General features: G+C 71.5%; 39 protein-coding genes (2 of these 39 only partly in view). 28 read left to right on the forward strand and 11 right to left on the reverse strand.

Annotation, left to right across the window (positions count from 1 at the left end; genetic code table 11):
• The 7 genes in view from WME82_RS11700 to WME82_RS11730 are tightly spaced (at most 36 nt apart) and all read left to right on the forward strand, a layout consistent with a single transcriptional unit that may run on beyond the window.
• Window positions 1-928: the 3' portion of a hypothetical protein gene (locus WME82_RS11700; protein ID WP_438042897.1), read on the forward strand. The gene continues 677 nt to the left of window position 1, outside the view; the window shows 928 of its 1,605 coding nt (coding positions 678-1,605); the start codon falls outside the window, past its left edge; its stop codon occupies window positions 926-928.
• Window positions 929-936: 8 nt separating this feature from the next.
• Window positions 937-1,329 carry a GPW/gp25 family protein gene (locus WME82_RS11705; protein WP_437299160.1) on the forward strand — a complete coding sequence of 131 codons (393 nt, stop codon included), beginning with the start codon at window positions 937-939 and terminating at the stop codon, window positions 1,327-1,329.
• A 13-nt stretch (window positions 1,330-1,342) separates the two neighbouring features.
• Complete coding sequence (locus WME82_RS11710) at window positions 1,343-3,637, forward strand: baseplate J/gp47 family protein (protein ID WP_438042898.1); 2,295 nt, start codon at window positions 1,343-1,345, stop codon at window positions 3,635-3,637.
• 1 nt (window position 3,638) lies between these two features.
• Window positions 3,639-6,554 (forward strand): phage tail protein, encoded by a 2,916-nt coding sequence (locus WME82_RS11715; RefSeq protein ID WP_438042899.1) that lies wholly within the window; start codon window positions 3,639-3,641, stop codon window positions 6,552-6,554.
• Entirely contained in the window at window positions 6,551-8,338 is a 1,788-nt protein-coding gene (locus WME82_RS11720) for a hypothetical protein (RefSeq protein WP_438042900.1), read from the forward strand. Before WME82_RS11715 ends, WME82_RS11720 begins: the two co-directional genes overlap by 4 nt.
• Window positions 8,339-8,356: 18 nt before the next feature.
• The gene (locus tag WME82_RS11725) at window positions 8,357-9,691 is read left to right on the forward strand and encodes a hypothetical protein (RefSeq protein WP_438042901.1); all 1,335 of its coding nucleotides are present in this window, start codon (window positions 8,357-8,359) and stop codon (window positions 9,689-9,691) included.
• A gap of 36 nt (window positions 9,692-9,727) precedes the next feature.
• Window positions 9,728-11,575: a hypothetical protein gene (locus WME82_RS11730; RefSeq protein ID WP_438042902.1), complete on the forward strand. Its 1,848-nt coding sequence runs from the start codon at window positions 9,728-9,730 to the stop codon at window positions 11,573-11,575.
• Window positions 11,576-11,578: 3 nt separating this feature from the next.
• Here WME82_RS11730 and WME82_RS11735 read toward each other — a convergent pair whose 3' ends face one another.
• Window positions 11,579-12,289 (reverse strand): hypothetical protein, encoded by a 711-nt coding sequence (locus tag WME82_RS11735; protein ID WP_438042903.1) that lies wholly within the window; start codon window positions 12,287-12,289, stop codon window positions 11,579-11,581.
• Between the two features lie 16 nt (window positions 12,290-12,305).
• A complete protein-coding gene (locus WME82_RS11740) occupies window positions 12,306-13,091 on the reverse strand; it encodes a hypothetical protein (RefSeq protein ID WP_438042904.1) in 786 nt (261 codons plus the stop codon).
• Between the two features lie 313 nt (window positions 13,092-13,404).
• Between WME82_RS11740 and WME82_RS11745 the strand changes: the two genes are divergently transcribed.
• The 6 genes from WME82_RS11745 (at window position 13,405) to WME82_RS11770 (ending at window position 26,366) form a co-directional block, all read left to right on the forward strand.
• Window positions 13,405-15,432 (forward strand): ATP-binding protein, encoded by a 2,028-nt coding sequence (locus tag WME82_RS11745; protein ID WP_438042905.1) that lies wholly within the window; start codon window positions 13,405-13,407, stop codon window positions 15,430-15,432.
• 4 nt (window positions 15,433-15,436) lie between these two features.
• Window positions 15,437-18,796, forward strand: coding sequence for a phage tail protein (locus WME82_RS11750; protein WP_438042906.1), 3,360 nt, complete (start codon window positions 15,437-15,439; stop codon window positions 18,794-18,796).
• 9 nt (window positions 18,797-18,805) lie between these two features.
• Complete coding sequence (locus WME82_RS11755; RefSeq protein ID WP_438042907.1) at window positions 18,806-19,123, forward strand: hypothetical protein; 318 nt, start codon at window positions 18,806-18,808, stop codon at window positions 19,121-19,123.
• 297 nt (window positions 19,124-19,420) lie between these two features.
• Window positions 19,421-21,439, forward strand: coding sequence for a CmcI family methyltransferase (locus tag WME82_RS11760; protein ID WP_438042908.1), 2,019 nt, complete (start codon window positions 19,421-19,423; stop codon window positions 21,437-21,439).
• A 24-nt stretch (window positions 21,440-21,463) separates the two neighbouring features.
• Window positions 21,464-23,740: a glycosyltransferase family 2 protein gene (locus WME82_RS11765; RefSeq protein ID WP_438042909.1), complete on the forward strand. Its 2,277-nt coding sequence runs from the start codon at window positions 21,464-21,466 to the stop codon at window positions 23,738-23,740.
• A 106-nt stretch (window positions 23,741-23,846) separates the two neighbouring features.
• On the forward strand, window positions 23,847-26,366 hold the full coding sequence (locus WME82_RS11770; protein ID WP_438042910.1) for a catalase: 2,520 nt from the start codon (window positions 23,847-23,849) through the stop codon (window positions 26,364-26,366).
• A 43-nt stretch (window positions 26,367-26,409) separates the two neighbouring features.
• On the opposite strand, the gene WME82_RS11775 is transcribed toward WME82_RS11770, so the two are convergent.
• The 3 genes from WME82_RS11775 to WME82_RS11785 all read right to left on the reverse strand — a co-directional run bounded on the left by WME82_RS11775 (window position 26,410) and on the right by WME82_RS11785 (window position 30,840).
• The gene (locus WME82_RS11775) at window positions 26,410-26,712 is read right to left on the reverse strand and encodes a hypothetical protein (protein ID WP_438042911.1); all 303 of its coding nucleotides are present in this window, start codon (window positions 26,710-26,712) and stop codon (window positions 26,410-26,412) included.
• Between the two features lie 170 nt (window positions 26,713-26,882).
• Window positions 26,883-28,670 (reverse strand): thiamine pyrophosphate-requiring protein, encoded by a 1,788-nt coding sequence (locus WME82_RS11780; protein WP_438042912.1) that lies wholly within the window; start codon window positions 28,668-28,670, stop codon window positions 26,883-26,885.
• A gap of 214 nt (window positions 28,671-28,884) precedes the next feature.
• Window positions 28,885-30,840 carry a multicopper oxidase family protein gene (locus WME82_RS11785; RefSeq protein WP_438042913.1) on the reverse strand — a complete coding sequence of 652 codons (1,956 nt, stop codon included), beginning with the start codon at window positions 30,838-30,840 and terminating at the stop codon, window positions 28,885-28,887.
• Between the two features lie 98 nt (window positions 30,841-30,938).
• On the opposite strand from WME82_RS11785, the gene WME82_RS11790 reads away from it, so the two are divergent.
• The 4 genes from WME82_RS11790 to WME82_RS11805 all read left to right on the forward strand — a co-directional run bounded on the left by WME82_RS11790 (window position 30,939) and on the right by WME82_RS11805 (window position 37,073).
• Window positions 30,939-31,823: a LysR family transcriptional regulator gene (locus WME82_RS11790; RefSeq protein ID WP_437745543.1), complete on the forward strand. Its 885-nt coding sequence runs from the start codon at window positions 30,939-30,941 to the stop codon at window positions 31,821-31,823.
• A 4-nt stretch (window positions 31,824-31,827) separates the two neighbouring features.
• Window positions 31,828-33,810 carry a hypothetical protein gene (locus tag WME82_RS11795; RefSeq protein ID WP_438042914.1) on the forward strand — a complete coding sequence of 661 codons (1,983 nt, stop codon included), beginning with the start codon at window positions 31,828-31,830 and terminating at the stop codon, window positions 33,808-33,810.
• 174 nt (window positions 33,811-33,984) lie between these two features.
• On the forward strand, window positions 33,985-34,449 hold the full coding sequence (locus WME82_RS11800; RefSeq protein ID WP_438044878.1) for a helix-turn-helix domain-containing protein: 465 nt from the start codon (window positions 33,985-33,987) through the stop codon (window positions 34,447-34,449).
• Window positions 34,446-37,073, forward strand: a complete 2,628-nt coding sequence (locus WME82_RS11805) for a VIT and vWA domain-containing protein (protein WP_438042915.1) — start codon at window positions 34,446-34,448, stop codon at window positions 37,071-37,073. The genes WME82_RS11800 and WME82_RS11805 overlap by 4 nt, the downstream gene beginning before the upstream one ends.
• A gap of 44 nt (window positions 37,074-37,117) precedes the next feature.
• Here WME82_RS11805 and WME82_RS11810 read toward each other — a convergent pair whose 3' ends face one another.
• Together WME82_RS11810 and WME82_RS11815 are read right to left on the reverse strand one after the other, a co-directional pair.
• Complete coding sequence (locus WME82_RS11810; protein WP_438042916.1) at window positions 37,118-38,149, reverse strand: OmpA/MotB family protein; 1,032 nt, start codon at window positions 38,147-38,149, stop codon at window positions 37,118-37,120.
• 292 nt (window positions 38,150-38,441) lie between these two features.
• Complete coding sequence (locus WME82_RS11815; protein ID WP_438042917.1) at window positions 38,442-38,939, reverse strand: hypothetical protein; 498 nt, start codon at window positions 38,937-38,939, stop codon at window positions 38,442-38,444.
• 871 nt (window positions 38,940-39,810) lie between these two features.
• Here WME82_RS11815 and WME82_RS11820 point away from each other — a divergent pair.
• From WME82_RS11820 to WME82_RS11870, 11 genes are all read left to right on the forward strand, one after another.
• Window positions 39,811-40,902: a type III polyketide synthase gene (locus WME82_RS11820; RefSeq protein WP_438042918.1), complete on the forward strand. Its 1,092-nt coding sequence runs from the start codon at window positions 39,811-39,813 to the stop codon at window positions 40,900-40,902.
• A 56-nt stretch (window positions 40,903-40,958) separates the two neighbouring features.
• A complete protein-coding gene (locus tag WME82_RS11825) occupies window positions 40,959-41,921 on the forward strand; it encodes an aldo/keto reductase (RefSeq protein WP_438042919.1) in 963 nt (320 codons plus the stop codon).
• The gene (locus tag WME82_RS11830; RefSeq protein WP_437551918.1) at window positions 41,918-42,352 is read left to right on the forward strand and encodes a nuclear transport factor 2 family protein; all 435 of its coding nucleotides are present in this window, start codon (window positions 41,918-41,920) and stop codon (window positions 42,350-42,352) included. The genes WME82_RS11825 and WME82_RS11830 overlap by 4 nt, the downstream gene beginning before the upstream one ends.
• 186 nt (window positions 42,353-42,538) lie before the next feature.
• Window positions 42,539-42,910 (forward strand): DMT family transporter, encoded by a 372-nt coding sequence (locus WME82_RS11835; protein WP_437745551.1) that lies wholly within the window; start codon window positions 42,539-42,541, stop codon window positions 42,908-42,910.
• 133 nt (window positions 42,911-43,043) lie between these two features.
• The gene (locus WME82_RS11840; RefSeq protein WP_438042920.1) at window positions 43,044-43,514 is read left to right on the forward strand and encodes a DUF3574 domain-containing protein; all 471 of its coding nucleotides are present in this window, start codon (window positions 43,044-43,046) and stop codon (window positions 43,512-43,514) included.
• Window positions 43,515-43,846: 332 nt separating this feature from the next.
• Window positions 43,847-48,562, forward strand: coding sequence for a copper oxidase (locus WME82_RS11845; protein ID WP_438042921.1), 4,716 nt, complete (start codon window positions 43,847-43,849; stop codon window positions 48,560-48,562).
• Between the two features lie 19 nt (window positions 48,563-48,581).
• Window positions 48,582-50,771, forward strand: coding sequence for a YncE family protein (locus WME82_RS11850; RefSeq protein WP_438042922.1), 2,190 nt, complete (start codon window positions 48,582-48,584; stop codon window positions 50,769-50,771).
• Complete coding sequence (locus WME82_RS11855; protein ID WP_437915740.1) at window positions 50,768-51,385, forward strand: SCO family protein; 618 nt, start codon at window positions 50,768-50,770, stop codon at window positions 51,383-51,385. The genes WME82_RS11850 and WME82_RS11855 overlap by 4 nt, the downstream gene beginning before the upstream one ends.
• 8 nt (window positions 51,386-51,393) lie before the next feature.
• Entirely contained in the window at window positions 51,394-52,116 is a 723-nt protein-coding gene (locus WME82_RS11860; protein WP_438042923.1) for an SCO family protein, read from the forward strand.
• Window positions 52,109-53,866, forward strand: coding sequence for a cytochrome c/ABC transporter substrate-binding protein (locus tag WME82_RS11865; protein ID WP_438042924.1), 1,758 nt, complete (start codon window positions 52,109-52,111; stop codon window positions 53,864-53,866). The genes WME82_RS11860 and WME82_RS11865 overlap by 8 nt, the downstream gene beginning before the upstream one ends.
• A gap of 173 nt (window positions 53,867-54,039) precedes the next feature.
• Window positions 54,040-54,618, forward strand: a complete 579-nt coding sequence (locus WME82_RS11870; RefSeq protein WP_438042925.1) for a Uma2 family endonuclease — start codon at window positions 54,040-54,042, stop codon at window positions 54,616-54,618.
• Between the two features lie 287 nt (window positions 54,619-54,905).
• On the opposite strand, the gene WME82_RS11875 is transcribed toward WME82_RS11870, so the two are convergent.
• The 4 genes from WME82_RS11875 to WME82_RS11890 all read right to left on the reverse strand — a co-directional run.
• Window positions 54,906-55,517 (reverse strand): Uma2 family endonuclease, encoded by a 612-nt coding sequence (locus tag WME82_RS11875; RefSeq protein ID WP_438042926.1) that lies wholly within the window; start codon window positions 55,515-55,517, stop codon window positions 54,906-54,908.
• Between the two features lie 124 nt (window positions 55,518-55,641).
• Window positions 55,642-56,487, reverse strand: coding sequence for an NmrA family NAD(P)-binding protein (locus tag WME82_RS11880; protein ID WP_438042927.1), 846 nt, complete (start codon window positions 56,485-56,487; stop codon window positions 55,642-55,644).
• Window positions 56,488-56,513: 26 nt separating this feature from the next.
• Window positions 56,514-57,362, reverse strand: coding sequence for an AraC family transcriptional regulator (locus WME82_RS11885; RefSeq protein ID WP_438042928.1), 849 nt, complete (start codon window positions 57,360-57,362; stop codon window positions 56,514-56,516).
• 199 nt (window positions 57,363-57,561) lie between these two features.
• A protein-coding gene (locus WME82_RS11890; protein ID WP_438042929.1) for a DUF705 domain-containing protein crosses the window boundary here: on the reverse strand, window positions 57,562-57,671 show its 3' portion. The gene runs 241 nt beyond the window's last position; only the last 110 of its 351 coding nucleotides appear in the window; its start codon lies beyond the right edge, outside the window; its stop codon occupies window positions 57,562-57,564.

Raw genomic sequence — 57,671 nt, forward strand, 5'->3', positions numbered from 1 at the left:
GGACCCCGAGCTCGTCGAGGCGCGGGCGCGCGTCATCGGCGGGCTCCAGGCGCTCGTCACCCCGCGGACGACGCTCGCGCAAACCTCCGCCGAGCGGCACGCGGAGGAGCTCATGGAGCAGGAGGTCACGCGCTTCTTCCTCCTCGACCTCGCCGACCTGCTCACGAGGTACGCGCCTTCGGTGATGGGCTCCTCACGACCGCCCTCCACGGCCCCGAAGGCTCGGGCGCTCTACGACCTGCTCCCCGCGACCGGGGTGCGCGCTCAGCTCGCGGTGGCGCTCTCGCAGTGGAAGGAGATCACCGGCGAGAGCGAGGGCACGAGCTCGATCACCGTGAACCTCCGGAACGTCGCGCTCGATGTGTATACCTTCGCGCGCGCGCTCGATGAGGCGATCAAGGAGCGCCTCGCGGCCACGCCGGCGCCGACGCCCGCTGGGGGCGATCCGGCGCGCCCCGGGGCCATGGAGCTGCCGCAGCTCGACGACAGCGAAGCGCGTTACGTCCTCCGTTGCGTGTACCGGCGGACCAGGTGCCGGCCCCCGCACCCCGACCTCGTGAGCGCGCGATCGGCGGAGTTCACCATCGCGCCCTTCTTCGATCCCGACGCGCCGGCGCGGGCCGTGCGCATCGCGCTGCCGGTCGACACGTCGCTCAAGGGGCTGCGAAAGTTCAGGAAGGGCGTGGCATTCCTCCTGTCCGATCAGCTCCGCAAGCAGATGAGCCAGGCGTCGAACATGAAGGAGCTCCTCGACGGCAAAGCGGGCTCCGAGGAGCCCTTCACGCTCGGCGAGATCTGCTCGTTCTCGATCCCGATCATCACGCTGTGCGCCTTCATCGTGCTGATGATCTTCATGATCGTCCTGAACTTCGTGTTCTGGTGGCTCCCGCTGCTGCGCTTCTGTTTCCCCATCATCAAGAGAAAGTGACGACGGTCATGGACGCAGGGAAACTCTATGGTCGTGGCATCTCGTTCCCGCCTCGCGTGGGCGAGGACGGGAGGGTCGCGTGGTCCGTGGGGGAAGAGAACATCCGCGACGCGATCCGGGTGATCCTCCTGACCGAGCCCGGTGAGAGGCTCCTGCGGCCCGACTTCGGCGCGGGCCTCAGGCGCTTCCTCTTCGAGCCGAACACCGTCACCACCCGCAGGGCCATCGAGGAGGCGATCACCGTCGCCCTCAAGGACTGGGAGGCGAGGATCGCCGTGGAGTCCGTGACCGTGGAGGAAGAGCCCGACGACCCGCGCGCGGTGCTGGCGACGGTGACTTACAGGCTCGTGGCGACCAGCGCGGTCGAGCGCGTGAGCCTCAGCGTGGGCGTGGCTGGATAAGAGGAGGCGCGCGGTGCCTGTTCGCATTCCTACGATCGATGAACGCAAGTTCCAGGACCTCGTTGACGAGGCGCTCGCGCGCGTGCCCGTCCACAACCCCGAGTGGACCAATTTCAACAAGAGCGACCCCGGCGTCACGCTCATCGAGGTCTTCGCGTTCCTCACGGAGTCGCTGCTCTATCGCGCGAACCTCATCCCCGAGCGCAATCGGCTGAAGTTCCTGTCGCTCCTCGGGGTGCCGCTCCAGCCCGCGTCGGCGGCGCAGGGCCTGGTGGCCTTCGCCAACGACAAGGGCCCCCTCGCGGTGCACACGCTCACCCGGGGCGTCGAGGTGCGCGCGGGCGCGGTGCCCTTCGTGACGGGGCGCGGCGTCGACGTGCTCCCGATCGAAGCCAAGGCATTTTACAAAGCCGACGTCACCGACCTCTCCGCCGAGGCGAAGGGGTACTACGAAGATCTCTACCGATCGGCCACGGAGGAGCGATCGGGCGCCGCGGCGCGCTTCTACCGCACGACGCCGCTGGAGAGCGCGGGGCCCTCCGGCGTCGACCTCGGGGGCACCGTGGGCCACGCGCTCTGGATCGCCCTCCTCGCGCGCCCCAAGGACGACGTCGAGCAGGCGAGAAGGCTCATCGCGGGCAAGGTGCTCACGCTGGGCTGGGTGCCTGTCGTCGACGACGCAGGGCGCGCGGTGACGCCGATGGCGGGCGCGGGCGCCGCCTCCACGGCGAGGCTCCTCTACGAGGTGCCGTGGATCGACGAGAACAACAAGGCCGTGCAGACAATCGGCGGCCTCCGCACGCCGCAGTACAGGCCGCTGACGGCGAGCCCGTCGGGCAACGTGCTGCTCGATCCCGGGGTCGTCGAGGTCATGCTCCCGCCCGAGGGCCGCTTCGGCATGTGGGACGACATCGAGCCCACGGAGGCCGGCGTCGGGGAATTTCCGCCGTCGCTCGAGGACACGACCCTCGATGAGCGGCTCATCACCTGGCTCCGCGTGCGGATGGTCGGCTCCGCGGCGGCGCGCGTGTTGTGGGCCGGGATCAACACCGTGCCCGTGGCGCAGCGCGAGCGGGTGCTCAACGAGACGCTGCCCGACGGCACGGGCGAGCCCGATCAGGCGGTGACGGTCGCGCGCAGGCCCTTTCTTCCGGGGAGCGTGCGGCTGCGCGTGCGCGCCCCGACGGCGAGCGCGTTCGAGGCGTGGGCGGCCATCGACGACCTCCTCGCGGCGGGTCCCGAGGTGCCGGCGCCCGATCCGAGGCTCCCGCCTGGGCGGCGGCAGGTCACGCCGGCGCCGTCGAAGGTCTTCGTCGAGGACGCCGAGGCGGGTGAGCTGCGCTTCGGGGACGGCCAGCGCGGCGCGAGGCCGCCGCGCGGCGCCAGGCTCGTCGTCGATTACGAGTGCTCGGTCGGCGCCGCGGGCAACGTGGGCGCCCTCGCCGTGAGCAGCGCGCCCGCGCTCCCGGCGGGGGTCACCGTCTCGAACCCCGTCGCGACCTGGGGGGGCGCCGACGCCGAGCGCGTCGACGACGGCGAGAAGCAGATCACGCGGTACCTCCAGCACCGCGACCGCCTGGTCACCGTGGCCGACTTCGAGGCGATCACGTGGCGCACCCCGGGCGTCGCGATCGGCCGCGTCGATGTGTTGCCGTCGTTCCGCCCCGTGCGCGGCGGCGAGCCGATCACCGACGCGCCCGGCGTGGTGACCGTCATGGTGGTGCCGCGCTTCGACCCGCTGCACGCCGACGCCCCGGAGGCCACGAGCGATTTCATCGACGCCGTGTGCGCGTGGCTCGACCCGCGGAGGCTCGTCACCACCGAGCTCATCTTGAGGGGCCCCGAGTACGTGGACGTGACCGTCTCGATCGGTGTCGAGGCGGTGCCCGGCGCGAGCGTTCACGATGTCGTCGAGGCAGTGCGGCTCGCCGTGAGGGATTTCCTCTCTCCGCTGCCGGCGCCCGGCGTCGAGAACATCGAGAAGGAAGTGGCGCTGCTCGCGCCCCCCGAGCCCACGTTCCTGCAGGTGCGCCGCGGCTGGCCGCTGCGGAAATCGGTGCTGGCGCTCGAGATCATGGCGGTCGCGAGCCGCGTCCCCGGCGTGCTGCTGGTCAAGCCCGTGGTGCTCGGGCGAGGCGCGGAGACGACGCCGGCGCCCTCGGTGGATCTCGTGGGGCTCCAGCTCCCGAGGCTCGCGGCGCTCTCGGTGATCGACGGCGATCCGCTGCCGCTCAGCGAGCTGCGAGGCGGGCCGACCACCAGCGGCGAGTACCTGCCTGTGCCCGTCGTGCCCGAGGTGTGCGGCTGATATGAAGGACGTCAACGGAACGAGGTACCACCTCCTGCTCGGGCAGGACGACTGGGGCGTCCCTGGCACCGAGTCGTCGCCGCTCACGAGCGATCGGGTCGTGTGGAATGGCGCGCGCAACGAGGTCTCGCTCCGGGCGAAGACATTCAGGTTTCGCACAGGCCGGAGCGACCGCATCCCGAGCGTGAGCGACCACCGCGGCGCCGCCATGGACCATTACGGCAACTGGTACTGGATCGATCCCTCCGAGCGCGCGATCGTTGTGACCTCGTCGGGAAGCCGCGAGACAGCCACGTTCTGGCCCGTACCCGCCGAGGCGCGCGCGGAGCGCGAGACCGGCGCGTTCGGACCCGCGGCTCCCGACGCGGCGCCGCCGCGCTGGAGGCTCTCGGGCCTCGCGGTGACCGACGACCATTACCTCGTTGTGGGCGCGCACGGCGACGACGGCTCCGTGCGGCTGCTCGTGTTCGACCTCTTCGGCGGCGGCGAGCCGATCCAGATGCTGTGGCCCAGCGCGCTGCCGCTCCGGATCCGGGATATGGCGCTCGCGCCCCAAGGCGGCCTGTGGATCCTCGACAGGGGTGATCCTGATCGAGGGGTTGAGGGCCGTTACTGGCGCCTCGACCGCCACCTCCGCGTCGTGCGGCGCGCCTCCTCGACGGCCTCGGCGCCGGGGGGCTTCTCGCCGTCGACGCCGGCGCCGGCGTCGAGCGAACAGAGCGTCGAGCCCGCGCGCCCGGTGGACGCGAGCGACGCGTTCGACGCGCTCTCGGGCGATCCGATCGCGATCGAGGGGCTGCCCGACGGGTCGGTGATGGTCCTCGATCATGGCGGGCCCGAGTCGCGGGTGAGGCTGATTCGCCACATGACGAGCGGGGGCGCCGTCACGAGCGCCCAGGTGGCCGAGCTCTCGATCTCGCGCTTCCAGGAGCTCCTCTGGGAGGGCACGCGCGACGAGGCGATGGGATCGCCGGGTGACGTGCCCGAGCTCACGCCGCACGCGTTCGACGTGGCGTTCGTCCCCGACGCCGGCTGCCCGTGGCCGTGGACAGGCGACGTGTTCCTCACGTCGAGCCATGGAAACCAGGCGTTTCGCGTGAGGCTCGAGGTCGACCGACCCGCGGGCGCTCTGCCCGACGCCCCGGACGCTCCGCCGCCCGTGCGGCTCGTGGCGCACACCGATTATGTGCCGATGCGCCTCCACGCGGGGCTCGGGCTCGTGACGGCCGCGGGGCGCGTGCATTACGACTCTGGCGGGCGCTGGATCCCGCTGGTGATCCAGCAGCGGCCGCGCTTCGAAGCCGAGGGCGAGATCGAGACCCGGAGCTTCGACAGCCGCGAGCCCGGGTGCGTGTGGCACAAGCTGGACCTCGACGGGGCCATTCCCGGCGGGGCCTCGGTCGAGGTGTGGAGTCGGGCGAACGACGAGCAGGACGCGCTCGCGCTCGGCGCGTGGCAGCGGGAGCCAGCGTTCACGTACAGGCGGCGCGATGGCTCGGAGCTGCCCTTCGTGCCGCAGGGCAAGCGCGAGGGCGAGGGGACATGGGAAGTGCTCCTGCAGAACGCCCGGGGGCGGTACCTCCAGCTGCGCCTGCGCCTCTCGGGCGACGGGGTGCGGTCGCCCTCGCTGCGCGCGCTGCGGGTATGGTACCCGCGGTTTTCGTACCGGGACCGATACCTCCCGGGGGTGTACCGCGATCACGACGTGAGCGGTTTTCTCGAGCGCTTCATGGCGAATTTCGAGGGCACCTTCACCGCGATCGAGGGGCGCATCGCGGCCGGGCAGATGCTCTTCGACGTGCGCTCGTGCCCGCCCGACGCGCTCGACTGGCTCGCCTCGTGGTTCGGCGTGCTGCTCGACCCGACGTGGGACGACCGGCGCCGGCGGCTCTTCATCCGCCACGCGATGCAGTTCTTCCAGATGCGGGGCACGGTGCGGGGGCTGCGCGCGGCGGTCGCGCTCGCCACGAGCGAATGCGTCGACGAGCGGCTCTTCTCGGACGAGGGGGCCGACGCGTACGGGCCCTTCGGGGTGCGGGTCGTCGAGCAGTTCAGGGCGAGGGAGTTCCCGGGGGCGCTGCTGGGCGACGCGAGCGGCCGCGACCCCGAGGAGACCCTCGTCGTCGTGGACCCGGGCGAGCCCTGGAAGCCTTCGGACGGCCTCGGGGCGCTCCTGGAGCGCTATGGGCTCTTCCTCGACCGCTGGCGCCGAGGTGAGCCGTCCGACGGCCCGCGCCGCGCTGGCGAGCCCGAGGCGCCCATCCCCGAGACCTTTCCCACGCGCGCGCGCGATGGCGACGCCGACGCCGACGCGTGGCGGGCCTTCGTGCGCGGTGTCCTGGCGCTGCCCGACCTGCCCGATGGGGTCGATGAGCCTGGCTGGCGCGGTTACCTCGAGAGCCGGTACCGGAGCATCGATGCGCTCCGCGCCGCGCACGGCACGGGCGTCGCGGGCTTCGGCGCGGTGATGTACCCGGACCCTCTGGCAGGCAACGCGCGGCTGCTCGACGACTGGTATCGCTACGAGTCCGCGGTGCGCCCCACGCGGAGGACGGCCCATCGCTTCACGGTGCTCGTCCCGGTGCCGCCGGGCGGGGCCGCGGACGAGGCCGCGCTCCGGGAGCGGCTCAGGGTCGCGGAGCGCGTCGTGGCGCTCGAGAAGCCCGCCCACACGACCTTCAACGTGATGTTCTACTGGGCGATGTTCCGCGTGGGGCGCGCGCGGCTCGGGCACGACACCCTCGTCGATCTCGGCGGGCGCGCGCCCGACCTCCTGCCCCCCGCGGTGGCTGGCAGGAGCTACCTGGCGCAGGCGTACGTCGCCACCGCGCTGCCCGACGGCGCCGTCGACCGGAGGCGCATCTCGGAGAGCACGCTTCAGAAGGTTCAAGGGGTTTCACAGGAGACGAGCGCATGAGTGTGTTCGAACCGTCGTCAAGGCTCAGGCCCATCGTGATCGATCCCCACAAACGCGTGAACTACACGCTGGGAATGGTGCTCGGCGTCGACGACTTCGTGCAGGAGCAGACCTGGCACGCCGAGTCGCTCCGCCACGTGGTGCGCGACCTCGTGGGCTACGGGACCGTGCGCGGGCTCAAGGTGACGACCCGGGGCGCCGCGAGCGCGCTCGAGGTGATCGTGCGCCCGGGGGTCGCGGCCACGCCCCGGGGCGAGATCGTGCGCGTGGCCGCGGAGCAGTGCGCGCAGCTCGACACCTGGCTCGGGTCAGGGGGGTATGCGTCGGAGCGAGAGCGGAGCGCGCACCGCAATGCCGTGGCGGAGGCGGTTGTGGCGGGCTCTCCCGCCGACACCGGCGCACTCACCATTTACGTGGTGCTCGACTACGCCGAGTGCACGACCGACAAGCGACCCATCCCGGGCGAGCCGTGCCGCAGCGAGGACGACGTGCTCGTCGACTCGCGCATCAAGGACGCCTTCTCGCTCACGCTCTCGCTCCGCCCACCGCAGCAGATCGAGCTTCAGGGGGCGCACGGCTTCGCGTGCTGGCTCGCGAGGGTCCCCATCGTCGACACGTCGCCCGTCGACGGGCAGCTCGAGGACTTCCTCGACGCGATCCGCGCGGCCGCGGCCGCGAGCTCGCCTCCGGGACCGCCGTTCATGCAAACGCCGCCGCCCGCCGGCCTCACCATCCCGCGGAGCGAGGCCGAGCGCTGGCTGCGGGCCGCGCTGAGGCTGTACGTGACCGAGCTGCGGTCGAACGCCGATTGGCTCGCGCTGGGGCAGGACGCGACCGGGGAGCCCCCTTCGCGGGAGCGCAACGTGCCCTCGGGGATCCTGCTCGCGACGCTGCACGTGCAGGTGGTGCGCAACATGCTGGACGCCGCGGCGCGCTGGGAGCTGTCGGCAGACCCGCTCTCGGTGACGATCGACGAGAGCGAGCGGCCGTTCCTCCTGCACTCGGATTTCTACAAGGAGTACCTGCTGTGCACGGCCGACGTGATGCGCGAGGGCAGCGCGGGGCCGGGCGTGCCGGGGCCTGCCGGGCCCCCTGGGCCCACGGGGCCTGCCGGAGCCGACGGCGCGCCAGGGGGGGGCGCTGGAGCGACTGGGCCTACGGGGCCCACTGGGCCTACGGGGCCTGCCGGAGCCGACGGCGCGCCAGGGGCCGCTGGAGCGACTGGGCCTACGGGGCCCACCGGGCCTACGGGGCCTGCCGGGGCCACTGGACCTGCGGGGCCTGCCGGAGCCAACGGCGCGACGGGGCCTGCCGGGCCCACTGGGCCTGCCGGAGCCAACGGCGCGCCAGGGGCCGCTGGCGCGACTGGACCTACGGGGCCCACGGGACCTGTGGGGCCCACCGGAGCCACGGGCGATACCGGTCCAGCTGGGGATTCGCGCACGGTGACGATCACGGCTGGCAACGTCATCGTGGATGGACCGGCCGTGAATGGAATGCGGGCCACGTCCGTCGGGAGCGGGCCACAGGGGCCGTTCGTGTTGATCGAGTTCGAATTCAACCCGGCGGCGACCGACCCAGCGCGGTTCTTTTTCGCGCTGCATGCGATTCCGGTGATCGACATCAGGGAAGAAAGAAGCGCCAACGTCACGGTAAACATCGTCCAGCCGTTCGAACACAAAGAGAAGACCGGGACGTTCCAGCTGCGGTGCCAGCGCGACGGCGAGAACGTCACCAAGCTCGTCTTACAAGTCGACATCGTGGCGTGGAGGATCGCGCCTTAGCGGGAGGCAACCAGCGTCATGAACACCGCGCAACTGCTGCAACCGCTGCTCGATGGCGGGATCCAGTCCATCAAGTTCTTCAATGGGCGTCTGCTCTCCGCCGAGGACCTGCAGCAGGAGCAGCAGGCGCAGCGGGAGGCGCGGGCGCTGCTCGGCGTGGCCCTGGGCGACGGCGTCGTGCACGGCCTCGAGGTCTCGCGCGCGGGCGCCGCGACCGAGCCCGTGCTGCGCGTCGAGGCCGGCCTGGCCGTGAACCGCGAGGGGGTGCCGCTGCACGTCCCCGAGGGCCTGGAGATCTCGCTCTCCCCCACGTCCCAGTCCTCGGTGAGCCCCGTGTCCGGCGACGGCGGCGCGGGGCTGTTCCACGTGTGCGACGAGCCCGCGCGCGGCGACTACCTCAGCGGCCGCGACCTCTGGATCGTCACGATCGGGCCTGCGCAAGGGACACGCGGCCGGGCGCCGGTCACGGGCCTCGGGAGCAGCGCTGGCGCGTGCAACGCGAAGTATCTCATCGACGGCGTGACCTTCCGGACGCGCTGCATCACGAGGCGCCTTTCGGCCAGCGCCTTCGGCGCCGACGAGGAAGAGCGATTGCGGAGCCGCCTGGCGTCGCGGTGCTTCGATCACGAGCACGCGCTCGACATGGCCCGCGATCCCTTCGGCACGCCGACGAGACAGCGGCTGGTCGACGATCTCCGCGCGGAAAACGTGATCCCCGACGCCGAGGTGCCGCTCGCGGTCTTCTACTGGAAGGCGGGGGTAGGGTTCGTCTTCGTCGACCGATGGTCGGTGCGCAGGCGGATCGCGCTCCGCGACCGCGGCGACCGCTGGAGCCCGCTGCTCTCCGACGCGTCGAGGGCGGAGTCCGAGGCGCTGCTCGTGCAGTTTCAGGAGCAGATCGACGATCTACTGCACATGAGCCTCGCGGAGCGCAAGGTGAGGGCCGAGGAGCTCAGGGCGTCGCGGTTCTTCACGCACCTCCCGCCTGTGGGCGTGCTGCCTGTCGTCGGCAATCCCTCCCGGGGAGGGTTCTCCGTCGCGGAGTTCTTCCACGGCCTCACGCTCCGACCGACGGGCGGCGCGATCCCCGAGGGGCCGCCGGCGTTCGAGGCGCACACGGTGATCGAGGGCTCGCGGGTCCGCGGGCTCCTCGAAGAGGCGCTGCGCCACGCGGCCGTGTCGACAGCCACCGACGAGATGTTCTGGATCTACCAGGTGCGCGAGAACATCCAGGCGGTGCGCGCGCCCGGGAGCGCGGTGCAGCCCTACGTGATCTTCGCGCGCGGGGCCGTCCCCTACCATGGCGGCGCGCCATTCAATGTGGCTCACTGGGGCTACGCCACGTACTCATAACCTCGGGGGGATATGGCCCTGTTGCGCGGAGATGCGATGACGGTCGAGCGGATGCGGGTGCGCGGCGCCCGCGATCCGCTCGCCGTGCGCCTTCGCGCAGAGTCCCTGCTCGGGGCCGTGGATCTGCGCCCTTCGTGGCTGCCCCCGGCGGCGGTGCTGATCGTGCGTTCGCTGCGCGTGCGCTCGTCGGCCGTCTTCGACCGCGGCGTCGACGCGTCTGTGCTGCGCGCCTGGGAGCGGGCGCTCCAGGCCGAGGTCGATCGCGTGGCGCGCGGCGCGGCGCGGCCCGCGCGCGAGGCCGTGCCTGCGGGGGCCGAGGCCGTGCTCTTCAACGACCACGCGGAGATGCTCGCGTGCCTCGCGCGCGACGCGTGTGACGGGGTGATCGCGGAGCGCTGGTGGTGGGCTGGGCGGCTCCACGCCGGCGGCGCCGAGCGGCTCGTGGCGGGGGCCTTTCGCGAGGCGCCGGAGCACGTCCCGGGAGCGCTGTCGGTGCTCGCGCGCAGCGGCGACGCGGTGCGCTTCGTCGAGGCGCTGACGGTCGAAGAGCGACGCGCGGTGCTGCTCCCGATGCTCGAGGTGCACGGGCTTCCGGCGCTGCGCGCCGTGTTCGAAGCGGCGCCAGAGGGCGCCACGAGCGAGCGCGCGCCCGGAGAGGACCGAGGCGAGCTCGCGTGGCGCGCCGTGGTGCCGGAGCGGATGACCGGGGAGACGTACGCGGACGCGCTGGTGCTGGTGGGGTTGATGCTGGTGCGCGCGCCGTCGCGGGTGCGCAGCGGCGCCTTTGCAGAGGCCGCGCGGCGGTGGGTGCACGGCGCGCGGCCGGAGCGCGGCGCGGGCGCCGCCGCGCGCGCCCTTTCCCCCGCGGGCGAGTCGGGCGCGGAGGCGCGCGAGCCCGGCGATACGAGCCAGGGCGCGGGGTCCACGGCGACGGACGGGCGGACGGCAGCGAGCGGCCCCGAGGATGCGCCGGGCGCCGCCGCGCCGATGCAGGTCGACCGGGCGCGCGAGGTCGCGCCGCGCGGCGATCGCTCGGAGCAGGCGGCCGCGGCGCCGCCGCCGACGGCGGCAGGCGCGCGAGAGACCAGCGAAGCGCACAGCGTCCGGGGGGCGCCCAGGAGCGATGCTGTCGAGGCCGCCGCGGGCGTCTCGCGGTCTCGCGAGAGGGCGCGAGACGACGTTGCAGCAGGGAGGGGCGCGGAGCCCGCGGTGGGACCGGGCCCCAGGCCAGCGCGCGCGCAGGAGCGCCCCGAGCACGCCGGGCCCGGCGACGAGGAGCCGAGTTACGAGGCCATCGATGCATGGGAGATCGAGACGGCGCTCGGGGGCGTGTTCTTCCTTGTCTACGTGGGTATCAGGCTGGGCCTTTATGGCGACTGCTTCACGCCGCGAGAGCCGGGTATCTCGCTCCCTCTGTGGGACTGGCTCGCGCTGGCCGGCCGCGCGCTGCTCGGGGAGGGGCACGAGGATGACCCCGTGTGGGGTCTGCTCGCGGCGCTCGCGGGGCGCGCAGGCTTCGAGGCGCCCGGGGAGGGCTTCGAGGCGCCCGAGGGGTGGACGCTCCCCGACGAGTGGCTCGTGGACGACGGCGTGGCGCCGGCGGAGAGCTCGAGCGCGGCGGGAGGGCGCGCGATCGACCGCTGGATCGCGGGCCTGATCCCGCACGTGCGCGCGAGGCTCGCCGAGGCGCTGGGCGTGTCGCGGGGCGAGGTCGCCGAGGTGATGCTCCTGCGGAGGGCTCGCGTGCGCGCGACGGCGAGCCGAGTGGATGTGACGATGTCGCTCGCCGACCTGCCGATCGAGGTCAGGCGCGCGGGGATCGACCGCGACGTGGGCTGGGTGCCCGCGGCGGGGAGGTACGTGGCGTTCTGGTTCGAGGCGTGAGCGTCAGCGGGGCAGCGGATTGTCGGCGAGGACGTCCGAGCAATTGTTTACGCCCTGGATCGTAGGCATGGGGCCGCTGCTGTTCTCGAGCTGCATCACCTGGAGCCCGGCGAGGCTCCCGCTGTCGAGCACCACAGGCTCACCAGCGCAGGGCGGTCCGGCGGGCGCCATGCTGACGACGCAGAACCGACTCGGGACGGTGCTCTTCAGGACGATCTCCCAGTTCTGAGGGGGCGCTGGGTTGGTGATCTCGCACGTCCCATCGTTGCGCGTGGTGTGAGCCAGGGTGAGCCTGAGGCGGTAGCGGTTGCGGCGGGTGTTGTTGGTCGGGCTATCCGCGGGAATGTTCGCGGGAGGGATCAACACCGCGCTCGCGCCGCTCGCGAAGAGCGCCGTGACCGTCGAGGCGCCATAGTTCACGGCGAAGTCGGAGCCCCCAGGAAGGAATTGCGTGGGTCCGCTCCCCGTATGGTCCTTGATCTCCATGCTGAGCGGGCCCTCGAACGGCGTGCCGTCGTCGCCCGTGCTCAAGGGCCCACCATCTTCCAATCGGAGGGGCGTCTGGTCGATCCAGATGTCGACCGCGTGAATCGACGCGCTGTTCGCCGCGCGCGCGGGGATGGTGACCCTGAGGAGGTTCTTGGCGCACGCAGCCCCCGAGGCTGCCGCGAGGAACGAGAGCGTGAGAACGAGGAACTTTTTGAGCGACCGCATGGGACCTCGTGGACTCCTAGCCTGAAGGGAAGACTCGTGCGTCTGCCTGGGCGGATTGCGGTGCACCCGTGACCGATACCCGCACGGACACATCGCGGCCGGTCAGGTTGACGTTAATCCGTGGCCTTGTGTCGGGAAAATTGAAGCTGATCTCGGTACTGCTGACGGTGACCGCAATGGGCTGCTCGCTTGCGGCGGGGTAGACGACCTCGGTGGTGCCCTCCACGAAGAGCAGATCGACCCGCGTCTGGTTGCCGGCGAAGTTCGTCCCACGCACCGTCACCGGTTGGCCGATGATCAGGTTGGTGCCCGAGCCGGGGCCCCTCACCTCGCTGATTGTCGGCGAGGGCTGCGTCGCGGTCGATCGGACGAAGGCGTAGTTGCGTGAGGCGCGTCCGTTCTCGTTCTCGACCGAAACGGCGAATGAAGCGCCCGACGCGCCGACCCCTGACAGCACCGTATCCGGCACGCGGAAGGTGAGGCTCGACGCGCTGGTTCCCGTGGAGGTGAACACATAGCTCTCCACGGGAATCGGGACCTCGTTGATGCGGATGATATTGCGCAGCGTGCCCAGGACCGGATCGTACATGGGCACCACGAAATTGGCGCCGCGGATCGTCACGTTGCGCCCGACCTCCTGCTGCCCGGGGGGCTCGAACGCGTCGATGCGCACGGCCGTCGGTTCCTCCCCTTCGATCTTTTCAACGCGTGAGGCCAGGGCTTCCAGCGCATCGAGGAGGAGGTTAAACTGCTGGGCGGTGATGAGATCGCCCGGCCGAACGCGCGGGAACACCGTGGCCATTCGCTCGTCTCCTTCGCAAGAGCTGAAACCCTGCACCCCGTGAGGAGGCTCCGGCGGTCCCGATCGATCGACACCTCGTCGCCTGCGCTTCGTTGCAGGTGCAGCACCCGGCGATGGTCGTGAAGCCCCAGAACCCTCTTCACCTACTGAATGTCGGCGGTCACCGTGCCACATTCGATTGCGCCCGGTCAATCGGTTTCATGACCCGCGGCGATGAACCTGATGGCCCTGGGAGCTCGTGCGGCCGTAGAATGACGGGGCATAACGATGGCGTTTCAAGCGCCCGGTGCGGATGGGAGGGGTAGCGGAATCGATGTTGAGCGAGGGAGCCGCAGAGCACTTTCGGCTGCACCTCTTCGCGGCCGTCGCGCGGGTGATCGGCGAGGCCGCCCGCGGCTTCGAGAGCGTCGACGCGCTCCTCGAGCAGCTCCCCTTTCTCGCGGGGTACCGCGACGAGCTCCCCGAGGGCTCGATCGAGGATCCCGCGTGGTGGCCCGCGGCCATCGCCGATTTCGAGCGCGGTACGGGCGAGCACCTGCCGCTGCGCGCGCTGCGGGAGGCCGCGGGGCTCGACCATGACGCCCTGACGCTGCTCCTTTTGCTGGGCCTTCAGGAAGAAGACCCGCGCTTCGGTCTGCTCTTCGACGCCGCGCAGGGCACCTCCGGGCAGCAGCGCCCCACGCTCGGGCTCGTCAATGCGTGGTGGCGTGGCGAGGTCGATCGCGGAGAGGTGCGCGCCCGCCTCCGGCGCCTGCGCGAGCTCGGGCTCGTCGGCGTGCTCAACCCCGACGCGCCGCGCACGCAATGGCAGCTCCATGTGCATGCTCCCGTGTGGGACGCGCTCCGCGGCGAGGCGAGCGACGGCGCCGCGGCGTGGCTCACGCATCGCCCTCGCGAGGCGCTCGTGCCGCTCGGAGGGCTCATCGCGCCCGAGGCGCTGCGCCGCGAGCTCGCGCGCCTGCCCGAGCTGCTCGCCTCGGGGGAGGTGAGGGCGCTGCTCGTCCGCGGCCCTCGCCATTGCGGCCGCCGGACGCTCCTCGGCGCGGTCGCGCACGCCGTCGGGCGTGGCGTGCTCGAGGCGCGCGGCCTCGCGCGTGACGACGACCGCTGGCGAACGCTCGGGTCCCTGGCGACGCTCCTGAACGCCGTCCCTGTGGCGGTCTTCGACGCGGGTCCCGGCGAGACCATCGATGTCCCGTCGCTCGCGGAGCGAGGCGAGCTGCTCGGTGTCGTCATGGGGCGGCAGGGGGGCGCGCGGGGCCCCGGCGTCGAGGGCGCGCTCACGCTCACGCTGGCGATGCCTGCGGCCGGCGAGCGACGTGCCCACTGGCGCGCCGCGCTCGGCGACGCGCCCTGCCCCGCCCTCGACGACCTCGCGTCGCGCTTCCGCATGACGAGCGGGCACATCCGCCGCGCCGCGCCGGTGGCGCGCTCGCTCGCCCGGCTCGACGGCCGCCGCGAGGTCGCCCTCGATGACGTGCGCCGCGCCGCGCAGACGCTGCACCGCCAGGCGCTCGACACGCTGGCCGCCAGGGTGACGTGCGAGGGCGCGTGGACGTCCCTCGCGCTGCCTCCCGAGACGCTGCGCGACCTGCGCGATCTCGAGGCGCGCTGCCGCCAGCGGGAGACGATCCGCGAGCGCGTGGGGCCGGTGCTGCGCAGCGGGCTCAACCCGGGCGTTCGCGCGATGTTCCAGGGGCCGAGCGGCACGGGCAAGACCTTCGCGGCGCGCGTCCTCGCGGCGGAGCTCGGCATGGAGCTCTACCGCGTCGACCTGGCCTCGGTGGTGAACAAGTACATCGGCGAGACGGAGAAGAGCCTGCACCAGGTGTTCACCCTCGCCGAGGAGCTCGACGTGATCCTCCTGCTCGACGAGGGCGACGCCCTGCTCGCGCAGCGCACGGGGGTGCAGAGCTCCAACGACCGTTACGCCAACCTCGAGACCAACTTCCTGCTGCAACGGCTGGAGGCGTACGAGGGCATCGTGGTGGTGACCACCAACGCAGGCTCGCACATCGACACGGCCTTTCAGCGCCGCATGGATGTCGTTGTGGACTTTCGCGCGCCCGACGCCTCCGAGCGTCACGCGCTCTGGCAGCTTCACCTGCCGCCCGAGCACGCGGTCGACGGGGCGCTCCTCGCCGAGGTGGCCTCTCGGTGCCAGATCACGGGGGGACAGATCCGGAACGCGGTGCTCCACGCCGCGCTGCTCGCGGCGGAGGTCAACGCGCTCGTGAGCAACCCACATATCGAGGCCGCGGTGGTGCGCGAATACCGCAAGTCGGGCGGGCAGTGCCCGCTGCGGCACCTCTCGGACTTCGCAAGGCAAGGGGGTCGCTGAGCCCATGGCCGGCGCCGCGCGGCTGTTCCCTCCGTCGCCGAAGCCCGCGGGAGGCATCGTCACGCCTGCGGTGCGCTCGCCTCGCGTCCGGGTCGTGAAGGCCGCGAAGGACCCGCGCTTCCTGAAGGTGATGGCGCAGCTGCAGGCGAGCGCCAAGAAGGTCGGTCAGCGCCCGCCGGCCGCGAGAAAGGCGGCCGAGGCGCAGGCCGCGGCGAAGGCGCCCGCGAACGAGAAGGTGGCAGGGGCGCGCGCCAACCAGGTCGACGAGATCAAGGACGCGAAGGCGGAGAAGCCCACGACGGGCGGCTTCCTCGCCGTGCTGCGCGCCGAGATCGACAAGGTGATGCCCAAGAACCTCGACGACGCCGACAAGTTCATGAAGGGCGGCGAGAGCGGGCAGATCAAGGGCTCGGTCGCGAGCAACGTCAAGCAGCAGAAGGAGGGCGCCTCCGGCCCCACGGAGCAGGCAACGAAGGCGCCGCCCGACACGGGCAAGGTCGAGGGCAAGGAGGTGACGCCGCTCCCGTCGGAGCCCGCGACCGTCGCGCCGCCGGTGGCGGGCGCCGAGGCGATGCCCGCGCCCAAGCCGCAGGCCCAGGTCGACAAGACCGCCAAGGACGCGTCGGCCTCGGCCGACCAGAAGATGAAGGACGCGGAGCTCACCTCCGCGCAGATGACCAAGGCCAACGATCCTCGCTTCAGCGCGGTGCTGACGGTCCGGGACAAGGCCAAGGAGACGGCCGCAGCGGGGCCCGCGAAGTACCGCGCGAGCGAGCAGAAGGCCCTGGTGCAGGCGAAGGCGGGCGCCACGGGCGACTCGGGCAAGGGGCTCGCGGCCCTGACGGCGACGAAGGCGTCGACGGGCAACAAGGCCAAGTCGAGGCAGCAGCTCGCCAAGGAGAAGGACGAGGCCGAGCGCAAGAAGGTCACCGACACGATCGCCGCGATCTTCGACAGGACCAAGGTTAAGGTCGAGGCGAAGCTCAGCACGCTCGAGACCGACGTGATGGCCGTGTTCGACGCGGGCGCCGACGCGGCGCTCGCGGCGATGAAGAGCAGCGCCAACGCGGAGATCGACCGCTTCAAGTCCGACCGCTACAGCGGGATCACGGGCGGGGCGCGCTGGATCGCCGACCTGTTCCGCGACACGCCGCCCGAGATCAAGGCGATCATCGCGCGGGCGCGCCAGCGCTTCACGACGCAGATGGACGCGCTCGCGGTGCGGGTGGCCGGCATGGTCGACCAGCGGCTCGCCGAGGCGAAGGCCATCGTGGCCACGGGTCAGGCCGAGGTGAAGACCTACGTCGCGGGCCTGTCGCCGAGCCTCAGGGCCGTGGGGCTGCAGGCCCAGGCGGATGTGCAGTCGAGGTTCGACGAGCTGAAGCAGTCGATCGACGACAAGGCGCAGGATCTCGCCGAGAAGCTCGCGCAGAAATACAAGGACGCCTCGGAGAAGGCCGACGCCGCGGCCAAGGAGATGGAGGAGGCCAACAAGGGCGCGCTGAAGGGCCTGGCCGACAAGATCGGCGAGATCGTCAAGATCCTGGCGGAGTTCGCCGACCGCGTGGTGTCGCTGTTCAAGAAGGCGGCCGGCGTCGTCAAGAAGATCGTCGCCGACCCCATCGGGTTCCTCGGCAACCTGCTCTCGGCGATCAAACAGGGCATCTCGCGCTTCGTCGGCAACATCTGGACGCACATCAAGAAGGGCTTCATGACATGGCTCTTCGGCGAGCTGACGAAGGCCGGCGTCGAGATCCCGTCGGACCTGACGCTCCCGTCGATCCTGAAGCTCGTGCTGGGGGTGCTCGGCCTGACGTGGGCGAACATCCGGCCGAAGATCGTCAAGAAGATCGGCGAGCGCGCCGTCTCGGTGCTCGAGAAGGTCGTCGAGATCTTGATGAAGCTCTTCACCTCCGGGCCGGCCGCGCTCTGGGCGGAGATGGAGGCGTTCGTCGGCAACCTGAAGGGGATGGTGATCGACGCCATCCTCGACTGGGTCATCACCAAGGTGATCACGTCGGCGATCACCAAGATCGCGTCGATGTTCAACCCCGCGGGCGCGATCATTCAGGCCATCATCATGGTCTACAACGTCGGGGCGTGGCTGGCGGCGAACCTCAGCCGCATCCTCGACTTCATCGAGTCGGTGGTGAACTCGGTCGACCGCATCGCCAACGGCGACGTGGGCGGCGCCGCGGCGTGGATCGAGCAGGCGCTCTCAAGGATGATCCCGATCCTCATCGGGTTCCTCGCGAGCCTGCTCGGCCTCGGGGGGCTTGCGGCGAAGGTGAAGAGCTTTATCACGAAGGTGCAGGCCAAGGTCAGCAAGGCCGTGGATTTCGTGATCGATAAGGTCTTCAACTTCGCTAAGAAGATCATCGGGAAGCTCAAGGGGCAGAAGGAGGACAAGCGCACCGAGGCGGAGCAGAAGCGCGATCTCGATCGGGCATTGGCGGAAGCGAGCGCGCTGCTCCGGAGCAAGGAGCCCCAGCCCAAGATCAGAGCCGGGCTCGCCGCGATCAAGAAGAAATACCAGATGACGGCCCTGGACATCGTGGTCGACAGCCGTGGACCCAAGCACGACGTGGTGCACGTGCATGGCGCGATAAACCCGGAGGGTGACACCGTGCCAGCGCCCCTGGTGGGTCCCGGTGGATGGCAGCTCGCGCCGGGTGGCATCAAGGCACATGAGAACGCGGTCCTCGTCAACAATAAGCAAGTGCATCTGATAGCCAGGCACGGCCAGCACATGGCCGATGCCGACATGCAGGCGGATTTGGTCAAGCGGCGGCAGGACTTTGCGGCCGGCCGAGCAGCACTGGAGAACTACTACGGTGCGCAGAAGAAATTCGTCGCCGAAGCGCTCGTGGAGAACCGAAAGAACTGGCCCGCCGACCCTGAGAAGCAGCAGGCACGCCTGGACAAGGAGGTGAGGCTTAATCAGCTGAGTGCGGATTACACCCCCAAATATGCCTATTGGGCAGCGGTCAATCCGAACGATCGAGCAGCCGTTGCGGCCGCCAGCATGACCAAGGAGTGGCGCGGCAAGGTGGCTGGCGGGCCGCGCAACATATTCGATCCGTCCAAGACACGCTTCAACGACAATCACGAGATGGAAGTGGCGGTCGTCAATACCGTCAACAAGAACATCACGGAGATCGACGCGGCGCTGACGGCGAATTCGAATAAGGAAATAAAGGTCACGCACGCGTTCCCGAACAACCTGGGCATTGGATACGAGCTCGACTCGACGATGCAGGTGGTGAAGCTGGGCGTCCCGCTGACCAAGGTGTCGGCGATCATCCGCGCCTCGGACGCCCCAAACAAGCTGTTCATGGTGGAGACGGCGTGGCCGCACGCCTGAGGTGGTAAGGTGACGGACGCTCAGAGAGAAGCATTGGAGCTGCTCGAGATATTCCTCCGCGCGCACTATCACGAGTACGAGCTCGACATCCTGGGCACGACGCGGGTGCTAGAGCTCTTTCCGCCAAACCACCCCTACCGCGTCGACCTGTCACGTGCGTTCCGAGAGGTGCTGTCGACGACCCTGCCCTCCGGCACGCTCACCAAGCTGGTGCAGGACGAGGCCAACCGTTTCGTCGTGAACGACGCGGAGGCGCGTTCGTATTTGAAGGATCTGTACGACGACCTCCACCTCGATTTCGAGGAGCCGTCGGATGGCGACGGGTGAGGGCAGAGCAGCTGTCATCCATGATGACCCCCGCTCCTTCATCGATGGGGACTACGAGGGGGCGTCCCGGTCCGCGTTCAACACGGTCTTCCTCGAAGATCGCGCCACTCGCTTCGACATGAGCGCGCGGCACCCCGCGCTGGCGCACGACCCGGCGCCGCGCGGCTGTTCCCTCCGTCGCCGAAGCCCGCGGGAAGCATCGTCACGCCCGCGGTCAAGCTCGGGCCGAGAGCACCTTGTGGCTTGAACGCGAGGTGCATTTCAACGACCATCGGCGTCAAGAGACGCCCCGCGGCGATGGAGCCCCTTCCCGTGTATCTCACCGACCTCACGCCCACCCAGGTTCGTGTCGGCTATGGCCAGCTCGGTCTTCACGGCAGCCTCGGCTACGAGAACAAGCCCGTGCGCGTCGCCGACCGCTCGTATTCGCACGCCCTGAGCGCGCACCCGCCCTCGCGCGTGCGCTTCCCGCTCGGCGGGCGCTACGGCGCTCTCCGCTGCCACGTGGCGCTCAACGACGACGTGCCGCCAGGCCGCTCTTCCGCGGATTTTTCGGTATTCGCCGATGGCCGCCTCGTCGCTGTCGTGCCTCACGTGCTCGCGGGAGCGCCGCCGCGGGAGCTCGTCGCCGACCTGCGCGGCGCGAACACCCTGGAGCTCGAGATCCGCACGAGCCGCTGGGAGTTTTGCCACGCGGTCTGGCTCGACCCGGTGCTCGACGAGGCGCCGCCGGCGCGCGCCGCGGAGCACCTCCTCGATTGCCTGGGACGCGCCGAGATCACCCTGCCTCGCGTGGTGCCGTCCGCGCGGCGCTGCATCGCGACGGTGGTGTCTCCGGGGTACACCGAGCTGCTCGACGACATGCTCGGGTCGCTGTACGCCCACGGCGGCTGCCAGGACGCGCTGCTCGTCGTGTTCGCGCTCGACGCCGACGCGGAGTGCGTGAGGGTGGCGGGTAAGTACGGCGCGACGCTCATCCCCTGCCGGTCGCACGCGCGCATCAACGCGACGAGCAAGGCGCTGCTCTACACGGTCGCACGCGTGGTCGACGCGGAGCGGTACCTCTGCCTGGACGCCGATATGCTGGTGCTGGGCGACCTGCGCCCGATCTTCGCCGCGCTCGAGGCGGCGCCCTGCGGGAGCATCCTGGTGTGCCGCGAGGGCAACAGCCGGGGGCTCGCGAACCTCGGCCAGGCGTTCCGCGACGCGTACTGGGGCAACGCGAACGACCTCAAGGCGCTGAAGATCACCGACGCCGAGCTCGCGTACCCGCTCGCCGTCAACGACGGGCTGTTCGCGGCCGAACGCTCGGCGATGCTCGCGCTCGACGGCTTCATCAGAGAGCTCCCTGGAGCGGTCGCGTGGGTGGACCAGCGACGCGACAACTGGTGGCGTAACCAGTTCATCTTCAACCTGGCGCTGGCCCGGCTGGACTGCGCCGTCGAGCTCGATCCAACCTGGAACCTCCAGCTCCACGCGCAGGACGTGGAGTGGGCCGAGCGCGACGGCCGCGCGCGCGCCGAGTGGCACGGCCGGCCGGTGCGGGTGCTCCACTTCAGCGGCGTGGGCCGGCGCAAGTACCCGGAGCAGCGCAACCAGTTCGTGCGGGTCTCCGACCCCCTCACGGGTGGAGGCGGCGGCGACCACTACGGGGCGTTCCTCGACGCGCTGCGCGCGTGGGTCGGGCGCTTCGGGCTCGCATCGCTCGCCTGGTCGTTCTACGGCGTCACCGACGCCACCACCGCCCGGGTGGCCGACCCCTCGACGTTCCCTCTGCTGGCGCTGCTCCACTACCTGGTGCGCACCAACGGATGCGTGCGCGTCCTCGAGACGGGCACCGCCCGCGGCATCTCCGCCGCCTGCCTCGCATCGGCGGTGGCTCATCGCGCCGAGGGCCGGGTGGTCACCCTCGACCCCTATCGCCACGCGGAGCGGAGCGAGCTGTGGAAAATGCTGCCCGAATCCATCCGTCGGTGCATCGAGGAGCGCACGGTGGGTTCGCTCGAGGGGATGGCCGCCGCGCTGGAGGCCGGGGAGCGGTACGAGGCTGCGCTGCTCGACTCGATCCACACCGAGGAGCACGTCTGGGCCGAGTTCGAGCTGGCGTCACGCCTGGTGTGCCCAGGAGGCCTGATCCTGATCCACGACGCGATCTATGCGCACGGCACGGTCGGCAAAGCCCTCTTGCGGATCCAGGCCGCGGGGTATGATGTCACGCGCCTGTGGACGGCGGAATCCGGCATGCACGAAGATGACCGTCTGGGTCTCGCCGTGATCGAGAACCGCCGCACCCGTGAGGCCGCCACGCCGTCGTGAGCGGAGCGCCGACGCTGCCGACCGATGCTCGCCACCTGCATCATGCCCACGCACGATCGACGCGCCTTCGTGCCGCGGGCGATTGAGGGCTTTCTGTCGCAGGACATCGACGCGATCGAGCTCGTGATCCTCGACGACGGCGCCGACGCGGTGAGAGACCTCGTGCCCGAGCACCCGCGGATACGCTACCTGCGCCATCCCACGAAGCTCTCGCTGGGCGAAAAGCGCAACGCGCTCTGCCGCGAGGCGCGGGGCGCGGTCATCGTGCACTGGGACGACGACGACTGGTACCCCCCGTGGCGCGTGCGCGTTCAGCTCGAGGCGCTGCGCTCGCGCGACGCCGACGCGTGCGGCAGCCGCACTGTCTGGTTCCACGAGCCCGCGACGGGGCGCGCGTGGCGCTATGACTATCGCGGCGCCGACGCGTACGTCACGGGCACCACCCTCGCGTATCGAAAGGCCTTCTGGGAGAAGAACCCCTTCGCCGAGGTGCAGGTGGGCGAGGACACCCGCTTCGTGCGCTCGGTGCCGCGCGGGCGCCTCGTCGACCTCGCGGATCCTGGCCTCTGCGTCGCCACGGTGCACCCGGGCAACGTGTCGCCCAAGCGCCCCGCGAGCAGCGCGTGGACGCGGGTGGACCCCGACGCGCTGCCCTCGGCGAGGGGCGCGGACGGACTGCCGCGGCGTTCACCGATGCTGCCTCGCGTGTCGTGCATCATGCCCACGGCCGACCGGAGGCCCTTCGTGACGCTCGCGCTGGAGCTCTTCGCCGCGCAGACGCTGCCCGATCGCGAGCTCGTGGTGGTCGACGACGGCGGCGATCCCGTGGGCGACCTCTGCGAGGGCGCTTCCGGCGTGCGTTACGTGCGCCTCCCGCAGAAGATGTCCATCGGCGCGAAGCGCAACGTCGCGTGCCAGAGCGCCACGGGGGAGCTCATCGCCCACTGGGACGACGATGACTGGTACGGCCCCGAGCGATTGCGCCTCCAGGCCGAGCCCATCGCTGCGGGGCGCGCGGACGTCACGGGGCTCGAGAACGCCTACACGCTGAAGCTGCCCGAGGGGGAGTTCTGGGGCACGTCGAGGCGGCTCCACCAGCGGATGTTCGTGGAAGACGTGCACGGAGGGACATTGATGTTCCGCAGGTCCCTCTTCGATGGCGGCGCCCGGTATCCTGACACGAACCTCGCCGAGGACGCCGCCCTGCTCCGGGCGCTCACGACCCGCGGGGCTCGGCTCGAGCGCGTGGGGAACGGCGGCGTGTTCGTGTATGTGCGCCACGGGCGCAACGCGTGGCGCTTCGACGCGGGGCGTTTCCTCGACACCTCGGGCTGGCGCCGCGTCGAGGCGCCGCCGACGATGCCGCAGGCCGCTGTCGAGCGGTACCGCGCCGCTGCCTCGGGGGCGGCACCTGCGCGCGACGTGCCGCCGCCGGCGGGGCGCGACGCCTTCCGCGATTGCCTCGACGCCGCGGACGTGACGCGCCCCTCCGCGCCCCTCCGCGCGGAGCGTTGCGTGGCGGTCGTCGCGGGGGAGGGGCAGGCGGGCCTTCTCGACGCGCTGCTCGACTCCATCGAACGCCGCGGCTGCATCCCGGACGCGCTGAAGGTGGTGTTCATCGAGGGGGGGTCGCCGGGCTGCGAGCGGGTGGCCGCGCAGCACCGCGCCGAGGTCGTGCGATGCCGCGCGACGCGCGCGCCGTCCCCCGCGCTGAAAGGCGTGCTCTACTCGATGGCCCGCGCCGTCGATGCGCGGCAGTACCTCTGCCTCGACGCCGACCTGCTCGTGCTCGACTCGCTCGCCGAGCTCTTCGAGCAGCACGCGCGCCTGCCGGCCGGGAAAGTGCTCATCGCGCCCGAGTCCATGCCCGGCGGCCCTGCGAGCCTCGGCGCTGCCCTCACGTCGATCTATCATGGAACCGCAGGGGAGATCTCTTCACTCACGCGCGGAGACCCCGCCCTCGCGGCGTATCCCCACGTCGTGAACGACGGGCTCTTCGTGGCCGACCGCGTGGGTCTGGAGGCGGTCGACGGGTGGCTCCGCTCCTCCGCCGGGATCGCGCAATGGGTGCACGGGCGCCGCGACGTCCGGTGGCGCCAGAAGGCCGCGCTCAACCTCGCCCTCGCCAGCATCGGCGCCGGCGCCGCGCTCGACCCTTCCTACAACGTGCAGTTGCACGCCGAGCGCGCCGAGCCCGACGGCGGCGGCGGCGCGCGCTGGCGAGGTGGACGTGCGAGCGTGCTGCACTTCAACGGCGCAGGACGCAGGCTCCATGCCGCCTGGTGTACCCGATTGAGGTGAGCGTCAGCCTGCGGGTGACGGCCCGATCCGGCTGTGGCCGCCGCCCTGCCAGGACGCGTGTTGGTGCGCCCTTTGCTGAAACCCCGGCTCTCCGGGAGGACATCTCATGACCGAACGCAAAGACCCCGCGAAGCCGTCGTCCAGTGAGCCGGCGCCGACCGAGAAGGGCGCGGGCAGCGCGAAGCAATCGATGGGCGGCCCGTCGGCCAAGCCGCGGGCGGCACGGACGAAACGCAGCCTCCTCGAGCGCGCGGCGACCGCGCTCGGCAGCGGGACGAGCAGCGAGGACGCCCGGGTGCGCCACGTGGCGGCAGCCGACCGCCTCGACGCGAAGGTCGACGCCACCGAAGCGCTCGTCGCCGCGATCCCCGAGAACGTGAACAAAGGCGCCGAGTACGCGCTACGCGGCAAAATGCCACAGCCGCCGCAAGGTGCCACGGCGAAGCCCGAGAACCTCGACGCGACCGCGAGCACGATCACCGAGAGCAACGAGTCCGAGAAGAACGGCGCCAAGGCGGCGCCGGGCGCCAATCCGAACCAGGGGCCTCTGCAGAAGCATCGGGTCGACTCGCTCGGTCGGGCGCTGACGACGAACCAGGGCGTGCCCGTCGGCGACAACCAGAACTCGCTGCGCGCGGGGCTGCGCGGCCCGACGCTGCTCGAGGACTTCATCCTGCGCGAGAAGATCACGCACTTCGATCACGAGCGCATCCCCGAGCGCGTGGTGCACGCGCGCGGCTCGGGCGCGCACGGCTACTTCGAGTGCACCGAGGACATCACCTCGCTCACCAAGGCCGCGCCCTTCGCCAAGGTCGGCAAGCGGACGCCGGTCTTCGTGCGCTTCTCGACCGTGGCGGGCGAGCGCGGCAGCGCCGATACGGTGCGCGACGTGCGTGGCTTCGCCGTGAAGTTCTACACCGAAGAGGGCAACTGGGACCTTGTCGGCAACAACATCCCTGTCTTCTTCATCCAGGACGCGATGAAGTTCCCGGACGTGGTGCACGCCGTCAAACCCGAGCCGCACCACCAGATGCCGCAGGCGTCGAGCGCGCACGACACCTTCTGGGACTTCATCTCGCTCATGCCCGAGTCGATGCACATGGTCATGTGGCAGATGAGCGACCGGGCGATCCCGCGCAGCTTCCGGACGATGCAGGGCTTCGGCGTGCACACCTTCCGGCTCGTCAACGCGGCCGGCGAGGCGACGCTGGTGAAGTTCCACTGGACACCCGTGCTCGGCACGCACTCGCTCGACTGGGACGAGGCGGTGAAGATCGCGGGCGCCGACCCCGACTTCCACCGCCGCGATCTGTGGGAGGCCATCGAGGGCGGCGCGTTCCCCGAGTACCTCTTGCAGATCCAGACGTTCACGGAGGCCGAGGCCGAGCGGTGGAGCTTCGACGTGCTCGACGCGACCAAGATCGTGCCGGAGGAGCTCGCGCCCCTGCGCACCGTCGGCCGGCTCGTCTTGAACCGCAACCCGGACAACTTCTTCGCCGAGACGGAGCAGGTCGCGTTCTGCACGCAGCACATCGTGCCCGGCATCGACTTCACGAACGACCCGCTGCTCCAGGGGCGCAACTTCTCGTACCTCGACACGCAGCTCTCGCGCCTCGGCGGGCCGAACTTCCACGAGATCCCGATCAACGCGCCGGTCGCCGAGGTGCACAACAACCAGCGCGACGGCTTCCACCGTCAGGCGATCAACCGCGGCCGCGTGAACTATGAGCCCAACTCGCTCGCCGGCGGCTGCCCGTTCCAGGCCGGCGCGCGCGGCTTCGCCTCGGTCGCCGAGCGGCTCCTGGCGCAGCAGGCGGCGACCGAGCCGAGCAAGCTGCGCGCGAAGCCCGAGAAGTTCGCGGACCACTACACGCAGGCGCGCCTCTTCTGGGCGAGCCAGACGCCCGTCGAGCGCGCGCACATCGCGCGCGCCTTCCGCTTCGAGCTGACGCGCGTGCAGACGCAGGCCATCCGCGAGCGCATGGTCCGGATGCTGCGGAACGTCGACGAAGGGCTGGCCGCGCAGGTCGCGGCCGACCTCGGCATGCCGCTCCCCGAGCCGCTCTCGATCGTGGCGCCGCCCGTCAAGGACCCCGAGGTCGTGGCGTCGCCGGCCCTGTCGCTGTTCGCCCGGCCCGGCGATGGCCGCATCCTCGGCCGCCGCGTCGCGCTCCTCGTCGCCGACGGCGTGAGCGGGGCGGAGGCGGGCGCGCTCTACGAGGCGCTGCTGGTGGCGGGCGTGGTGCCCCGCTACGTCGGCGCGCGCCTCGGGGTGGTGCGCACCGCCGAGGGCGACGAGCTGCCGGTCGAGGTCACGGTCGAGGCGGCCCCGAGCGTCCTCTTCGACGCCGCGGCGCTGCTGCCCGGCAGGGGCGCGGCGGCGCTGGCGCGCGACGGGCTCGCGGTCGAGTTCGTCCAGCTCCAGTACCGCCACTGCAAGCCGCTGCTCGTGCCAGCGTCGGCCGCGCCGCTCGCCGAGGCCGCCGGCATCAAGGCCGCCGCGGGGGCCGACCCGGGCCTGCTCGTCCTGCCGGACGACGCGGTGGCCGCGGCGGCGCCGGCGTTCGTCAAGGCGATCGCCATGCACCGCGCGTGGCAACGCCAGACCGAGCCGCCGGCGGTGTGACCCTGGCTCAGCGCTCCCTGACCTCGTCTGGGCCTCGTGCCCCTCACCAGAGGCGCCGGTGTTCGCGACGTGCGCGTGCCGCCACGGCCGCGGCGGTCGCCAGGGCGAGCGCGACGGCCGCGGCGGCGGCGAGGCGCCGGGCCGTGGGCGCGGCGCCGCCCTCGATGACGCGCAGGTTCGCCTTCGCCGTGACCCGATCGCACGCGAGCCGCTCCTCGCTGCGCTCGATCGGCTCGGCGAGGCCTGGCGGCGCCGCGGGAGCGGCTTCGGCGCGGACATGACCGCGCTCGCCCAGGGAACGGGAGACCCTCTCCAGATCGAACCGGATCACACCGGATGGTTCCATGGGTTCTGCATTTGCAATCGCCGTTCCCCACCGGTGCACCAGGGCGCTCGCCGGTTCGACGCATCGGTCGCGTGGAGCGCCCGGTCGCCCGCGCGAAGCGGATCGCCGTCGATCGCGCGCGAGAGCTCGTCCGCGAGCGTCTCCGCCTCGGGGCCGGCCGGCGCGCTCCGTCAGCCCCGGTGCGGGATCCAGCTCTCGATCATGTCGCGGTACGCCTGGCGGATGACCCCGCGCCCGCCCGGGTCGCCCCGGAGCAGCGCCGACGTGAGCATCGCGGCCTGCTTCAGGGTGATGTGCGGCGGCAGCGGCGGGACCTCCGGGTCGGTGATCGCCTCCACCACCACCGGCCGGTCGACCCGGAAGGCCTCGTCCCACGTGCGCGCGACCTGGTCCGGGCGGTCGATCCGCACGCCGCGCAGCCCGAGCGCCTCGGCGTAGGCCGCGTACGGGAAGTCCGGCAGCGTCTGGGACGCCTCGAGCTTGGGATCGCCGCTCATGGCGCGCAGCTCCCAGGTGACCATGTTCAGGTCGTGGTTGTTGAGCACCAGCACGACGAGGCGCGGGTCCTTCCACTCGCGCCAGTACTTCGCGACGGTGATGAGCGTGTTGATGCCGTTCATCTGCATCGCGCCGTCGCCGACCATCGCGACGACCGGGCGGTCGGGGAAGGCGAACTTCGCCGCGACCGCGTACGGCATCGCGGGTCCCATCGTCGCCAGCGTCCCCGAGAGCGAGGCCATCATCCCCGCCCGGATCTTGATGTCGCGCGCGTACCAGTTCGCCGACGTTCCGGAGTCGGCGGTCAGGATGCAGCCGTCGGGCAGCCGCGGCGAGAGCTCCCAGTAGACACGCTGCGGGTTCAGAGGATCGGCGTCGTTCATCGCCCGCGCCTCGAGCACCTTCCACCAGTCGGCGACGCTCTCCTCGAGCTTGCGCCGCCACGACCGGTCCGTCTTGAGCTTGAGGTAGGGGATGAGCGCCCGCAGCGTCTCGGCGCTGTCGCCGATCAGGTTGACCTCCATCGGGTAGCGCAGGCCGAGCATCCGGCCGTCGATGTCGATCTGGACGCCGCGCGCCTTGCCCTCCTCCGGCAGGAACTCCGGGTAGGGGAAGTTCGAGCCGACCATGAAGAGCGTGTCGCAGTTGGCCATCATCTCCCAGCTCGGCTTGGTGCCGAGCAGGCCGATCGCGCCGGTCACCCAGGGCAGGTCGTCGGGGAGCGCCGCCTTGCCGAGCAGCGCCTTCGCGACGCCGCACCCGAGGATCTCGGCGGCGCGCACGATCTCCGGCGCGGCCCCGAGCGCGCCCTGGCCGATCAGCATCGCGACCCGCTTGCCGGCGTTCAGCACGTCGGCCGCGCGCCGCAGGTCCTCCTCCTTCGGCACCACGCGCGGCGAGGCGTAGCCGATGCCGGAGTGCACGGTGCCGTGCGCGTGCGGGGGCTGCTCGACGGCGTCGAGCTCCTGGACGTCCTTCGGGACGATGACGCACGTCACGGTGCGCTCCGCCCTGGCGATGCGCATCGCGCGGTCGATGAGGTGGCGGATCTGCATGGGAGAGGACGCCATCTGCACGTACTCGTGCGCGACGTCCTTGAAGAGCGTCAGGAGATCGACCTCCTGCTGGTAGTGCCCGCCGAGCGCGGCGCGGTCCTGCTGGCCGACGATGGCCACGACCGGCTGGTGGTCGAGCTTCGCGTCGTAGAGCCCGTTCAGGAGGTGGATGGCGCCGGGCCCCGAGGTCGCCAGGCACACGCCGACCTCGCCGGTGAACTTCGCGTGGGCGCACGCCATGAACGCGGCCATCTCCTCGTGCCGCACCTGGATGAACCGGAGGTCCGGAACGCGGTGGAACGCCCCGACGATCCCGTTGATGCCGTCGCCTGGATAGGCATAGACGCGCCGGACACCCCACGCGACGAGGCGCCTCAGCAGGAACTCGCCGACGGTCTGGGCCATGATTTCCCCCAGTCCGAGCTCGTACGTGAGCTCGACCCTGCGCGCCGTGCGACAAACGTGCCGCCTCGCGGCGCCGCGCGCTGCGTGCCGCGGCTGCGCGTGCGAGCGTGCGCTATGCGCGCGGCGCCGAGCGACCCGCGATGAAGGTAGAGCCAGAGCTCCAGGCTCGAGGGCTTCGCGGCGCGTGTCCCGGGCGCGGCGCGCCGCCGCGCCATCACGGCCCGCAGAGCTCGAGGTTCGGCGGCGGCGGCGCCGGGTACGCGTCGGTCGCCGTCTTCGCGAACTGGCACGCGAGATCGTCCGGCTGACACCCTGCCTGGGAGATGCACGCGCCGCTCTCGTCCGTCCCCTGACACAGGCACTCCTCATCTCCCGGGTCGCAGATCTCCACGAGCTCCATCATCCCTTCGTCCTCGTGGTTCAGCTTGTGGCAGTGCGCCACGAACTGGCCCGTGAACTTCCTGGGGTTCATGATCACGTCGCGCGGCCCGTCCTCGACCTGGACCCACATGGTGTCTCGCCAGTGGGCGAAGTTGGGCTCCTTGTTCGATTTGTTGGGGCACACAAGGAACGGGTTGATGTGGATATGGAAAGGGTGCCCGTCGAACGCGCGGATCTCCCACCGCTCCGGGCTCCCGACGGTCATGACCCGATCGCTCCGGTAGCCGCGGGCGCGCCGCTCGTCGAACTTGCGGCAGCTGATGTTCGGATCCGGGCAGATGCACACCGGCGCGTCCGGATCGACCTCGTGCGGGTGCTCTCCCGGGTCACAGGACATGAGCGCCACATCGCTGCTGAGATCGGGCGGCTGGCTCCCCGGCGTGGGCACGAGGAGCACCACCTTCTGGTGCACGGCCTCGACCGAATCGCAGCTCACCTCCATCTCCTTGCCATCGACCGTGCCGGTCCACGAGGTGGGTGGCGCGAGCGCGGCCACGTCCGCCTCCGCGGGCAGGTTCACCTCGGTCGGCTCGCCCGCGCTCGGATCCACATCGACGATCGCGATCACGCTCCCCAGGAGATCGTTCGGCCGTCGCCCGACGAGGCAGAGCGTCTGCTTGCCTTCAGGCATCTTCACCATCACGTCGGCGCGGTACCCGGGCGAGACCCACACCGTGTCGCTCCTGTAGAACTGCGGGAGCGTCAGCCCGTCGCGCGCGATCTGCGTCGTCTCGATGGGCGCCTTGTCGAAATCGGAGCACGAGGCGTCCTTCGCGGCGTGGAGCTTCATCCCCATCTCGTCCGGGCTGCCCGCGTAGACCATGCGCCAGCGCTCCACCTGCCCGGGCGGCGTCGTGAGCCGCGGCCTGAGCTTGCCGTTGATCAGCGTGGCCCGGAGCGACTCGACCGCGAGGAAGTCGGTCACCGACAGGTTGTCCTCGGTGCAGGCCTCTCCCTCCTTCAAGGGCACCGTGTTCGCGTGATCGATGGGCACCTGCGTCATGACCATCACCCGCTCTCTGGCCCTGGCGATGCCGGGCAGCTCGTCGAGCGCGCCCTCGATGAGGAGCGCCCCGGCGGCCCCATCCATGACCTGGATGGCCGTGGAGCCGTGGATGTGAGGGTGGTACCAGTCCGTGCCCTCGTGGTGGATCCCGTCCTCGTCCAGGTCCCAGCGGTACCGGGCGCTCTCGCCCGGCCCCACCTCGTGCAGCACGTGGTCGCCGAAATACCTCCCCTCGGGCGCGCAGCCGTCCCCCTCGCACGGGTCCGCGGGATCGTCCGTCGCGAAGTTGGGCTGCACGTGCAGGCCGTGGCCGTGCAAGTTCGTCAGGTTGAAGTCGTGGCACGACCTGTTGCCATGGCCCATCATGCTCGCGATCTCGCGGAAGTCGCTCTTCGTGAAGTCGTTATGCAGGGTCACGTGGACCTTGCGATCCTCGCCCTTCGGAATGCGGATCGTCGGGCCGCTCGTCATTCCGTTGTACGCACGGAGACAGAACCGCCGCCCGTCGATCTCGACCTCGCTCGGGCCGAAACGCAGCTCGTACGCTCCATCCGCGCCCGGCTGGAGCTCGGGGGGGTCCTCGTACGTGGACGTCGTCTGCGGCGTCGTGCTCGTCGTGCTCGTCTCCTCGCCTCCGCCGCAGCCTGCGGGCGCCGCGAGGGAGATGGCCAGCGCCGCGAGCGGGCCTGTGCGCGTGAGCGCGTGCGAATCGTCTCGTGCCATCAACTTGTCTCCTCCTTTCGCGACACTATCGAGCGGCGCCGCATGTGGATGGCCGAAGACGGTCACCCCTGGCTAGAATGCGGACAGTGGCAGGGTGTATGGATCTCGAAGAGCTTCGCGCCTTCCTCGCCGTGGTCGAGGCCGGCTCCTTCCTTGGCGCGGCGCGCGCGCTCGGCTCGTCGCGCACGACGCTGCGGCGTCAGGTCGCGTCGCTGGAGGCGCGCGCCGGCGTCCTCCTGCTCGAGAGCGTGCGGAACGGCGTCGTGCCGACCGAGGCCGGGCAGGTGCTCGCCCGGAAGGGGCGCGGCATGGTGCAGGAGGCCGCCGCGCTCCTGGCCTCGATCCGGGAGGTGGGCGACGCGCCCTCGGGCACCCTGCGGGTCATCCTGCCCGTGGGGCTGCCGCCGCACATGATGACGCCGCTCTTCGCCGCCGTTCGCAGCGCGTATCCGAGGCTCCACGTCCACTGCCGCTTCAGCAACGATCCGCTCGGGGAGGCGCTCACGGACATCGACATCGCTGTCCACTTCGGCGAGGACGCGCCGAGCGGACACTGGATATCTCACGTCGTCCTGCGCGTCCGCGAGTGGCTCATCGCCAGCCGCGCGTACCTGGAGCGGCGCGGCACGCCACAGACGATCGACGATCTGAAGCACCATGAGCTGTTCGCGTGGCAGGCCCCGGGCGAGGACGCGCGCACCTGGCGGACATGGCGGGGCGCGCCCTTCACCGTGGAGCCGGCCCTCATCGCGACGGACATCCACTTCATCCGGCACTGCTGCATCTCCGGCCTGGGCATCGGCCTCGTCCCCGACGCGCTCGTGCCCGACCCGGACGTGGGGCCGGACGCGCTCGTGCCGGTCCTGCCCGACGTGGTCGGGCAGGAGCGGCCCGTGCGGCTCAGCGTCCCGGGGGCGCTGTCGGAGATACCGAAGATCAAGGTGTTCATCCAGCACGTGCGGGCGTCGCTCGGGAAGCTGTAGCGCCATGGCGAGACATCACCGGAAGATCGCGATCTCGTGCGCGGCCGCTGCGATGGCGGTGACCGGCTTTGCGGGAACGGCGCGCGCGCAGGTCGCTGACGCGGTCTACGAGGACGTGAGGGACGTCATCGAGGATCTGATCCAGCGGGAGGTCGCCGAGGCGGTCGCCCCCAACCTGGTGTGCCAGACGGCGCGCCTGGCGAGCGCGGATCACCACCTGCAAGAATACGCAGGGATCGTCGACAAGCTCGAAGACGCGGCGGCGGGCCCGGAGAAGGACGCGCTCGAGAAGCGGCGCGACGAGCTAAGGCCCATCCTGAGGAGGGGGTTCCCGATCCTCACCTATTTCCCCCTCACGCTCCAGCGGGTCTTCCGGCGGCAGTTCAGCGCGATCCGGACGAGCGTCACGGACGAGGTCGCAGGCTTCGCGGGGCACATGGTCTATGTCGGGCTGACGTCGAACGAGGGCCAGATAAAAAGGCCGCAGGGTACGCAGAGCATCGAGCTCCTGCACAAGTTCGCGAGCGCCGACGACGCTCGCGCCGAGCGCGCGGCGCCCAGCAAGCTGACGTGGACCAGGCTCGACCCGCGGTCGCTGAACCTCTGTGTCTCCGTCCTCAAGGAAGATCTCGCCGTCGGCGTCACCGGCGCTGGGGCGCAGTCGCCGCTCGAGGAGGACTGCGGCGCGAGCGCAGCGTCAGGGACCAGCTACGCCTGTGAGCTCGCGTTCGCCGTTCGCGCCATTCTCCAGAGGAAAGACGCCCTGGCGGAGGAGCACTTCATCAGGGCAGCCGCCGTCGTGGTCGGGGCGACCGCCGCGAAGGCCCTCGAGGTGACGGACGACGCCGTGAGGAGAAGACTCCTGGACGAGGCGGTCCTGGTCACGAGAGACGTCCTGCGCGGCGGCAAGAAGCTCGACGAGATCCTCCCTGTCCTCTTGTCCGCCGCACCCGTCGCGTCCGCCGCGTCCGCCGCCGCCGAGGCAGATGCAGCCGCTCGTGCCCGGGAGCTGCGCTCGAGGTTGAGCAACCTCGAGCGCCTCCGGGTCCAGTGGAACATCGGCACGCGGGGCGGCGCGAACAACCTCGATATCGTGAGCTTCGTGAACGTCATCGGCGCCGCCGGCGGCGCGCTCCGCGATCTCTGTGACAAGGACCTGATCGGCCAGGTCTGCGCCCAGATCGAGCGACAGTCCTCGGCGCTGACGAAGATCGGCGACCTCCAGGCGGACCTCTGGCCGGCGATCCGGCTCGCCAGCCAGGGCGAGCACGGGGAGGCCGCGAGCCGCGCGATCAGGACGTTCTTCTCCTCGCGGCCCGGAGGCGAGGGGGATCAGGTCGAGATCTACCGGCGCTTCGCCGAGGCGGTCATCGTCTACGTCCTCGCGACGGTCGACGACAAGATTCCTTCGGACGCCGACCGGGCCGCGTTCCGGGAGGCGTCCGTCGAGGTGCTCCGGGAGCTGGGCACGGGGGGCGGCATGGATCGCCCGTGGGGTCACGCCTTCTACAGGCCCGACATGGCGCTGCGCGTGTCGTGGAGCCCGAGCTACATCGACGGCGAGGGCGGATCGCCGAGGATCGTGCCGTCGGCGAACACCCTCAACCTGCGCGGCGTCGTGCGTTATACGGATGCCTATTATTTCGCCCTCCAACCCTCCTTCATCGACCTCCTCGCCCCGCTGAGCGAGCTCGCGCTCCGGCGCTCGGAGGCGGTCGAGTACGAGGATTCGGGCCGTGTCCTCCTGAACGCGGTGACCCCTCGGATCGAGGCGATGGTCGGCGTGCCCGCCCTCTCGAAGCACCTCGTCGTCTCCGGCGGCGCTTCCCTGCGCCTTTCGGCGCCCTTCAAGAAGAAGGATCAGGAGGGGTGCGACGGCACCTGCTATCGCTACAAGTTCCTCTGGAGCAAGAAGGACGATGTCGTCTCGGACCCGGCTGGGCTCGGGTTCATCGAGTTCGGATTCGCGGTCAAGTACCTGCTCTGAAGCATCTCCTCGAATTTGTTCGGGAAAATTCACAGGGAGACGAGGAGACGAGGAGTAAAATCCCAGATCTCCCCGCCTCCCTGTTCAATTTTCTGCTGAAGATGCAGGGGGCGCAGGCGAACTGAAGCTGTATACTTGACAGTTGTAGTGTCTCGATGCACGATACACCTCGTGATGACGTACAAGCTCGACGAGCTCGCGGGCGAGGCGGGGGTGGCGCCGCGCACGGTGCGGTATTACGTGCAGCGCGGCCTGCTTCCGGCGCCGGAGTTCCGCGGGAAGGACACCTCCTACGGGCGAGAGCACCTCGCGCGGCTCCGCGCCATCAGGGTCCTCCAGCAGGCGCACTTGCCGCTGGAGGAGATCCAGGCGCGCCTCTCGGCCGCGGGCCTCGACGAGATCGAGCGCATCGCCGCGGGGGCGCCGCCGGGCGATCTCGAGGTGCGCTGCGCCGCCCCGGAGGAGGCCGCCGCGTCGAGCCCGCGCGCCGGCGCCCCGCGCGGCGCGCGCTGGGAGCGGGTCGAGATCGCCGACGGGGTGGAGCTCCACGTGCGGACCGACGCCCCGGAGAGCTCGCGGCGCATCGCCCTCGATATCGAGTCTCGTTACACAACCCTTGCCCCGAAAGGCTCGCGATGAACCCCTCCCACGATCCTTCGCACCCGTCGCCGATGTCGTGTCTTCGCACCTCCGAGGGCCACCCGGTCCCGCTGCTCGGCGTCTCCCTCTCGGGCGAGGTCCTCGGCGGCGCGGCGCGGCTCGTCGTGCGGCAGCGCTACCGGAACGAGGAGCGCCGGCCGATCGAGGCGATCTACACCTTCCCGCTCCCGGGCGAGGCGAGCATCGCCGGCTTCGCCATGGAGTGCGCCGGCCGCAGGCTCGAGGGGGAGGTCAAGGAGCGCGAAGAGGCGTTCCAGGCCTACGACGAGGCCATCGCCACCGGCCACGGCGCGGCGCTGCTCGACGAGGAGCGGCGCAACGTGTTCACGGCGAGCGTCGGCAACCTCCTGCCGGGGGAGGAGACGGTCGTCGAGGTCACGTTCGTGCAGGCGCTCACGGCCGACGAGGGGGCGCTGCGGCTCATGATCCCGACCCTCGTCGCGCCCCGCTACATCCCCGGCGCGACCGGGGGCGACCGGACCGCGCACGGCGTCCAGGAGCCCACGGGCGACGTGCCCGACGCCGACCGCATCTCCCCCGGGATCGCGCGGGTCGACTACGGGATCACCGTGGATATCGTCTTCGATCTCGGGCGCGACGTCGCGATCGAGAGCCCCTCGCACGCGCTCTCGGTGCGCCGCGAAGAGGGGTATCGCCAGCGGGTCTCGCTCCGGAACGACAAGGCCGCGCTCGATCGGGACATCGTGCTGCTCGCGGCGGGCGCGCCGGGCGTGCAGGCAGGCGTTGTGTGCGACAGGACCAAAGGCCAGGAGGGGACCTTCGCCCTCACCGTGGTGCCGGACCTCTTCGACACGCATGCACACGCGAAGCGGGCGTCCTCCCGGCGCGACGTCGTGTTCGTCGTCGACGTGTCGGGATCGATGCAGGGCGAGTCGCTCGACCAGGCGAAGCGCGCGCTCCGGCTGTGCCTCCGCCACCTCGCCGAGGGGGATCGGCTCGGCGTGATCGCGTTCTCCAGCGATTTCCGGGCGCTCGATCCGTCGCTCGCCCCGTTCACGCAGGCGACCCTGAAGGCCGCGGACGCGTTCGTCGAGGGCCTGCGCGCGGACGGCGGGACGGAGATGCTGAATCCGCTGCTCGCGGCCGTGGGCATGCTCGGCGACGCGGAGCGAGACCGCGTGGTCGTGCTGCTGACGGACGGTCAGGTGAGCAACGAGGCGCAGATCGTCGATCGCGTCGTCCAGCGGGGCAAGGGGGTGCGGATCTACTCGTTCGGCATCGGCACGAACGTGAGCGACGTGCTGGTGAGCGATCTCGCGCGCCGGACGGAGGGCGCAGCGGAGTTCATCCACCCGGGCGAGCGCATCGACGAGAAGGTCACGGCCCAGTTCGCGCGGGCGACGGCGGTCCGGGTCACCGGGCTCGAGGCGCGCTTCGAGGGGATCGACGTCGGCGAGCTCGCGCCGGCCGAGCGCCCCGCGCTCGTCGACGGCGAGCCGTGGGTGCTCTACGGCCGCTACGGTCAGCCGGGGATGGGGCGGCTCTCGCTCCGCGGGACCCTGCGCGGGGAGCGCTTCCACCTCGAGGTGCCGGTCGAGCTCGCGGCGGAGGCGTCGCGGCCCGGCCTCGAGGCGCTGTGGGCGGGCGCGCGGGTGCGGGAGCTCGAGGAGTCGGAGCGCGGGCTGTCCGGCAAGCGCGCCGAGGCGATGCGAAAGCGCATCGTGGACCTCGCGGTCCGGCACCGGGTGGCGTCGAAGCACGCGTCGTTCGTGGTGATCGAGCGGCGGACGGGCGACCGGCGCGCCCACGGGCAACCCGAGGCGCGGCCCGTGCCGGTGAGCGCGCCGGCGGGGTGGGGGATGTCGAGCCACCGCGGCCCGGCGGCTCCGGCCGCCGTGTACGCCGCGATGTCGATGGGCGGGGGCGGCCCGAAGGGGGGCAGCCCCGTCGTGATGAGGTCCAGGATCGCCGCGCCCGCTCCCGCGGCGGCCGCCGCCCCGCCCAGGTCGGCGCCGGCCGCGGGCGGTCTGCTGGCGCGCGCCAAGCAGCTCTTCCAGCCGAGCGCAGGGGCCGCGGCCGCGCGCGGCTCGGCCGACCTGGCGGCGGGCGCCGTCGCGCCCCCGGCCGCCGCCGCGCCGGGCGGCCCCGCGTCGCCGTACCACGTGCCTCCGCCGGCCCCGGCCCCGGCCCCGGCCGCCGCGCCGGCGCCGAGCGTCGTGCCTAAGGGGAGCCCGTCCCAAGGGGACAGCCTGGGGCGCCTCTTCGAGGAGCAGCTCGCGTCCGGGCTCTGGGAGCGCGGCGACTCGACCGATCTGGGCCGGATCTCCAGCACGGCCCTGTGCCTCGCGGCGTGCCATGACCAGGGCGTCGACTCGGCCCACCCCATCTACGGCGCCCAGGTCGCCAAGGCGATCGAGGCGCTCTGCGCGCTGGCCGCGTCGCTCCTCCAGCGCGGAGGTGCCGACGGGGAGGTGGCCGCGGCGCTCGCGGCGGCCTACCTCGTCGCGGGCGGCCGGCGGCTGCGGGCGCAGGTCCGCGACGCCGTGGCGGTCGCCGCGCCCGAGGCGGTGCGCGCTTTGCTGGGCGAGCTCGGGGACGCCGAGGCGCTCAGGCTAAAGGTCGAGGAGCTGCACGGCGCATGACAGGCTCGCCGCGGCCGGACGGTCGCGGCAGCCCTCGCGTCGTCTCACGGGTACGTATCGTCCCCGCCCTTCGTGCCGGCTCCCGGCCGGGTCTCGCCAGCCGGGCGGGCCGCACCGCCCGGACGAGGCTCGCCAGCCGGTGCCGCGCCAGCCGGTGCCGCGCCAGCCGGTGCTGCGCCAGCCGGTGCCGCGCCAGCCGGTGCCGCGCCAGCCGGTGCCGCGCCAGCCGGTGCTGCGCCAGCCGGTCGCGCGGGGCCCTCCGGGAGCTGAGCTGTCCCCTCGATCACGATCTCCACGCGCGGCTCCTGCGGTTGCGCCGGGGCGCCGCCGCCCGCGTCGGCAGGCGGCAGATCGGCGAAGCTCGCCAGGCTGAGCCGTGCGAGGGGCACGCCGGCCTCCTTGGGCTGCGCCAGGAAGAGCAGCACGGCGCGCGCCTGGGCGACCGTCACGTCCCAGCCGTTGCGCCACGCCACGCCAGGCGTGCCGCTCGCCGTGTGGCCGACGACCTGGTAGCCGAGGCCCTTGAGCGGCTCGTTGCTGCGGATGATCGCGGCGATGTCCCTCAGCACCTTCTCCCCCGCCGGGGAGAGCGCGTCGCGGTTCCCCTTGAACAGGACCCGGCTCGGGATCGAGATGACCACGCGGCCGTCGCGCGGCGCGACCGTGACGTCTCCGGCGGCGACCGGCAGGAACGCCCTGAGGACGTCGCTGTCGCGCTCCGAGGCCGGGCGGGCCCCGGCCGGCTCGCCGCGCGGCGTCGCGCCCAGCCCGACGTCGAGGCCCGAGATCGGATCGTTCGCCCAGTGTGGATCGGCCGCGGCGCCGCCGCGCGGGCCCTGCTCTTCCAGCTGGCGGACGCGCGCCTGGCTGGCCACGAGCTCGCGCTGGAGGCGCTCGGACCGGTCGAGCTGAGCTTGCCATTCGAACTCGGTGTAGCCGCACCCGGCGAGGAGCGCAGACGCGACCAGCGCGGCCAGGCCGCGCCCGGCGAAAGCGGCCCGGACAGCGCGGGGAGGGGGGACCTCGGCGCGCCCCTTCGCGCTCACCTCTGCGACACCCGAAACAGGCAATTGCACTTGGCAGGCTCCTTCTCGCCGGATCATCCGGATCCATCCTCCTCGCGCCGGGGCGCTGAGCGGGCGGGAGCCTATCCGAGCGGCCGTGATCCCACAAGGCGCGGGCGGCGCTCATTCCACGTTCGGGCCACGTTCGGGCCACGTTCGGGCCACGTTCGAGCCACGTTCGGGCCGGGGCGCGCGCCCCGGCCTCGAAGACCTCGGCGGGGCACCGGGCTGAGGGACCGAGCCGCTACCGGTTCGACCCGCCTGTGCGCGGTCCCGCGCTCGCTCGCCATGCGGGTGAGCTCGCCTACGACAGGCGCTCCTGGCCGGCGCCGTTCGGCAGCGAGGCCTGGTGCATTTTCCTGCGGTGCTCGAGCTCGGCAGAGATGAGCCGCACGAGCTCCGTCGAGAGGACGATCGCCTCCCGAGGACCATATCCATGCTTGCTCAGCTCCCGCGCGACCGACTTGGCCAGGATCTTCATCGCCGAGTCGATCTCTCCCGGCGTCTTCGATGTCGACGCCGAGAAGAGGCTCGCGGTCATCTGGGTGTCGGCGCCTCGTCCCTGGCCGTCCTCGGGCGTCCGGTGCAGCGCCGGCTCGCGCTCCGGAGGCGCCGCGCTCCGGAGCGATGGCCTATCGATCGCGTGGCTTTCGTTGTTTTCGGCCGATGCGGGCGTCGTCGTGCTCGTCGTGCTGTCCGTATGCAGCGATGTCATGTTGTGCGCGCTCACGGTGGATCCCCGTCGTCGTTTAACGGTTTTCTCGCCTTCGTCCTTCGTTCCCGCGCGAGAGGTGCTGTTCATCTCGAGCTCATGCCGCTCGTCGCAGCGGCAGGCATCGGTGGATTTACGTCGCGAGGCGAAGTTGACGGTAAAAGCAGGAATGGCACCTGCCGGGGCAGTGTGGAGGCGGACCACAACGGCCCCTGACCCCACGATAGCAGGGCTCCGATGAAGGGCATCACTTCATCGGTCGTTCGCGCGCGAACACCCATGTTCGCGCGCCGCCGGCGATGCACGGCGCCCCCCGCCGCCCACGCTGCTCAGGCATCCTCGCGTGGCCTGACGAGGTCTCGTGCCGCCGCGAGCGATCTGGGCCACTCGACACACCGGGCTGGCGCACGATGACCGCGCGTTCCACGCCTGACATGGAAAACGCCTGTCGACGCCGAGGGGGCGCTCCCGCGAGACTGCAACTCTGAACTTGCGCGCCAACGCTCCGCCCGCGGGGGGCGCCGTCCGCGGTGCGCTGCGAGCGCGAGAGGTGGCTTGCCCGGGGCAGACCCGGGTGCGCCTGGCGCGCTCGCGGCGCGGGGCGCGGGGCGCGGCCGCCCGCGCTGCGCTCCGCCGGGGAGCCCGGACGCACGCGTGCGCGGATGAGGAACAATCGACGTCGAGCACGGATGGCGAGTCGGATGTTCGCTGGTTGGACAGAGCTTGTTAGGAATCGCACGCCTTCCATTGACGATGTGTGTTTCCCGCGGTACTCGATGGAATCGTTGGCGGCCCGACGCTGCGGCGCCATGGGCGTCCGGAGGGGATTCCGGGCTTTGTAGAGCCGGCGACGCGGTAGATCGACGCGACGTCCTTGCTTCCGTGTGCCGCTCCATGGCGCCGTTCGCCGCGGCTCGGCCGACGCCGGACGTTCCGAGTTCATCATGTGTAGGGGGGAAGTATGGCCACACTGTGCAGGCCGGAGGTCGCGGTTCCGGAGTTCATCGTCACGCGGGAAGATACGCTGAAGTTGGCGGAGCGGCTGCACGCGAGAAACCCGCAGCTGAAGCTCGTGCTGCGGCTCATCAACGGCACCGGGGTGCAGAAGCGCCACATCGTGCAGCCTCTGGAGCAGGCGCTCGCTCACCCTGGTTTCGAGATCCGAAATAGAATTTACGAACGGGAGGCCAAGCGACGGGTGCCGCCGGTGATACGGCAGGCGCTGGAGAACGCCGAGCTCACGGCGCGGGACATCGACGCCATCATCTTCGTCTCGTGCACCGGCTTCATGATGCCGTCTATGACGGCCTATCTGATCAACGCCATGGGCTTCCGGCACGACACGCGCCAGATACCCATGGCGCAGCTCGGCTGCGCGGCCGGGGCGGCGGCGATCAGCCGCGCGCACGACTTCTGCGCTGCGCACATGAAGGCCAACGTGCTCATCGTGGCCTGCGAGTTCTGCTCCCTCTGCTACCAGCCGACGGACGATGACGTCGGATCGCTCCTGTCCGACGGCCTCTTCGGGGACGCGGTGGGCGCGGTCGTCGTCCGGGGCAGCGGAGGCACAGGCATCCGGCTGGAGCGGAACGAGGCTTATCTCATCCCGGACACCGAGGAGTGGATCTCGTACGCCGTTAAGGACACCGGGTTTCACTTCCGGCTCGACAAGCGGGTTCCCGGGACTATGAAGCCCCTCGCTCCCGTGATGCGCCGGCTCATCTCGAGCCACGGCTGGGACGTGGGCAACCTCGACTTCTACATCGTCCACGCGGGCGGTCCGCGCATCCTCAACGATCTGTGCAAGTACCTGGAGGTGCCCCAGGAGTCGTTCCGGTACAGCAGGGCCACGCTGACGGAGTACGGCAACATCGCGAGCGCGGTGGTGCTCGACTCTCTAGGACGCCTGTTCGCGGACAGGCCGATGCCCGACGGCGCGCGCGGCGTGATCGCGGGGTTCGGCCCGGGGATCACGGCGGAGATGGCCGTCGGCTCCTGGGTGAACGATCACGGCGAGAGCACGGGCGGAGCGCGTTCGTCCTCCGCCGCGTGACAGCGGTCCTGTCGCTTCTGCCATGTAAATCGTGTGAGAAGAGGAAGGGAAGGCTGATGACCAACGCATCGCTCAAGACGCCGTCGCTGAGGTTCACGCTCGGCGGCGACCGTCCCGTCCACCGCATGGGCTATGGCGCCATGTACCTGACCGGGCCGGGCTACTGGGGGCCGCCGGCCGACCCGGACGCGGCCGTCCGGCTCCTGCGGCGCGCCGTCGACCTCGGGGTGAACTTCATCGACACCGCCGACGCCTACGGCCCGGACACGAACGAGCAGATCATCCGCCGCGCCCTCCATCCGTACCCGGCGGGGCTCGTGATCACCACCAAGGGCGGGCTGCTGCGCTCCGGACCGGAGGACTGGACCGTCCAGGGGCGCCCGTACATCGTCCCGTGCGGGCGTCCGGCGTACCTCCGCCAGCAGGTGGAGATGAGCCTGCGAAACCTCGGGCTCGAGCGCATCGAGCTCTATCAGCTCCACCGCATCGACCCGGCCGTACCGCTGGCCGATCAGCTCGGCGAGCTCGCGCGGCTCCGGGAGCAGGGCAAGATCCACCATATCGGCCTCTCCGGGCAGCCCGAGGTCACCGTGGAGCAGCTCACCAAGGCGCGCGAGATCACCGAGATCGCCGCCGTGGAGAACCTGTACAACGTCGCGGACCGATCCGGGGAGAAGGCCTTGCGGTACGCCGAGCAGCACGGCATGGCGTTCATTCCGTGGTTCCCCATGGGACACGGCGACCTCGCCAAGCCTGGCAGCGTCCTCTCCGGGCTCGCCAAGGAGCGCGGCGCGACGCCCGCCCAGCTGGCCCTCGCCTGGCTGCTGCACAGGTCGCCGTCCATCCTCGCCATCCCCGGCACCTCGTCCATCAAGCACCTGGAAGAGAACTGTCGCGCGGCGGACATGAAGCTCGACGAGAGCGAGCTGGCCGCCATCGAGGACGCCGCTGCTGCAGCGAAGACGTGGCGTCCATCGGCGTCGGAATCGGGGTCCGCCCAGACGAAGGAGATGCCATGAGCACCCAGCTGCAAACCAGCGCCGCCCATCCGAACGTCCAGAAGCTGCGCACCCTCTACGCCGATCTGTCGCGCATCGGGGAGTTCGTCGCCGACGACATGGTCCTGCACACCGCGCACCGGGAGCTCTGCCGCGACAGGGCCGCCGGCCGCGTCGTCGGCAAGGCGGCCGCCGCCACCCACGAGCGCGAGCTGATCCGCATGACCGGCGGCACCCTGCTCATGGACGTGCAGCACATCTTCGCCAACGATCACTTCGGCGCCGCGTTCGGCGTGCTGCGCGCCCACCTCGGCGGCGCGAGCCTGGCGATGCCGTTCTGCGGGGTCTGGCGCTTCCGCGGGGGCCTGATCACGGAGCACTGGGAGAACGCGTACGACGTGGCCTCCGTGATGGCGTTCCTCGGCGACGAGAGCGGCGCCCCGCCCGCCTGAGGCGCCGAGGGGCCGCGCAGGGCGTCAGCGGGGGTGCGTGGCGAGGCGCGGGCCACGCCGCGAGGGCCTCGCCCCACCCTTTGTCGTTCCCGCCATCCTCCCGGATCTGCTACTGCTGCGCGCCGCGCCGGTGCCCTCCCGGGCACGGCGAGCTCCCCCGGGGAGCGCGCTCGCCGCACGTCAGCCATGGCTCAAGGTTACCTCTTCCTCATCATCGCCCTCGTCTTCAACGCGACAGCGAACATCCTGATGAAGCTGGCGTCGCGGCGCGTCACCTCGATGGAGGGGTTATCCCTCGTCGAGAAGGGCCTCGCGCTCGTCAAGAACTACCACCTCGTGCTGGGGCTCGTGCTCTTCGCGTCGAACATCCTGTTCTACGTCCTGGCGCTCAAGCGCATCAACCTGTCGATCGCCTATCCGATCATGTCGTCGGGCGGCTTTCTGCTCATCTCGGTCTTCTCCGTCTACTTCCTGCACGAGACGCTGACGGCGCTTCAGATCGGCGGCATCGTCCTGATCGCGGCGGGGATCGCGCTGCTCGCGTACAACATCACCTAGGCCTGCGGCCGGCCTCCGCGGCGCGACGTCGGACCCCCGGACCGGCCTGCCGGTCCGCCCGCCCTCGGCGTGGGGCCGTGGTACGGTGGCGCGCGCCTCGCGCCCGAACGCCCTCACCCCGGAGACCGCCGCCATGCGCAGCCGAACGCTCCCGCGTGCCTTGCTCGCCGTGCTCCTCGCGACGCTCCTCGCGACGCCCCTCGCGACCACGGCGTGCCACGGCGCGCGCAAGGACGCCGCGCACCCCACGCCCGGCCGGGCCGGCGCCGCCTGCGGGCGCGGCGATCCGATGACGCGGACCGAGCTCTTCTTCGGCCTGGACCGGTTCGAGCTGCCCCCCGTGACGCAGGCGGAGTGGCAGCAGTTCGTCGACACGGCGGTCACCCCGCGCTTCAAGGACGGGCTGACCCAGTTCGATGTCGACGGCCAGTACCTCGCGACGACGGGGAAGCTGATCCGCGAGGACAGCCGGCTGATCATGCTCCTCCACGACGGCGGCCAGGTCGCCTCGGACGCCATCGACGCGATCCGCAAGGAATACAAGGTTCGCTTCAACCAGGAATCCGTGCTGCGTATCGACGAGCCCGTCTGTGTCGGCTTCTGACGCCTGGAACCGCCGCTGAAGGGTGAGCTCCGCCCGCCGCGGGGACAGCGCATGTCCCGCGCGTGTCTGTTCGGAACACCGCCTGTTCTCTCGGCTCGGCGGGCCCCTGATCGCGAAGATTCTTGACCCGAGGGGGGCCGGGAGACAGAGTTTTATTACAACTGCCAGGCTTCGGTCGGCGCATGGCCGCGCATTGCATTGCGCGCATCCGTCGGCGTGCTCGTGCCTGGCGTTCCTACGAAAAACGTTCGACGCGAGCGCTCCTGCTCGGCTCCACCCGGAGCAAGGAGATCCCCGTGCTGATGAGGCTTCCCTGGCGGCCCGGATGGGCCATGACGATGGTGGCTGTCCTTGGGTGCTCCGGCTCCGAAGGGGCTCCTCCGGAGGAGGAGAGCGTCCTGGAGAGCCAGGATGAGGTGCGCTACGACTTCCATGCACCCGCGTCTGGAAGGACGGTGTTCGCGGACGTCGTGGCCATCGATCAGATGTTCGTCTACGATCGCCTCGGCGCGTTCAACCCTGGGGGCATGGTGTACGCGCTCCGCCGGGACGTGGTGGCCGCCGATCCGTCGAAGCCCATCGGTCCTGGCAACGCGACGCTGCGGCCGGGCAAGCGCCCGAGGCCCCTCGTCCTGCGGGTCAACGCCGGCGACAGGCTCTCCATCGCGTTCACCAACTGGCTCACGCCCGCGACCGGCGCGCTGCCGAGCACCTCCGCGTCGACCCGTGACGCCTCGATCCAGGTGGTCGGGCTCCAGATCCGGAACATCGACGCGCTCGCGGGCGACGTCGGGAAGAACGAGAGCTCGCTGGCCGCGCCGGGCGAGACGCGCAAGTACGAGCTCTTCGCCGGCCGCGAGGGCACGTTCCTCATGCACAGCGGCGGCGCCATGGTCGGCTCGGAGCCCGGGCCGGGGCGGCGGATCTCCCAGACGCTGTACGGCGCCGTCACCGTCGAGCCGCCGGGCGCGGTCGCCTACCGCTCGCAGGTGACGGCCGCCGAGCTCTCGGCCGCCTCCCAGAACCCCTCGAACCCGGACGGCACGCCGCGCATCGACTACAACGCGGTCGACGCGTCCGGTCAGCCGATCCTGAAGATGATCGACGACGCCGGCGAGATCGTGCACGGCGACGTCAACGCCATCATCGCGGGCTTCGGCGAGGAGACGGAGGTCGGCTCCCCTGCCTCCGAGAACATGGGCTATTTCCGCGAGTTCACGGTGCTCTTCCACGACATCCTGAGCGTCGTGCAGCCCATCGCGGAGTACCAGGCGGACCCGCGCTACAACGGCGTGCGCACCGGCTTCGGCATCAACTACGGCGCCGCCAGCCTGGGCAGCGCCGTCTTCGCCAACAAGCGGAGGATCGGCCCGAGCAAGCGCTGCGAGGAGTGCAAGTTCGAGGAGTTCTTCCTGAGCTCGTGGGTCAACGGGGATCCGGCGCTGAACATCGACCGGGACGACGCCGGCAACGCGACAGAGGCCCTCTATCCGGACGACCCCTCGAACGTATCCCACGGTTACCTCGGGGATCCCGTCCGCGTCAGGAACCTCCACGCCGGCCCCAGCGAGACGCACGTCTTCCACCTCCACGGCCACCAGTGGCTGCGGTCGCCGGGCAACGAGAAGAGCGCGTACATCGACTCGCAGACCATCGGCCCGAGGGCCGCCTACACGTATGACATCACCTATGGCGGAGGCGGCAACCGCAACCTCTCCGTGGGAGACGCCATCTACCACTGCCACCTGTATGCCCATTTCGCGCAGGGCATGTGGGGGCTCTGGCGCACACACGATGTCTTCGAGGCGGGCACGCCGGACCGCTCGCTCCCGGACGGCGAGCTCGCGGCGGGGACGCCCACGCCCGCGGTCGTGCCGATCCCCGGCGTCGCGCTGGCGCCGATGCCGACCTACGAGCGGACGTCGGTCAGGATGGCCGACGGCAAGACCGAGGAGCGCGATCCCATGCCGGGTTATCCGTTCTACGTCGCCGCGGTCGCGGGGCACCGGCCGTCGCAGCCGCCCCGCGACATGGAGCACGACGGCGGGCTCCCGCGCCACTACATCGCGAACGTCCCGCCGGGAGGCGCGGCGGCCGGCGGCCGCGGCCTCTTCGACGTGCAGCTCTCCAAGGCCGACGTGCAGCTCTTGCCGAAGGACGGCACCCCGTCGGAGGTGGCGGCCGCCAACTTCCACGCGGGCGCGTTCCCGGGCGCCGTGCTGGCGCCGGAGCGCTACGGCTTCCCCGTCAAGGGCTACCCCGCCTTCACGGCGGCCGGCAAGCCGGCGCTCTTTCTCGTGAACGGCCAGCCGCCGGCTGCGGGCGCCCCCTTCGCGGACCCGTGCCCGCCAGGCGCGCCGGTGCGCACCTACCGCGCGGCCTACGTCCAGACCAACGCCCCGGTGAACCGGGCCGGCTGGCACGACGCGCAGGCCCGCATGATCGTCCTCGAGAAGGACGTCGAGGCCACCCTCGACGGCACGAGGGCGCCGGAGCCGCTGTTCATCCGCGCGCAATCCGGTGAGTGCGTTGTGTTCCACGCGACGAACCTCATCCCGGCGGCGCTCGCGGCGGACGACTTCCAGATCTTCACGCCCACCGACGTCATCGGCCAGCACATCCACCTCGTGAAGTTCGACGTCACCTCCTCGGACGGCGGGGCGAACGGCTTCAACTACGAGGACGGGGCCCTCGCGATGGAGGAGGTGGTGGCGCGCATCCAGGCGGCCAACGCGCTCGGCGGGGCCCTCGCCGCCGGCGTCAGGAGCGGCGAGCCCGGGGCGCGCGTGCGGCTCGAGGACCCGACGCGCCACCCGCGCATGACGAGCCCGTCGCTCGGGGCGCAGACCACGATACAGCGCTGGTGGGCCGATCCGATCATGAGCGAGGCCGGCCAGGACCGCGCGCTGAGCACGGCCTTCACCCACGATCACTTCTCGGCCTCATCGCACCAGCACCACGGGCTCTACGGCGGCCTCGTCGTCGAGCCGGCCGGCTCGATCTGGCGCGATCCGGAGACCGGAGCGCTCTTCGGCGATCGCAGCGACGGCGGGCCGACGAGCTACCGCGCCGACATCCTGTTTCCCCCGGGCGACCCCCGGAGCCCGTTCCGCGAGTTCAACCTGAGCATCGCCGATTACGGCCCCGTCTACGACGAGTGCGGCCGGCCGGTGAACCCGTCGTCGCAGGCGCCGGCGCCGCTGCCGGTGGCCATCACCCATGGTCCCTCCACCCCCGACGCGATCTCGTGGCGTGACTCGGGCGTCGGGCTCATCAATTACCGGAACGAGCCGATCCCGCTCCGGATCGCGGAGCGCAACTGCAGCACGCGCGCGGTCGTCCAGAAGAGCGGCGACGCCGGCGCCATGCACAACGTCTTCAGCTCGCGTGTCCACGGGGATCCCGCGACGCCGCTGCTCCGCGCGTACGAGGGCGATCGCACGCTGATCCGCCTCACCCAGGGCGCGCAGGCGGAGCAGCACGTGTTCACCGTGCACGGGAAGAAGTGGCTGAACGAGTCGACCGATCCCGACAGCGGCTACGCCAACGGGCAGGCCATCGGCGTCTCGGAGCAGGCGGATCTCGCGCTCGACGCGGCGCCCCTCTTCCGGAAGAACGCGGCGGGCGGCGCGGACTACCTCTATGCGGGCGCGCCGACGGACGATCTCTGGGAGGGGCGGTGGGGCATCCTGCGCGTCCACGGCGAGCGGCAGCCGGATCTCCTGCCGCTCTCGGGCGCGTCGCTGAGGAGGGGCAGGCGCCGGGAGGTCGAGGTGTGCCCGCCCGAGGCGCAGAAGAGGGCGTATGTCGTCCACGCGATCACCGCGAAGGGCAACCTGCCGGGCGATCGCCTCACGTACAACGCCACGTACGGGCTCAACGATCCCAACGCCATCCTGTTCGTCCTCGAGGAGGATCTGGCCGCCCTGCGCTCGGGCGCGCGCCCGCCCGAGCCGCTCGTCCTGCGCGCGGCGGCCGGCGAGTGCGTCGAGGTCACGCTCGTCAACGACCTGCCCGAGGATCCGCCGAAGTCGCCTCACTGGAACTACAACGCTCCCATCGTCGACGGGTTCAACGTCAACCAGGTGAAGCCGTCGAACCGCGTCTCGCTGCACCCGCAGCTCGTGGCGTATGACGTGACGGCGAGCGACGGCGCGAACGTGGGCCAGAACCCCGATCAGACGGTCGAGCGCGGGAAGCAGCGGACGTACACCTGGTATGCCGGCGACATCTCCGTGACGGCGCGGGGCGACGTCCGCTGGCAGCCCGTCGAGCTCGGCGCCGTGAACCTCAAGGACATGGCGGACGTGGTGAACCACCCGATGCATGGCGGGATCGGCGCGCTGATCGTCGAGCCGGAGGGCGCCGTCTGGACCCCGAGCCGGGACTCCCGCGCGGCCGCTCAGGTGAAGTACCGGGACGAGAACGGCTCCGAGATCTGGTTCCGCGAGTTCGTGCTCCTCTACCAGGACGAGGTGCCCTTGCAGTCGGATCAGGCGGCTTTCCGCTGCCTCAACCCGGCCCTGGGCTGCGGCGCCACCCTCGCGAACGTCGCTGGCCCTCCCGATCCCGACTTCACTGGCCACAAGGCGTTCAACTACCGCGCCGAGCCCATCTGGGCGCGGCTCGGCGTGGGGCCGGACGCGCCTCTCGGCGTCCGCCCGGGCCTCGACGTCAGCGGCGTCTTCAGCTCGGCGGGGCGCGGCGATCCGGCGACGCCGATCTTCACGGCGGGGCGCTATGACCGCGTGCGCTTCCGGGTGCTGCAGGCCTCGGGGCACCGGCGCCAGCACTCGTTCGGGCTCTCGAACACGGAGTGGGCGTACAACCCGTGGGCGCAAGGCTCGGGATCCCGGTACCAGGGCCGGAACAGCAAGAGCTTCGCCGTGAGCGCGCACGGCGGCATCGGCCCCATGACCGCGTGGACGGTGACTCCCTACTTCAGGTCGGGCGGCATGTTCGAGGTCCCCGGCGATCGCCTCTACATGGACCAGTCGAACGCCATGCTCACCGGCGGGCTCTGGGGCATCTGGCGGGTCACGCCGTGAGCGGGAGGAGGGGCCTGTGATGCGACGGATCTCGATGGACGGCGCCTCGATGGGCGCGCGCGGACTCTGGCTCTCGCTGGCCTGGCTCAGCGCCTCGACGGCGCTCGGCTGCGGCCGGAGAGAGGCGCTCCCTGCCTCGCAGGACCCGGGGGCCGAGCGGCCGGCGCCGCCGGCGCAGCTCGCGCCGCCGGCGCAGCCCGAGGAGCCGGCGGCTCCCCTGCAGGAGAGCCGGGTCGAGCGCGATGGGCTCTCCATCGCGTTCGCCCTGCGGCCGCTGGACCGCGGCCAGCAGGGCGGGGGGACCGGCCTCGGGGCGGGGCCGGCCGCGGCGGTGGCGGGCTCCGACGTCATGGCCGAGTTCACCATCACCGACGCGTCCACGGGCGCGCCGGTCCGTGGCCTCACGCCGCTCGGCTGGATGTCGCGCCGCGCCGGGGCGGACGGCGCCGCCGCGGCGAGCTTCTCCGGCGGCGCGCCTGCAGCGAGCGTCGCCAGCGGCGCGATCGACGCCGCGCCGGACGAAGCGGCGTGCCGGGGGAAGATCAAGAGCTTCATGGCGGGCCTCCTGTCCGTGCGCCCCGAGGTCGACATGAACGCCTACCTCCTCTGGACGCTGAACCAGGACAACTCCCTCTCGGCCATCAACCCGCAGGTCGCCCTCGCCAGGACGCAGCTCCGGAGCGTGGTCAGCCTCGCGGGCCGCGGCGTCTCGTTCGTCCTGCACCCCGACCGGGAGAGCCTCTACGTGACGCTCCGGGGCGGGCAGGGCCTCGCCGTTGTCGACACGCGGCGAGGGCTCGTCCGGACGAACGTCCCCGTCGGCCAGGATCCGTCGCGCGTCGTTGTCGCCCCCGACGGGCGCACGGTCTGGGTGGGCAACGACGGCGACGGGACGGTGAGCGTGATCGACGCCCGCTCGACGGACGTCCTGAAGACGCTCCCGGTGGCCCCGGGCCACCACGAGATCGCCTTCACCGGCGGCGGCCGCGCCGCGTGGATCACGAGCCAGCAGGGCGAATCGGTGGCCGTGGTGGACGGCGAGACGCTCGAGCCGCTCGGCGAGATCGCGGTGGGCGAGGGGGTCGTCGCCATCGCCGCGAGCGATGAAGCGGGCGTGGTCCACGCGGCGAACGCCGCGCGCGGCGAGGTCGTGATCCTCGACGTCGCGCGCCGCGCCGTCGCCGGGCGCGTCGCCCTGAAGCCCGGGCTCGGCGCGCTCCAGTTCGACCCGGGCGGGCGGTTCTCGTTCGCGCTGAACCCGTCCGCGAACGAGGTCGCCGTCCTCGACGGCGCGACGGGCGCGGTGGCGCACACGCTCACCGGGCTGGCCGCGCCGGACGCGGTCACCTTCACCGGGGCCTTCGCCTACATCCGCAACCGGGGCGCCGCGCGGGTCTCGCTCGTCGACCGGTCGGCCCTCGGCGGCCCGGCGGCCCCGCCTCTCGTCGACATCGCGGTCGGCCAGGGCCCGCCTCTCGCCGCCGCGGCGCGGCCAGGGCCGGCCGCGCTCGCCACGCCCATCGCCCCCCTGCCCGAGGGCAACGGCGCCCTCGTCGCGAGCCCGGCCGACAGGGCGCTCTACGTCTACGTGGAGGGCATGATGGCCCCGATCGGCACCTTGCCGAGCTACGGCCGCGAGCCGCGATCGATCCTCGTCGAGGACAGGTCGCTCAAGGAGGTGCGCCCGGGCGTGTACGCGACCACGGTGCGCCTCGGCGAGGGGGGGCTCTACGACGTCGAGCTCCTCCTCGACCGCCCGCGGACGGGGGTGTGCCTCGAGGCCACCGTGGCGCCCGCGCGCTGCGCCCCGGGCGACGGCGAGGCCGACGCGTCCGGCTGCGGGGGCGACCCCGTGAAGGACATCGCGATCGCGCCGCTCTTCGAGCCCGACGTGCGGCTCGCGGCGGGCGAGCCCGCGACGCTGCGCTTCCGCGCGACCGCCGGCGAAGGGGGCCCTCCGCTCGACGCGCTCGACGCTGAGGACATCGAGGTGATGGTCGTCCGGTTCCCGGCCGGGTACCGCTTCCGCGGCGCGCCGCGGGCCGAGGGGGACGGCACGTTCTCCGTCGCGTTCACCCCGCCCGCGCCGGGCCAGTACCGCTTCCTCGCCGCCGTCCCTGGGCGCGGGGCGCCTGTCGGCGCGCTCCCGTTCGTCCCGCTCCGGGTCTCCGCGCGCGGCGCCGGCGCGCAGGGCGGAGGTGCGCGATGAGGCCCGGGGCGGCCCTCGCCGCGGCGGCCCTCGCGCTCGCGATCTCCTCGGCCGCGCGCTTCACGCCCGCGGAGGGCAAGGCGCCGCGCGTGGAGCGGATGAAGATCGGCGGCGTCTCCCGGGAGGACGACGCCGCCGCGGCGCGGTACTTCACCAACACCGAGCTCGTCGACCAGCACGGCCGCGCGCACCGCTTCTACGACGGGCTGCTGCGGGGCCGGAAGGTGCTCATCAACTTCGCCTTCACCTCGTGCAAGGGCGTCTGCCCCACGATGACGGCGAACCTCGCGCGCGTGCAGGCGCTGCTCCGGGCGCGCGGGCAGGCGGTGACGATGCTGACGATCACGGTCGACCCGGAGAACGACACGCCGGCCGCGCTGAAGGAGTACGCCGCGAAGTTCAAGGCGGGCGAGGGCTGGTACTTCCTGACCGGCACGCCCGAGAACGTCGCCGCGGTGCTGAAGCGCCTCGGCGGCCAGGTGAAGCGCCCCGACGAGCACACGATGACGCTGCTCGTCGGCGACACGTCGACCGGCATGTGGCTGAAGGCGTTCGCCACCGAGGAGCCCGAGGCGCTCGCGCGCGCCGTCCAGCACCTCAACGACCCACGGTGAGGCCCACAATGCGTTTCCTGTCGCTCGGTGCATCGAAAGCGCTGGTCCTGGCCGGCGCGCTCGCCGCGGCCTCGTGCGGCCGCGGGAGCGCGAACGCGCCTCCTGGCGAGCACGCGGCCCCCGCTCCCGCGGGGCCGCCTGGGCACCCTCCGGACGTCGCTGCTGCCGCGGGGCCGCCTGGGCTCTCCGCGGACGGCGCGGCGGAGGTGCGCGCCTCGCCGGCGACGGGCGTCGAGGTCCTGGACGAGGAGCTCGTGGATCAGGACGGCCGGCCCGTCCGTCTGCGCGAGCTCGCCAGGGACCGGGTGCTCGCCGTCAACTTCATCTTCACGACCTGCACGACGATCTGCTCGCCGATGACGGCCATCTTCGGCCGGCTCCAGGCCGAGCTCGGCGGCGCGCTGGACCGGGACGTGCGGCTCGTCTCGATCTCGCTGGACCCCGCGATGGACACGCCGGAGCGGCTGAACGCGTACGCCGAGAAGTTCGGCCGGCGGAAGGGCTGGTCGTTCCTGACGGGGCGGCGCGAGCGCGTGAACCGCGTGCTGGATGCGCTCGGGGGGCGCGCGCCGATCAAGGAGCGGCACGCGCCGATCACGCTCATCGGGCGCGAGGCGGAGGGCCGCTGGACGCGGGTCGAGGGCATCGCGCCGCCGGGGCGCCTCGCGGACGAGGTCCGGGCGTTCCTTCCGCCGCGAGGGGCAGCGGCGCGGAGCGCGGGCGGTGGCTAGGCCGGGGGCCCGTTCTGGGAGGGCGCGGCTCGGCCTCCTGGCTGCGGTGCCGGTGGGGATCTGCGCGGTCGCGGCGTGGGCGCTCGGCCGTGATGAGCGAGCGCCCCGGGCGCACGCGCCTGCGGCGGGCGAGGTGGCGTCGTGCGAGGAGCTCTCGCCGGCCGCCCGGCGCGGCAAGCGCATCTACCAGCGCGGCGCGACCGAGGACGGCCGGGCCATCGAGGGCGCGATCGTCGGCGGCGCCGCGGCGCTCTCGGGCCGCGAGGCCGCCTGCGCGGGCTGCCACGGCCCCAGCGGGCAGGGGACGACCGAGGGGGGCGTGACGGCGCCGCCGCTCGCGGCCGAGCTGCGCCTGGGGGCCAGCGGCGAGCGGGGTGGGGGAGCAGGGCAGGGGAGGGGGGCAGGGGAGGGGGCGATGACCGCCGCCGCGCTGGTGACGGCGATCCGCGAGGGGCGAGGGCCCGCGGGGCAGTGGCTGAGCCCGGTGATGCCGCGGTACCACCTGGCAGAGGCGGATCTTTCGGATCTTGTTGACTATTTGGGTTGTGTCGGCCGGGATCTTGACCCTGGCGTCACGGCGGGCTCGGTGGCGCTGGGCGCCGCGCTGCCGCTGACCGGGCCGGAGGCGCCGGTGGGCGCGGCCGCGCGCGACGTGCTGATGGCGGCGTTCGCCGAGGTGAACGCGCGGGGCGGCCTCTACCGGCGGAGGCTCGAGCTGCGCGTGGAGGACAGCGCCGGGCCGGCGGGCGACGCCGGAGCGACGGCGCGCCTCCTGGACCGGGGCGTGCTGGCGCTGGTGGGGAGCGCCTTCGACGGGGATCCGGCGCTGCGGGCGCGCCTCTCGGAGGAGCGGGCGCCGCTCGTGGGGCCCTTGGCGCTGGCGGGCGCACCCGGGTTGGTCGGCGGCGCCCCGGTGGCGGTCGCACCCGGGTTGGCCGGCGGCGCCCCTGGCCGCGCGCGGGATGTCGCCCGAGGGGGCGCGGCCGGGGCCGACGACGTCGTGTTCCAGGTGCTGCCTGGGCCCGACGTGCTGGCCCGCGTGGCGGTCAAGCACCTCGCCGGCGCTTCTGCGACCGCGGGGGCGCTCGCGCTGGTCGTGCACACGCGCGACCGCGCCGGCGAGGCCTGGGCGTCGGGCGCGCGCGAGGAGGCTGCGCACCGCGACCTCCCTGCGCCGCCGGCGCTCTCCTTCGAGCCAGGCCGCCTCTCGCCGCGCGACGTCGCCGGCGCGGCGCGGGCGCACGGCGCGCGGGCCGTTCTCTTCTGGGGCCCCGGCGCGGACCTCGCGAGCGCCAGGGCGGCGCTGGACGACGCCGGCTCGGCCGCGCCGATCTACGCCTCGCTGGGCTCGCTCGCCGGGAGCGCCGGGGCGCTGTCCCGCGAGCTCGCCGGCCGCGTGCTGTTCGTGTACCCAGGCTCCCTGGGCGAGCGGGAGCGGGCGTCGGAGGAAGCGCTGCACGCGTTCCTGCGCCGGGCAGGCGTGGCGCCGGGGCCGCTCGGTATCCAGGCGAGCGCCTACGTCGCGGCGCAGATCGCGATCGAGGCGCTGAAGCGCGCCGGCGCCCACGCGACGCGGGAGGGGCTGATCGCGGCGCTCGAGCGGCTGCGCGACTTCGACGCGGGCCCGGCCCCGCCCGTGACCTTCGCCCGGAACCGCCGGACCGGTGTCCTCGGAGCGAGCCTTCTCTGGATGGATCCGACGTCCGACACCACCGTGCGAGCGTCGGAGTGGATCGAGGTGGTCCCGTAGGGCGGGGCCATCCCGACATCGGTCATCCCTGCCCACGCACCGTGCTCTCGTGACCAGGGCGAGTGCAGCCATCGCGCGCGCGTCCTCGCCCGAGCCGATGAGCTCAGCGACCCAGGGTGATGGGAGCCTCCCCGGGCTGGTTCCCCATGCGGGGTCGCGCTAGGCTCGGCGCCATGGGTGATCCCGCCACGATGCGGAACATGAGCGCCGCGGAGTACCTGGCGTGGGAGCGGAGCCAGCCTGCGAAGCACGAGTACCATCTCGGCGAGGTGTTCGCGATGGCGGGTGGCAGCCCTCGGCATAACTTGCTGTCAGGCGCCATGATCGCGGAGCTTCGAGCGGCCGTTCGCGGCAAGGGGTGCCACGTGCTGACGTCCGATCAGCGGATCTCGGCCGAGCAAGGGCAGCGCTACGTCTATGCGGACTCGGTCGTGGTGTGCGGCCCCATGGACACGGAACCTGGCACGAGCGATGTCCTCACGAACCCGTGCATCCTTGTCGAGGTCCTCTCGCAGAGCACCGAGCCCTACGACCGCGGCAAGAAGTGGGCGGCGTACCAGCGCCTCGCCTCGCTGACCGACTACGTGCTCGTTTCGCAGACGTCTGCGCGGGTCGAGCACTATCGTCGCGAGGCGGATGGCTCCTGGCGCTACCGGGTGCTGGAGGCCGGCGACACGCTGACGCTGGCGAACGGCGCTACCATCTCGATCGACGCGGTGTACGAAGGCGCGTTCGAGCTCGCCGGCGACTGACGTGGGCGGAGGCCGCGCGCCCGTATTCGCCATGAGGCCGGCCTATCGGTAGCCACCGTGGCTGTTGCGCGGACCGGAAGATCGATCCCAGAGGATCGAACACGTCAAAATTCAACCGCAAGGGGCGCAAGGGGCGCAAGGGACCAGAGGCGCGATGGTTTCTGTCTTCCCCTTGCGCCCCTTGCGCCCTTGCGGGTTGTCTTCCCTTCTGTTGATTTCTTCGGGGACTCCAACGTGATCGGCGCTCGTGCGGTGCCCTTGTCTCCGCGTCGCGGGGCCGCGGTCCGTCACCGCTGCCGCTCCTCCTCGTCCTCGTCGTCGTCGTCGTCGAACAGCGTGCCTACCTTCAGCACGATCGCATCGAAAGGCTCGGGCCTGACCCGATCCTCCCGCTCGGCGGCCAGCACCAGCAGATATCCCTCTGTCGTCCACCGGTAGACCATGAGCGTCTCCGTCTCGGGGTCGACGATCCAGTAGCGGGGCACCTTGCAGCGCTGGTACGTTCGAAGCTTCTTGAACAGATCGTTGCGGCTGTTCGACGGCGATAGCACCTCACACACCCAGTCCGGCCGTACCCGGAGGGGCACCTCGCGAGGCAGCTCCGGCAAGCGCTCGCGCAGCCACCCCGTCACATCGGGACGGTAGACCTCATGGGTTTCCAGCTCGACCTCGACCTCGGTCGCGAACCATAAGCCTCCCGGCCAGCGGCCGCCGGGCCGCCGGTCATAGGGTCCGCTGATCCGGCTCCCGATCCGGAGCTGGGCGCGCCCGTGCGGGCCGCTCGGCATGGCCTTGCGAACGAGCTCGCCACCGATGACCTCGTGGAAACGCTCGCGCTCGGGGATGGCCAACAGATCGTCCGCGGTGGCGAGGCGACGGGCGGAAGCGGCTCCGGACATGCCCGTAGGATAGCGCTGGCGGCTCTCGAGGGCACCACAGGCGTCGCCGACGCGTCACTGCGACCTACCAGAAGGCGAGGGAGCCCGCCCCTGACGAGCTCGCTCCGGGAAGCTCGCCGCAGCGCTACGGGAGCCAGCTCGACGCGTGCTCGCGCGCGAACTCCGCGAAGGAGCGCGGCCGAGCGCCGGTCACGTCGAGCACCGCGTCGCTCCTCTTCGGCCCCCGACCTTCCTGATGGAAGCGGAGCATCGCCGTGATCCCGTCGACGTGCTCCTGGGATACCGCATACGGCAGCATCGCCGCGCGGAACGCCTCCGCCGAGATCGACGCGAAGGTGACCTTCCGGCCGGTCGCCCCGGAGATCTCGGCGACCATCGACGCGTACGAGAGCGGCTCGGGCCCGCACAGCGTCAGCGCCTGGCCCTCGAAGCGGTCCGATGACAGGCACTCGGCCGCCACGCGGGCGATGTCGCGCGCGTCGATGACGTTCTCCTCGACGTCCTCGCACGGCAGGCGGAGGACACCCTCCGTCCGGATCGCGTGACCGTGGTAGTTGATGAAGTTCTGCATGAAGCCGCCTGGCCGGAGGAGCGTGTAAGCGATCCCGGAGGCCTCGACCCCGCGCTCGATCGCGCGATGGACGCGCGCATAGAAGAACGCTTCGCTCTCCGCGCTCATGATCGAGAGCTTGACGAGCCGGTGAGCTCCAGCGCGCCGTGCCGCTTCGACCACGCGGAGCTCGGCGGTGACCTGATCGAGCATGTCTCCTGTCGCGAGGAAGACCGTCGTCGCCCCGCGGAGGCTCGCGTCGAGGCCGTCGCCGGTCTCGAGATCGACGCGCGCGACCTCGCCGGCGTGGTGGGCCGGCCTCCTCGAACGATAGACGCCGCGCGCGGGCAGCCCTTTGCGGTGAAGCTCCGCCAGGACCGCGCTCCCCACGACGCCGCTGGAACCGAAGATGATGTGCATGCGCGCAGCCTGGATCGCGCGCCAGGTCAGCGAATAGGAAGCATTTGACCCCTCTCGGCCGGCGGGATGGGGCGCGCGCCCCGTTGCCTGGCGAGGAGCTCGCGCGGCGTCAGGCCCGAGTGCTTCCGGCACTCGAGGATCCAGTGCGACTGGTCGGAGTACCCTGCTTCGTAGGCGAGATCGGCCCCGGCTCGCCCGCTCCGCGCGGCGATGTCGAGCGCCCGCTGGAACCGCTGGACGCGGAGGAAGTCACGCGGCGTCAAGCCGACCTCGCGACGGAACAGCTCGATGAACCTGCGGTGGCTCAGCCCTGAGGCCGCGACCTCCGCGGCGATCGCGCCCTCGGTGGAGCCGCGCGCCGCGCGCCGGACCGTCGCGGTCACGGCGGCGTGCGACGCGCGGCACGCTCGGGCGCGATCGAGGAAGTACGCGCTCAGCGTCGCCAGCCGTTCCATGTTCGTCGCCGCGCCGTCGATGCGCTCCACGAGATCGCGCGCGGATGCGCCGAGCAGATCGTCGAGCGGGTGGTGCTGGTCGGTGAGGGCGTCCATCGGGAGGCCGAAGAGCGGCCACGCGCCGCCGGGGTGAAAGTGCGCGCCCACGAGCCGCGCCTGAGGAGCGGTGGGCACGTCGAACGCGGACTGGCGCGGGCCGGATACGAGGGCGGTGCGGCATGTCCCGTCGCGGCCGGTCGGCTCTGTCCAGGAGAGCCGCTTGCCGCCGAGGGGGATGACGATCTCGAGCGTCCCGGTGGGCAGCACCCGATCGACGAGGTGCTCTGGACGGTAGCTGTCGTAGATCCAGAGGCTGCGGATGAACGGGCGCAGCGGCTCCGGCGGCGGGATTGCGCGGTAGAAGGAGTGTCTGTCGGTCACGGCGTTCAACCCCGGCGGCGCGCGAGCATGGCCCGGGATTATCGCATGGCCTTCTGGGGCTCGGCGAGCCCGTCGAGTTTCGCGTAACTACCGACGGCCTGCTGATAGGCCTCGGCCAACAACGGCCGCAATGTGTGGGGTGAGGTCGAGCGGCCAGGTGATGAGCGTCGGGCGAAGCCAGTCCGCCTTCGTCGCCGTGTCAGACGCCTCTCCCGGCGGCAACGATGACGGCGTAGTCATGGGCGCTCTTCGATACCGCTTCGTTCGGATGCACGCATACGAGACCGCGCCAGTCGGCGGGCGTCTGAT

The organism is Sorangium sp. So ce128 (assembly GCF_051525245.1).
Classification (GTDB): domain Bacteria; phylum Myxococcota_A; class Polyangia; order Polyangiales; family Polyangiaceae; genus Sorangium; species Sorangium cellulosum_B.

Excerpts from the sequence above, each read along its gene's own strand:
- WME82_RS11705 (WP_437299160.1), top strand. The coding sequence starts at position 937 with ATGGACGCAGGGAAACTCTATGGTCGTGGCATCTCGTTCCCGCCTCGC.
- WME82_RS11715 (WP_438042899.1), top strand. The coding sequence starts at position 3,639 with ATGAAGGACGTCAACGGAACGAGGTACCACCTCCTGCTCGGGCAGGAC.
- WME82_RS11720 (WP_438042900.1), top strand. The coding sequence starts at position 6,551 with ATGAGTGTGTTCGAACCGTCGTCAAGGCTCAGGCCCATCGTGATCGAT.
- WME82_RS11725 (WP_438042901.1), top strand. The coding sequence starts at position 8,357 with ATGAACACCGCGCAACTGCTGCAACCGCTGCTCGATGGCGGGATCCAG.
- WME82_RS11730 (WP_438042902.1), top strand. The coding sequence starts at position 9,728 with ATGACGGTCGAGCGGATGCGGGTGCGCGGCGCCCGCGATCCGCTCGCC.
- WME82_RS11735 (WP_438042903.1), bottom strand. The coding sequence starts at position 12,289 with ATGCGGTCGCTCAAAAAGTTCCTCGTTCTCACGCTCTCGTTCCTCGCG.
- WME82_RS11740 (WP_438042904.1), bottom strand. The coding sequence starts at position 13,091 with ATGGCCACGGTGTTCCCGCGCGTTCGGCCGGGCGATCTCATCACCGCC.
- WME82_RS11745 (WP_438042905.1), top strand. The coding sequence starts at position 13,405 with ATGTTGAGCGAGGGAGCCGCAGAGCACTTTCGGCTGCACCTCTTCGCG.
- WME82_RS11750 (WP_438042906.1), top strand. The coding sequence starts at position 15,437 with ATGGCCGGCGCCGCGCGGCTGTTCCCTCCGTCGCCGAAGCCCGCGGGA.
- WME82_RS11760 (WP_438042908.1), top strand. The coding sequence starts at position 19,421 with ATGGAGCCCCTTCCCGTGTATCTCACCGACCTCACGCCCACCCAGGTT.
- WME82_RS11765 (WP_438042909.1), top strand. The coding sequence starts at position 21,464 with ATGCTCGCCACCTGCATCATGCCCACGCACGATCGACGCGCCTTCGTG.
- WME82_RS11770 (WP_438042910.1), top strand. The coding sequence starts at position 23,847 with ATGACCGAACGCAAAGACCCCGCGAAGCCGTCGTCCAGTGAGCCGGCG.
- WME82_RS11775 (WP_438042911.1), bottom strand. The coding sequence starts at position 26,712 with ATGGAACCATCCGGTGTGATCCGGTTCGATCTGGAGAGGGTCTCCCGT.
- WME82_RS11780 (WP_438042912.1), bottom strand. The coding sequence starts at position 28,670 with ATGGCCCAGACCGTCGGCGAGTTCCTGCTGAGGCGCCTCGTCGCGTGG.
- WME82_RS11785 (WP_438042913.1), bottom strand. The coding sequence starts at position 30,840 with ATGGCACGAGACGATTCGCACGCGCTCACGCGCACAGGCCCGCTCGCG.
- WME82_RS11790 (WP_437745543.1), top strand. The coding sequence starts at position 30,939 with ATGGATCTCGAAGAGCTTCGCGCCTTCCTCGCCGTGGTCGAGGCCGGC.
- WME82_RS11795 (WP_438042914.1), top strand. The coding sequence starts at position 31,828 with ATGGCGAGACATCACCGGAAGATCGCGATCTCGTGCGCGGCCGCTGCG.
- WME82_RS11800 (WP_438044878.1), top strand. The coding sequence starts at position 33,985 with ATGACGTACAAGCTCGACGAGCTCGCGGGCGAGGCGGGGGTGGCGCCG.
- WME82_RS11805 (WP_438042915.1), top strand. The coding sequence starts at position 34,446 with ATGAACCCCTCCCACGATCCTTCGCACCCGTCGCCGATGTCGTGTCTT.
- WME82_RS11815 (WP_438042917.1), bottom strand. The coding sequence starts at position 38,939 with ATGAACAGCACCTCTCGCGCGGGAACGAAGGACGAAGGCGAGAAAACC.
- WME82_RS11820 (WP_438042918.1), top strand. The coding sequence starts at position 39,811 with ATGGCCACACTGTGCAGGCCGGAGGTCGCGGTTCCGGAGTTCATCGTC.
- WME82_RS11825 (WP_438042919.1), top strand. The coding sequence starts at position 40,959 with ATGACCAACGCATCGCTCAAGACGCCGTCGCTGAGGTTCACGCTCGGC.
- WME82_RS11830 (WP_437551918.1), top strand. The coding sequence starts at position 41,918 with ATGAGCACCCAGCTGCAAACCAGCGCCGCCCATCCGAACGTCCAGAAG.
- WME82_RS11835 (WP_437745551.1), top strand. The coding sequence starts at position 42,539 with ATGGCTCAAGGTTACCTCTTCCTCATCATCGCCCTCGTCTTCAACGCG.
- WME82_RS11840 (WP_438042920.1), top strand. The coding sequence starts at position 43,044 with ATGCGCAGCCGAACGCTCCCGCGTGCCTTGCTCGCCGTGCTCCTCGCG.
- WME82_RS11845 (WP_438042921.1), top strand. The coding sequence starts at position 43,847 with ATGACGATGGTGGCTGTCCTTGGGTGCTCCGGCTCCGAAGGGGCTCCT.
- WME82_RS11850 (WP_438042922.1), top strand. The coding sequence starts at position 48,582 with ATGCGACGGATCTCGATGGACGGCGCCTCGATGGGCGCGCGCGGACTC.
- WME82_RS11855 (WP_437915740.1), top strand. The coding sequence starts at position 50,768 with ATGAGGCCCGGGGCGGCCCTCGCCGCGGCGGCCCTCGCGCTCGCGATC.
- WME82_RS11860 (WP_438042923.1), top strand. The coding sequence starts at position 51,394 with ATGCGTTTCCTGTCGCTCGGTGCATCGAAAGCGCTGGTCCTGGCCGGC.
- WME82_RS11870 (WP_438042925.1), top strand. The coding sequence starts at position 54,040 with ATGGGTGATCCCGCCACGATGCGGAACATGAGCGCCGCGGAGTACCTG.
- WME82_RS11875 (WP_438042926.1), bottom strand. The coding sequence starts at position 55,517 with ATGTCCGGAGCCGCTTCCGCCCGTCGCCTCGCCACCGCGGACGATCTG.
- WME82_RS11880 (WP_438042927.1), bottom strand. The coding sequence starts at position 56,487 with ATGCACATCATCTTCGGTTCCAGCGGCGTCGTGGGGAGCGCGGTCCTG.